At 63.8% G+C, this 56349-nt stretch carries 54 protein-coding genes and 1 other RNA gene (2 of these 55 only partly in view); 35 read left to right on the top strand and 20 right to left on the bottom strand.

What is annotated here, in order from left to right:
• Window positions 1-598 carry the 5' end (the start) of a leucyl aminopeptidase gene (locus VRS74_RS05545; protein WP_354144254.1) on the bottom strand. It extends 869 nt beyond the left edge of the window, so only the first 598 of its 1467 coding nucleotides appear in the window; the start codon lies at window positions 596-598; the stop codon falls past the left edge of the window.
• A gap of 111 nt (window positions 599-709) precedes the next feature.
• On the opposite strand from VRS74_RS05545, the gene VRS74_RS05540 reads away from it, so the two are divergent.
• The 5 genes from VRS74_RS05540 (at window position 710) to VRS74_RS05520 (ending at window position 6884) form a co-directional block, all read left to right on the top strand.
• Entirely contained in the window at window positions 710-2971 is a 2262-nt protein-coding gene (locus VRS74_RS05540; RefSeq protein WP_354144253.1) for an LPS-assembly protein LptD, read from the top strand.
• 197 nt (window positions 2972-3168) lie between these two features.
• Window positions 3169-4497 (top strand): peptidylprolyl isomerase, encoded by a 1329-nt coding sequence (locus tag VRS74_RS05535; RefSeq protein ID WP_354144252.1) that lies wholly within the window; start codon window positions 3169-3171, stop codon window positions 4495-4497.
• Window positions 4494-5522, top strand: a complete 1029-nt coding sequence (gene pdxA / locus VRS74_RS05530; RefSeq protein WP_354144251.1) for a 4-hydroxythreonine-4-phosphate dehydrogenase PdxA — start codon at window positions 4494-4496, stop codon at window positions 5520-5522. Before VRS74_RS05535 ends, pdxA begins: the two co-directional genes overlap by 4 nt.
• Window positions 5515-6333, top strand: coding sequence for a 16S rRNA (adenine(1518)-N(6)/adenine(1519)-N(6))-dimethyltransferase RsmA (gene rsmA / locus VRS74_RS05525; protein WP_354144250.1), 819 nt, complete (start codon window positions 5515-5517; stop codon window positions 6331-6333). Before pdxA ends, rsmA begins: the two co-directional genes overlap by 8 nt.
• Before the next feature lie 158 nt (window positions 6334-6491).
• Window positions 6492-6884, top strand: a complete 393-nt coding sequence (locus VRS74_RS05520) for a PilZ domain-containing protein (RefSeq protein ID WP_354144249.1) — start codon at window positions 6492-6494, stop codon at window positions 6882-6884.
• Here VRS74_RS05520 and VRS74_RS05515 read toward each other — a convergent pair.
• From VRS74_RS05515 to VRS74_RS05505, 3 genes are all read right to left on the bottom strand, one after another.
• Window positions 6881-7306, bottom strand: a complete 426-nt coding sequence (locus tag VRS74_RS05515) for a DUF3703 domain-containing protein (protein WP_354144248.1) — start codon at window positions 7304-7306, stop codon at window positions 6881-6883. The genes VRS74_RS05520 and VRS74_RS05515 overlap by 4 nt on opposite strands.
• A gap of 92 nt (window positions 7307-7398) precedes the next feature.
• Entirely contained in the window at window positions 7399-8067 is a 669-nt protein-coding gene (locus VRS74_RS05510) for an AraC family transcriptional regulator (protein ID WP_354144247.1), read from the bottom strand.
• 7 nt (window positions 8068-8074) lie between these two features.
• Entirely contained in the window at window positions 8075-10171 is a 2097-nt protein-coding gene (locus VRS74_RS05505) for a malate synthase G (RefSeq protein ID WP_354144246.1), read from the bottom strand.
• Between the two features lie 172 nt (window positions 10172-10343).
• Between VRS74_RS05505 and VRS74_RS05500 the strand changes: the two genes are divergently transcribed.
• The 4 genes from VRS74_RS05500 (at window position 10344) to VRS74_RS05485 (ending at window position 14268) form a co-directional block, all read left to right on the top strand.
• Window positions 10344-11555: a hydrolase gene (locus VRS74_RS05500; RefSeq protein WP_354144245.1), complete on the top strand. Its 1212-nt coding sequence runs from the start codon at window positions 10344-10346 to the stop codon at window positions 11553-11555.
• Complete coding sequence (locus tag VRS74_RS05495; RefSeq protein ID WP_354144244.1) at window positions 11552-12568, top strand: arginine N-succinyltransferase; 1017 nt, start codon at window positions 11552-11554, stop codon at window positions 12566-12568. The genes VRS74_RS05500 and VRS74_RS05495 overlap by 4 nt, the downstream gene beginning before the upstream one ends.
• A gap of 116 nt (window positions 12569-12684) precedes the next feature.
• Window positions 12685-13932, top strand: a complete 1248-nt coding sequence (locus tag VRS74_RS05490; protein ID WP_354144243.1) for an N-succinylarginine dihydrolase — start codon at window positions 12685-12687, stop codon at window positions 13930-13932.
• Between the two features lie 87 nt (window positions 13933-14019).
• Window positions 14020-14268 (top strand): hypothetical protein, encoded by a 249-nt coding sequence (locus tag VRS74_RS05485; protein ID WP_354144242.1) that lies wholly within the window; start codon window positions 14020-14022, stop codon window positions 14266-14268.
• Here VRS74_RS05485 and VRS74_RS05480 read toward each other — a convergent pair.
• From VRS74_RS05480 to mscL, 3 genes are all read right to left on the bottom strand, one after another.
• A complete protein-coding gene (locus tag VRS74_RS05480) occupies window positions 14261-14650 on the bottom strand; it encodes a VOC family protein (protein WP_354144241.1) in 390 nt (129 codons plus the stop codon). The two genes, VRS74_RS05485 and VRS74_RS05480, sit on opposite strands and share 8 nt — an antisense overlap.
• A gap of 58 nt (window positions 14651-14708) precedes the next feature.
• Window positions 14709-15054, bottom strand: a transfer-messenger RNA (tmRNA) gene (ssrA, locus tag VRS74_RS05475).
• Between the two features lie 180 nt (window positions 15055-15234).
• Window positions 15235-15660, bottom strand: coding sequence for a large conductance mechanosensitive channel protein MscL (gene mscL / locus VRS74_RS05470; RefSeq protein ID WP_354144240.1), 426 nt, complete (start codon window positions 15658-15660; stop codon window positions 15235-15237).
• A 156-nt stretch (window positions 15661-15816) separates the two neighbouring features.
• Here mscL and VRS74_RS05465 point away from each other — a divergent pair, with 156 nt between their 5' ends.
• Genes VRS74_RS05465 through VRS74_RS05445 form a run of 5 tightly spaced genes read left to right on the top strand, consistent with a single transcriptional unit; the run spans window position 15817 to window position 19295 of the window.
• Window positions 15817-16425 carry a LemA family protein gene (locus tag VRS74_RS05465; protein WP_354144239.1) on the top strand — a complete coding sequence of 203 codons (609 nt, stop codon included), beginning with the start codon at window positions 15817-15819 and terminating at the stop codon, window positions 16423-16425.
• 8 nt (window positions 16426-16433) lie between these two features.
• Complete coding sequence (locus tag VRS74_RS05460; RefSeq protein WP_354144238.1) at window positions 16434-17249, top strand: TPM domain-containing protein; 816 nt, start codon at window positions 16434-16436, stop codon at window positions 17247-17249.
• The gene (locus tag VRS74_RS05455) at window positions 17250-17927 is read left to right on the top strand and encodes a TPM domain-containing protein (RefSeq protein ID WP_354144237.1); all 678 of its coding nucleotides are present in this window, start codon (window positions 17250-17252) and stop codon (window positions 17925-17927) included. It abuts the gene before it with no gap.
• A gap of 10 nt (window positions 17928-17937) precedes the next feature.
• Complete coding sequence (locus VRS74_RS05450) at window positions 17938-18507, top strand: NUDIX hydrolase (RefSeq protein WP_354144236.1); 570 nt, start codon at window positions 17938-17940, stop codon at window positions 18505-18507.
• A gap of 5 nt (window positions 18508-18512) precedes the next feature.
• Window positions 18513-19295, top strand: coding sequence for an SDR family oxidoreductase (locus tag VRS74_RS05445; RefSeq protein ID WP_354144235.1), 783 nt, complete (start codon window positions 18513-18515; stop codon window positions 19293-19295).
• A gap of 119 nt (window positions 19296-19414) precedes the next feature.
• Here VRS74_RS05445 and VRS74_RS05440 read toward each other — a convergent pair whose 3' ends face one another.
• From VRS74_RS05440 to VRS74_RS05430, 3 genes are read right to left on the bottom strand one after another with little or no spacing between them, the layout of a single operon-like run.
• Window positions 19415-19630, bottom strand: a complete 216-nt coding sequence (locus VRS74_RS05440) for a PspC domain-containing protein (protein ID WP_354144234.1) — start codon at window positions 19628-19630, stop codon at window positions 19415-19417.
• The gene (locus tag VRS74_RS05435; RefSeq protein ID WP_354144233.1) at window positions 19627-19752 is read right to left on the bottom strand and encodes a hypothetical protein; all 126 of its coding nucleotides are present in this window, start codon (window positions 19750-19752) and stop codon (window positions 19627-19629) included. Before VRS74_RS05435 ends, VRS74_RS05440 begins: the two co-directional genes overlap by 4 nt.
• Window positions 19753-19787: 35 nt before the next feature.
• Complete coding sequence (locus VRS74_RS05430; RefSeq protein ID WP_354144232.1) at window positions 19788-19904, bottom strand: enoyl-CoA hydratase; 117 nt, start codon at window positions 19902-19904, stop codon at window positions 19788-19790.
• Between the two features lie 239 nt (window positions 19905-20143).
• On the opposite strand from VRS74_RS05430, the gene recF reads away from it, so the two are divergent.
• On the top strand, window positions 20144-21220 hold the full coding sequence (recF, locus tag VRS74_RS05425) for a DNA replication/repair protein RecF (RefSeq protein ID WP_354144231.1): 1077 nt from the start codon (window positions 20144-20146) through the stop codon (window positions 21218-21220).
• Here recF and VRS74_RS05420 read toward each other — a convergent pair.
• Window positions 21217-21927, bottom strand: coding sequence for an arylesterase (locus VRS74_RS05420; protein WP_354144230.1), 711 nt, complete (start codon window positions 21925-21927; stop codon window positions 21217-21219). The genes recF and VRS74_RS05420 overlap by 4 nt on opposite strands.
• A 48-nt stretch (window positions 21928-21975) precedes the next feature.
• Between VRS74_RS05420 and VRS74_RS05415 the strand changes: the two genes are divergently transcribed.
• Together VRS74_RS05415 and VRS74_RS05410 are read left to right on the top strand one after the other, a co-directional pair.
• Window positions 21976-22680, top strand: coding sequence for an ABC transporter ATP-binding protein (locus VRS74_RS05415; protein WP_354144229.1), 705 nt, complete (start codon window positions 21976-21978; stop codon window positions 22678-22680).
• A complete protein-coding gene (locus VRS74_RS05410) occupies window positions 22677-25196 on the top strand; it encodes an ABC transporter permease (RefSeq protein WP_354144228.1) in 2520 nt (839 codons plus the stop codon). Before VRS74_RS05415 ends, VRS74_RS05410 begins: the two co-directional genes overlap by 4 nt.
• Before the next feature lie 36 nt (window positions 25197-25232).
• On the opposite strand, the gene VRS74_RS05405 is transcribed toward VRS74_RS05410, so the two are convergent.
• On the bottom strand, window positions 25233-26066 hold the full coding sequence (locus VRS74_RS05405) for a hypothetical protein (RefSeq protein WP_354144227.1): 834 nt from the start codon (window positions 26064-26066) through the stop codon (window positions 25233-25235).
• Window positions 26067-26184: 118 nt separating this feature from the next.
• Complete coding sequence (locus VRS74_RS05400; protein WP_354144226.1) at window positions 26185-28770, bottom strand: TonB-dependent receptor; 2586 nt, start codon at window positions 28768-28770, stop codon at window positions 26185-26187.
• Between the two features lie 301 nt (window positions 28771-29071).
• On the opposite strand from VRS74_RS05400, the gene typA reads away from it, so the two are divergent.
• From typA to VRS74_RS05375, 5 genes are all read left to right on the top strand, one after another.
• Window positions 29072-30907: a translational GTPase TypA gene (gene typA / locus VRS74_RS05395; protein ID WP_354144225.1), complete on the top strand. Its 1836-nt coding sequence runs from the start codon at window positions 29072-29074 to the stop codon at window positions 30905-30907.
• A 130-nt stretch (window positions 30908-31037) separates the two neighbouring features.
• Entirely contained in the window at window positions 31038-32828 is a 1791-nt protein-coding gene (gene ggt, locus VRS74_RS05390) for a gamma-glutamyltransferase (RefSeq protein ID WP_354144224.1), read from the top strand.
• Between the two features lie 60 nt (window positions 32829-32888).
• Window positions 32889-34349: a sodium/proline symporter PutP gene (gene putP, locus VRS74_RS05385; protein ID WP_354144223.1), complete on the top strand. Its 1461-nt coding sequence runs from the start codon at window positions 32889-32891 to the stop codon at window positions 34347-34349.
• Between the two features lies 1 nt (window position 34350).
• Entirely contained in the window at window positions 34351-34728 is a 378-nt protein-coding gene (locus tag VRS74_RS05380) for a VOC family protein (protein ID WP_354144222.1), read from the top strand.
• Between the two features lie 70 nt (window positions 34729-34798).
• Window positions 34799-35458, top strand: coding sequence for an extensin family protein (locus VRS74_RS05375; RefSeq protein ID WP_354144221.1), 660 nt, complete (start codon window positions 34799-34801; stop codon window positions 35456-35458).
• Window positions 35459-35465: 7 nt separating this feature from the next.
• Here VRS74_RS05375 and VRS74_RS12665 read toward each other — a convergent pair whose 3' ends face one another.
• Window positions 35466-35828, bottom strand: coding sequence for a response regulator transcription factor (locus VRS74_RS12665; RefSeq protein WP_435521375.1), 363 nt, complete (start codon window positions 35826-35828; stop codon window positions 35466-35468).
• Between the two features lie 287 nt (window positions 35829-36115).
• Between VRS74_RS12665 and uvrB the strand changes: the two genes are divergently transcribed.
• Complete coding sequence (gene uvrB / locus VRS74_RS05365) at window positions 36116-38299, top strand: excinuclease ABC subunit UvrB (RefSeq protein WP_354144220.1); 2184 nt, start codon at window positions 36116-36118, stop codon at window positions 38297-38299.
• A 54-nt stretch (window positions 38300-38353) separates the two neighbouring features.
• Window positions 38354-39853, top strand: a complete 1500-nt coding sequence (locus VRS74_RS05360) for a S10 family peptidase (RefSeq protein WP_354144219.1) — start codon at window positions 38354-38356, stop codon at window positions 39851-39853.
• On the opposite strand, the gene VRS74_RS05355 is transcribed toward VRS74_RS05360, so the two are convergent.
• On the bottom strand, window positions 39854-40555 hold the full coding sequence (locus tag VRS74_RS05355; protein WP_354144218.1) for a VOC family protein: 702 nt from the start codon (window positions 40553-40555) through the stop codon (window positions 39854-39856).
• A 53-nt stretch (window positions 40556-40608) separates the two neighbouring features.
• On the opposite strand from VRS74_RS05355, the gene VRS74_RS05350 reads away from it, so the two are divergent.
• The gene (locus VRS74_RS05350) at window positions 40609-41760 is read left to right on the top strand and encodes an alpha/beta hydrolase family protein (RefSeq protein ID WP_354144217.1); all 1152 of its coding nucleotides are present in this window, start codon (window positions 40609-40611) and stop codon (window positions 41758-41760) included.
• A complete protein-coding gene (locus tag VRS74_RS05345; RefSeq protein ID WP_354144216.1) occupies window positions 41736-42320 on the top strand; it encodes a hypothetical protein in 585 nt (194 codons plus the stop codon). Before VRS74_RS05350 ends, VRS74_RS05345 begins: the two co-directional genes overlap by 25 nt.
• On the opposite strand, the gene VRS74_RS05340 is transcribed toward VRS74_RS05345, so the two are convergent.
• Window positions 42292-44331 carry a protein-disulfide reductase DsbD family protein gene (locus VRS74_RS05340; protein WP_354144215.1) on the bottom strand — a complete coding sequence of 680 codons (2040 nt, stop codon included), beginning with the start codon at window positions 44329-44331 and terminating at the stop codon, window positions 42292-42294. The two genes, VRS74_RS05345 and VRS74_RS05340, sit on opposite strands and share 29 nt — an antisense overlap.
• Window positions 44332-44359: 28 nt before the next feature.
• On the opposite strand from VRS74_RS05340, the gene VRS74_RS05335 reads away from it, so the two are divergent.
• Window positions 44360-45574 carry a UbiH/UbiF/VisC/COQ6 family ubiquinone biosynthesis hydroxylase gene (locus VRS74_RS05335; RefSeq protein WP_354144214.1) on the top strand — a complete coding sequence of 405 codons (1215 nt, stop codon included), beginning with the start codon at window positions 44360-44362 and terminating at the stop codon, window positions 45572-45574.
• Between the two features lie 8 nt (window positions 45575-45582).
• Here VRS74_RS05335 and VRS74_RS05330 read toward each other — a convergent pair whose 3' ends face one another.
• The 3 genes from VRS74_RS05330 to hemC all read right to left on the bottom strand — a co-directional run bounded on the left by VRS74_RS05330 (window position 45583) and on the right by hemC (window position 48208).
• Entirely contained in the window at window positions 45583-46467 is an 885-nt protein-coding gene (locus VRS74_RS05330; protein WP_354144213.1) for a hypothetical protein, read from the bottom strand.
• Window positions 46468-46574: 107 nt separating this feature from the next.
• Window positions 46575-47249 carry a uroporphyrinogen-III synthase gene (locus VRS74_RS05325; protein ID WP_354144212.1) on the bottom strand — a complete coding sequence of 225 codons (675 nt, stop codon included), beginning with the start codon at window positions 47247-47249 and terminating at the stop codon, window positions 46575-46577.
• Window positions 47249-48208 (bottom strand): hydroxymethylbilane synthase, encoded by a 960-nt coding sequence (gene hemC / locus VRS74_RS05320; protein ID WP_354144211.1) that lies wholly within the window; start codon window positions 48206-48208, stop codon window positions 47249-47251. The genes VRS74_RS05325 and hemC overlap by 1 nt, the downstream gene beginning before the upstream one ends.
• A gap of 44 nt (window positions 48209-48252) precedes the next feature.
• Between hemC and tsaD the strand changes: the two genes are divergently transcribed.
• The 8 genes from tsaD to VRS74_RS05280 all read left to right on the top strand — a co-directional run bounded on the left by tsaD (window position 48253) and on the right by VRS74_RS05280 (window position 55948).
• Window positions 48253-49299 carry a tRNA (adenosine(37)-N6)-threonylcarbamoyltransferase complex transferase subunit TsaD gene (gene tsaD / locus VRS74_RS05315; RefSeq protein WP_354144210.1) on the top strand — a complete coding sequence of 349 codons (1047 nt, stop codon included), beginning with the start codon at window positions 48253-48255 and terminating at the stop codon, window positions 49297-49299.
• A complete protein-coding gene (locus VRS74_RS05310; RefSeq protein WP_354144209.1) occupies window positions 49296-50297 on the top strand; it encodes an NAD(P)H-dependent glycerol-3-phosphate dehydrogenase in 1002 nt (333 codons plus the stop codon). Before tsaD ends, VRS74_RS05310 begins: the two co-directional genes overlap by 4 nt.
• Entirely contained in the window at window positions 50294-51811 is a 1518-nt protein-coding gene (locus VRS74_RS05305) for a lipopolysaccharide biosynthesis protein (protein WP_354144208.1), read from the top strand. Before VRS74_RS05310 ends, VRS74_RS05305 begins: the two co-directional genes overlap by 4 nt.
• 75 nt (window positions 51812-51886) lie before the next feature.
• Window positions 51887-52363 carry a helix-hairpin-helix domain-containing protein gene (locus VRS74_RS05300; protein WP_354144207.1) on the top strand — a complete coding sequence of 159 codons (477 nt, stop codon included), beginning with the start codon at window positions 51887-51889 and terminating at the stop codon, window positions 52361-52363.
• A 72-nt stretch (window positions 52364-52435) separates the two neighbouring features.
• On the top strand, window positions 52436-52795 hold the full coding sequence (locus VRS74_RS05295) for a response regulator (RefSeq protein WP_354144206.1): 360 nt from the start codon (window positions 52436-52438) through the stop codon (window positions 52793-52795).
• Window positions 52796-52934: 139 nt separating this feature from the next.
• Window positions 52935-54110, top strand: a complete 1176-nt coding sequence (locus tag VRS74_RS05290) for an acyl-CoA dehydrogenase (RefSeq protein WP_354144389.1) — start codon at window positions 52935-52937, stop codon at window positions 54108-54110.
• Between the two features lie 173 nt (window positions 54111-54283).
• Window positions 54284-54916, top strand: coding sequence for a maleylacetoacetate isomerase (gene maiA, locus VRS74_RS05285; RefSeq protein ID WP_354144205.1), 633 nt, complete (start codon window positions 54284-54286; stop codon window positions 54914-54916).
• A gap of 21 nt (window positions 54917-54937) precedes the next feature.
• Window positions 54938-55948: a fumarylacetoacetate hydrolase family protein gene (locus VRS74_RS05280; RefSeq protein WP_354144204.1), complete on the top strand. Its 1011-nt coding sequence runs from the start codon at window positions 54938-54940 to the stop codon at window positions 55946-55948.
• 4 nt (window positions 55949-55952) lie between these two features.
• Here VRS74_RS05280 and VRS74_RS05275 read toward each other — a convergent pair whose 3' ends face one another.
• Window positions 55953-56349, bottom strand: the 3' portion of a protein-coding gene (locus VRS74_RS05275; protein WP_354144203.1) for a prolyl-tRNA synthetase associated domain-containing protein. 107 nt of this gene lie beyond the right edge of the window; only the last 397 of its 504 coding nucleotides appear in the window; the start codon falls outside the window, past its right edge — the gene reads right to left on this strand; it ends in the stop codon at window positions 55953-55955.

Genomic DNA, 56349 nt, shown 5'->3' with positions numbered 1-56349 from the left:
TTCCGGCGAAGCGCTTCTCGCAGCGTTCGACAAAGCTGATCGGGTAGATCTTGTTGGCGGGTTCAGCGACCAGTTCGCGGGTGAATTCGACGCCCTCTGCCACTGCGGCTGCATCCGTCCATGCAGCTTCGGTTCCGTCGGGCGCACCGATAACGGTAACGGCGGCGAGCGTCTTCTTCTGCTCGTCCTTCAACCGGGTCCGATAGGCGTCGTGCCGCCAGCTGCGCAGGCGCAGGCCCAGCAGCACAGCCGCAGCAGCATCGGCGTCGAGGCCGCTACCGCCGAAATCGACAACCAACGCGGTTTCGCCCGAGGTAAGATATTTGGCTGCCAGCGCCGCACCGGCCTTTTCCAGGCCCTCTGCACGAACGTCGCTCTTCGCATCTGCATCGCCTGCACCTGCCAGCGCGACCCGCACCAGCTTGCCGCCCCGTTCGACAAAGCCTTCGAAGAATTGACCGGCCCGGCCCTTGAAACGAGCAGCCGCTGCCCCGTCGACGATCGCGCGTTCGAGGCGCGCGGGCATGCTGTCCTGGTTCACGACATGCGCCATCAAGCTAGCATCGGCGGGCGCGGTTTCGCTGAAATTGATCTGCATTGTTACTCCGAACGGGAAGGGCCTGCACAGGCAAGTCGAGTAATGCGCCGGGTTCCGACGCGTCAGTGAATGGCGATTGCGATTAGGCGCGAGCGGTGCGATAGGCAAGCCATGTCCCCGCCGCAGCAGCAATGCCTGCAAGCTTCCTCTATTCGCTTGCCGTTACAGGGCGCCTTGTGCGCATCGCTGGCCTGTGCGTTGGCGTGGAGCGCGCCGCTTGCCGCGCAGGATCTGGTCGAGCCGGTTGCTACCGAAGAGGCCGTGCAGCCGGGGCGGATCATCGCCTTCAGGGCCGACAATCTCGACTATGACGATGAAGGCGATGTCGTAACCGCAAGCGGCAATGTGCTCATGTCGAGCGAGGACCAGTCGGTTCGGGCCGACGAAGTGCGGTGGGACCGGCGTAGCGGCACCATCTATGCCAATGGCAACGTTCGCCTCGTCGATAATGGCGGGAACCAGCTCTACACCGAATCGGCCGAATTGACCGAGCGCTTCGAAGCCGGTGCCATCGCCGAAGTGCTGGTGGCCCTAAGCGCTGGCGGGCGGCTGGCAGCGCGGGGCGGCGAGCGCAGCGAAGGTGGCGACGTGGTTCTTCGCGATGCGGCATACACCGCCTGCCCGGTGACCGACCCGGAAGGATGCAACAAGACGCCGAGCTGGCGGATTACGGCCAGCAAGGTCATTTTCGACCCCGAGACCAACCGGATCAGCTTCAACGGGGCCATGCTCGAGCTGTTCGGTGCGCGCATCCTGCCCATGCCCGGGCTCGCTTTCCGCACCGATGGCCGCGCGATTTCGGGCTTCCTGGTCCCGGACCTGCGGGTCTCGGAATCGAACGGCGTCGAAGTCAGCGGCAGCTATCATTGGCGGATCGCCGACAACAAGGACCTCACGGTCGGCACGCATCTCTACACCAAGGCGACGCCGATGGTGTCGGGCGAATGGCGGCACCTGACCGACCGTGGAGCCTACCAGATTACCGGCTATGCCACGCACAGCCGGCGCATCACCGACTTTACCGGTGAGCCTACCTCCGAACGCGATCTGCGCGGTTATCTCGCGGCCAACGGCCGATTCCAGTTCACCCCGGAATGGAGCCTGACCAGTTCCATTCGCGTGGCCAGTGACCGGACATTCCTGCGCCGCTATGACATCAGCCGCGACGACCGGCTGCGCTCGACCATCAACCTCGAACGGATCGACCAGAACTCCTATTTCTCACTTGCAGGCTGGGCGACGCAAACGCTGCGGCTTGGGCAGCCGCAGGGTCAGGTCCCAATTGCCTTGCCCGTACTCGACTATCGCTACCGCGTGACCGACCCTGTTGCGGGTGGAACGGTAGAACTGCAAGCCAACAGCCTCAGCCTGGTTCGCAAGGATGGGCAGGACACGCAACGCGCCTTTGCTTCGGCGCGGTGGGACCTGCGCCGCTTGACCGGGCTGGGCCAGGTGGTGACGCTGACCGCTCTGGGCCGGGGCGACATCTACCACAGCGATGAGAACGGCCAGACCGTGACCGAGAGCTATCGCGGCGAAGCAGGCTGGCAGGGCCGCGGCATCGCCGTGGGCGCCATCGACGTCGAATGGCCGTTTGTGGGCGAGGCGTTCGGCGGCACGCAGGTGCTCAAGCCGCGCCTCCAGCTGGTCGCAAGCCCGTCGATCCGGAACCTTGAAATCCCCAATGAGGACGCGCGCGCGATCGATCTTGAGGATTCGAACCTCTTCTCGCTCAATCGCTTCCCGGGGTATGACCGGGTCGAAGACGGGGTGCGGCTGACCTACGGCTTCGATTGGGAAGTGCAGCGGCCCGGATGGCGTGTCAAAACTACCATAGGCCAGTCCTATCGCTTCGACACACAGCGCCAGATCCTGCCCGACGGCACCGGCCTGTCCGAACGCGTATCGGACTTCGTGGGGCGGACTGAAGTGCGCTATCGCGACCGCGTAAAGCTGACGCACCGGTTCCGGGTCGACAAGGACAGCCTCGCGGTGCGTCGCAACGAGTTCGACGCCACTATTGGCAGCGAACGCACCTATGTCGAAGTGGGTTATTTGCGGCTCAACCGCGACATCGCCGGTATCGAGGATCTGCAGGACCGCGAGGAGCTGCGCGCAGCCGCGCGGATCGCCTTTGCGCGATATTGGTCGGTGTTCGGCGCAGGCGTCTTCAACCTAACAGACAAGCAGGAAGACCCCACTTTCACATCCGACGGTTTCCAGCCGATCCGAACCCGATTGGGCATCGCCTATCGCGACGAATGCCTCGAATTCGGGCTCACCTGGCGGCGCGACTATGTCAACGCAGGCGACGCGGCGCGTGGCGACACCTTCCAGCTGACCTTTGCACTCAGGAATCTTGGCCTGCGCTGACAATTGGCCGCTTCGCCCGGTGTGGGGGATTGCCGCGCAATCGGGCGTTGGCAGGCAAGCACGAAACCGTTATCTGGGCGGCGGCTAACCGCCATGGGAGCAAATCAGCTGGCGTTAAGACGGCAACTGCCAATGGCGGAAATGAAACTGGCGCGGACATGCGTCGCAATTGGAATTAACGCGTGACTCGCAACAGCTTGACCAAAGGCATTCTTTCGCTCGCTGCCCTCGGGCTTGCCGCAGTACCGGCCAGCCTTACGGCGCAAGCCGGGCCGACGGCGGACGATCCGCTGGGCATCCCCGCCAATATCTCGCTGATGCGTGAAGCCAATCCCAACGTCCGCACTGCCACAGCGATCGTCAACGGCCAGGTCATAACGGGCACTGATGTAGACCAGCGACTGGCACTGGTGGTTTCCGCTTCGCGCAACCAGCTGAGCGAGGAAGAGCTCCAGCGGCTGCGGATGCAGGTGCTGCGCAATCTGATCGACGAGACGCTCCAGATCCAGGCGGCTACGGCCCAGGAGATCACCGTGACGCGGGCCGAAGTGGACCAGCGCTACAACTCGCTCGCCGCCCAGAATTTCGGGCAAGACCCGGCCGCAATGGATGCCTACCTGCTTTCGGTCGGCTCCTCACCTGCATCGCTCAAACGCCAGATCGAAGGCGAGCTGGCGTGGCAGAACCTGCTCCAGCGCAATATCTCGCCTTTCGTGCGTGTGTCGCAGGAAGAGGTCAATGAACTGCTCAAGCGCCTCGAATCGTCGCGCGGAACCGACGAATACCGGCTCGGCGAGATTTTCCTTTCGGCGACGCCTGAAAACCGCAACTCGGTGATCCAGGGCGCGCAGCAGATTGTCGAGCAATTGCGCCAGGGCGCCAGCTTTGTCGCCTATGCCCGCCAGTTCTCCGAAGCTTCGACTGCAGCGGTTGGCGGCGATCTCGGCTTCGTGCGCCTCGCACAGCTTCCTGCCGAGCTGGCTACCGTTGCAGCCGAAATGCAGCCCGGCCAATTGGTCGGGCCGATCGAAATTCCGGGTGGCTTTTCGATCCTGTACCTGATCGACAAGCGCCAGGTGTTGATGGCCGATCCGCGCGATGCGGTGCTGAGCCTGAAGCAGATTTCGATCAGCTTCGAGCCAGGCGTGTCTCAGGAAATCGCAGAAGCGCAGGTCGAACGTTTCGCCAACGGCGTGGAAGCCATGCGCGGGTGCGGCGATGCCGATGCAGCTGCGGCAGCGCTGGGCGCCATCGTGGTCAGCAATGACCAGATCCGAGCCCGCTCGCTGCCCGAGCAGTTGCAGAACATCGTGCTCAACCTCCAGATCGGCCAGACCACCCCGCCCTTCGGTTCGATCGAAGAAGGTGTGCGCGTGCTGATGCTGTGCGGTCGCGACGACGCCGAGGTGGCCGGCGGCCCGAGCTTCGACCAGCTGATGGACCAGCTGGAAGAGGAGCGGATCAACAAGCGCGCCCAGCGCTACCTGCGCGACCTGCGTAACGACGCCTATATCGAGTACAATTGAGCGCGCAGCAGCCACTTCCGATTGCCATTTCGCTGGGCGATCCGGCAGGTATCGGGCCGGAACTGATCGCAGAGGCGTGGGTGCGGCGCAGCGAGGCTGGGCTGGCTCCATTCTTCGTGCTCGGCGGCGCGAAGGTGCTGGCGGCTGCCAGCGCCCTTCGCGGGCTCGATTGTCCGGTCATCGCCATCTCGCATCCGGCTGAAACGCATGACGCCTTCGCGCGTGGGGTGCCGGTATTGGGCGCAGCCGACGCTGGCTACACTCCGGGACAGCCCGATGATGCCGGCGCACGACTGGCGCTCGCTTCGCTCACCGAGGCCACGCAGCTTGTGCGCGACGGAGAAGCCGCTGCGCTGGTCACCGCTCCGATCGCCAAGGCCGAGTTGGCAAAGGTGGGGTTCGATTTCCCCGGGCAAACCGAATTCCTCGCCAACGCCTGCGGCGCATCTACCGAAGATGCCGTGATGATGCTCGCGGGGCCGAGCCTGCGCACGGTGCCGCTGACGGTGCATTGCGCGCTGGCGGAGGTGCCCGGCCAGTTGAGCCAGGAACTTATCTGCAACAAGGCCCGCATCGTCGCCGCTGCCCTTACGCGCGATTTCGGCATAGACCGCCCTCGCCTCGCCCTCACCGGGCTCAATCCCCATGCAGGCGAAGGCGGCAAGTTCGGCGACGAGGAAGCACGCATCATCGCGCCCGCAGTCGCAGCGCTGCGCAAGGAGGGGATCGACGCCAGCGGGCCGCATTCCGCCGATGCACTGTTCACGCCGCGCAGCCGCGCAACTTTCGACGCAGCGCTGTGCATGTATCACGATCAGGCGCTGATCCCGATCAAGGCGCTCGACTTCGATGAAGGGGTGAACGTCACGCTTGGCCTGCCGATCATCCGCACTTCGCCCGATCATGGCACGGCATTCGAAATCGCAGGCAAGGGTATTGCCGATCCCGGTGCGATGATCGCTGCGATCCGCATGGCGAGCGCAACGGCGGCACGGCGCGCCCAAAATCACGTAGCGCATGGCTGACCTGCCACCATTGCGCGAAGTGATCGCGAAGCATGGCCTCAGCGCATCGAAGGCGCTGGGCCAGAACTTCCTGTTCGACGCGCAATTGCTTGACCGCATTGCGGCGATCCCAGGCGACTTGCAGGACAAGGCTGTGCTTGAAGTCGGGCCCGGACCGGGCGGCCTGACACGGGCGCTGCTCAAGGCCGGAGCGCGCGTTACCGCGATCGAAATGGACAAGCGCTGCCTGCCCGCGCTCGCCGAATTGGGCGAAGCCTATCCGGGGAACTTGCGCGTGATCGAAGGCGACGCGCTCAAGCTGGATCATAACGATCTGATGGGCGAGCCTTATGCTGTGGTCGCCAACCTTCCTTATAACGTCGGCACCGCACTCTTTACGCGTTGGCTTTCGGGCGAAAGCTGGCCGCCGCAATGGACCTCGCTCACGCTGATGTTCCAGCTCGAAGTGGCGCATAGGATCGTCGCCGAAGCAGGTAGCGGCACCTACGGACGCCTCGCCGTTCTGGCCCAGTGGCGTAGCACCGCAAAGCTGGCGATGAAGGTCCACCGCAGCGCCTTTACCCCGCCGCCCAAGGTGATGAGCGCAATCGTCTATGTCGAACCAGGCGAAATGCCCGGTGGCGTGTCCGCACGCATGCTTGAAAGAGTTACCGAGGCTGCCTTCGGTCAGCGCCGCAAGATGCTGCGCCAGAGCCTCAAGGGCGTGCCGGGCGCGCTCGAAGTGCTGGCGTCGCTTGGTATCGACTCGCAGCGCCGGGCGGAGACCCTGTCAGTCGACGAATTCGTCGCGATAGCCCGCGCCCTCAGCTAAGCGCCCGGTTGCGGGCCCGATCTCAATTCCGCGCAGAACCCATTCCGCAGCAAACGGGCGGGCATAGATGGTAAATTTCGATTAAACATGAATGCCAACCGTTCGGCATCGCTTGGCTGCCATAGCACAGGTTCAATCGGAACCGGGGGCAGCAGGGAATGAGCCTGTACGACGCACGCAAGAGAGCCGCACAATTGGAGCGCCGCCGCAGCGCGCGCTTCACGGTGGATCTCGAAGCGTTGTTCCGTTCGATCGCCCACGAGCGCATGGGTCGGCTGGCCAATATCTCCGAACAGGGCGCCAAATTGATGATGGACCCGCCGCCGCGCGAAGGCATCTCCGGCTGGCTCGCTTTCGCCGGACAGGAAGTCTTCTGTCGCGTGATCTGGGCCAGCAATGATTCTTGCGGGATCGAATTCGATCGCCCGCTGGCCCAGCCCGTGCTTGTCGCCATCGCAGGCGAACAAGTGAACCAGGCCGGCCCGGTCGCCAATGCCGGCAATATCCAGATGGGTCGCAAGCGGGGTACGCTCGTTGCCAGCGGCGGCTAGGGGCTCAGCCTACCAGCCGCGGCGAACACGATTCCGACCAGCACCACCCCACGCAGGGCCACGTCCCGCCATACGCGATAGCCTGAAAACTCCGCTGCAAGCTCGGGCGGATAGGGCATGGGCTTGAGCGGATTGACATTGGCGCCTCCGGTATTTCCCTTCGGCACCCAACCCGTAAGCCAGCCGAGCGGCACCGCCGCCAGCCGGGTGATCTGGCCCCGCACCTCTTTGCTCTCGCGCTTCGCCTTGGCAACGCGCAGCATCGCCCAATGCGAACGCCAATGCCGCGTCAGCCAACGCTGCCCCAATATATGCGCCCGCTCGAGGTGCCTGAAGGCCAGCTCCAGTTCGCCGCGCCGCTCATCTTCCAGCGCGAGCTGCATTTCGGCTTCGAATTTCTGCTTCAACCGCTTGCGGTCCATGGCTCGGATCTCCGCTCTGTATGGATCAATGCGGCGATGGCTAGAGCGTTGCGCGGGCGCCGGATTGAATGGATCGCTCGAAATGCATAGATTCAACCGCTTGCCAGCACCTTGCGACTGGAACCGGGGGTGATTCCCAGCATCGCACGCATCGTCCGCGAATAATGCGCTTGGTCGGAGAACCCGGCGGCAATTGCCGCCTCGGCGAGCGAAGTTCCTTGCGCCACAGCCAGACCGGCGCGGCGCAGGGCCGACCACAACCGCCACCGGCTGAGTGGCATTCCGAGCTGATGGGCGGCGAGCGCGCGCAACCGTTGCTGCGAAATTCCTACCCGCCGCGCGACGTCATCCAACGAGAGGTCGAACGCCCCGGGTTGCTCGAGCAATGCCATCGCGCGCTCGAGCCGGCGGTCGGTGACTTCGCCGACGATGGTCGAGGCAGCCTGCTCTACGGAATCGTCGTTCCCGGCGAACCGTCCCGCCGGTTCGCTACTGCATAGACCAAGCAAATGTGCGCCCAGCCGCGAGCTCGGTTCGACCAGGTAGATCCTGCCGCTGCCTAGCGGCGCCAGTCGATGGCGGATATGCGGGCGAATGTAGAGCAGCGACCCTTGGATCGCGGTGCCATCCTCCAGCTCTAACCGGGCCGTTTCCCCGAATACAATCTGCAACGCAATGTGGCTGTGGCACGAATTGTCGCCGCTCGATCCATTGAAAACAATGTATCGGTCGGCAAATCGGGTTCGTCCCGCCCAGTCCACTTCGGCTTCAGCTCGCCTTCTTCACGAGGCGCCAACTGTGCAGCAAAGGCTCGGTATAGCCTGACGGCTGCTCGACGCCCTTGAACACAAGGTCGCAGGCGGCGCGGAAGGCCGGGCCATCCTCATTGCCGATAAGCGGAGTGTAGAGCGGATCGCCAGCGTTCTGTGCATCGACCTTGGCCGCCATCCGGCGCAGGCTGTCCATCACCTGATCCTTGGTCACCACGCCGTGCAGCAGCCAGTTGGCCATATGCTGGCTGGAAATGCGCAGCGTCGCGCGGTCTTCCATCAGGCCGACGTCATTGATGTCCGGGACCTTGGAGCAGCCCACGCCCTGATCGATCCAGCGCACGACATAGCCGAGCAGGCCCTGCGCATTGTTGTCGAGCTCTTCGTGCAGCTCGTCCTCCGACCAGTTCACGCCTTCAGCCAGCGGAATGCTCAGCAGGTCGTCAAGTGGCGGAATCTCGCCCAGCCCCTTCTGCACCTCGAACACGTCGCACTGGTGGTAATGCAGCGCGTGAAGCGTCGCGGCGGTGGGTGAAGGCACCCAAGCGGTGTTCGCCCCGGCCTTGAGGTGGCCGATCTTCTCGACCATCATTTGCTTCATCAGGTCGGGCGCGGCCCACATCCCCTTGCCGATCTGCGCGCGGCCCGACAGGCCGTGCTTCAGCCCGATGGCGACATTGCGCTTCTCATAGGCGGTGAGCCATTTGCTGGTCTTCATCGCGCCCTTGCGGATCATCGGCCCGGCTTGCATCGAAGTGTGGATTTCGTCGCCCGTGCGGTCGAGGAAGCCGGTGTTGATGAATACGACGCGGTCCTTCACTGCCTGGATACAGGCGGCAAGGTTCGCGCTGGTGCGGCGTTCCTCATCCATCACGCCAACCTTGATCGTGTGGCGAGGAAGGCCAAGCAGGTCTTCCACCGCATCGAACAGATCGTTGGTGAAACCGCATTCTTCCGGCCCGTGCATCTTGGGCTTTACGATATAGATGCTGCCGCAGCGGCTGTTGCCGTATTTCGCGTGGCCTTCGACATCGAGCGCGCCGATCGTGCTGGTGAACACAGCATCCATGATCCCTTCGGGCACTTCGCCGCCATCGGCCAACCGGATCGCCGGGTTGGTCATCAAATGCCCGACATTGCGCACGAACAGCAGGCTGCGGCCCGGCAGGCTATGCTCGCTCCCATCGGGCGCGGTGAAGAGCTTGTCGCCCGCCAGCGCGCGGGTGAGCGTCTTGCCGCCCTTCTCGAAGCTTTCCTGCAAATCGCCGCGGATCACGCCCAGCCAGTTGGTGTAGGCGAACAGCTTGTCTTCCGCATCGACCGCGGCGACCGAATCCTCGCAATCGCAAATGGTGGTCAGCGCGGCCTCGCAGAGGATGTCAGCGATGCCGGCCTTGTCGGTCTTGCCCACGGGATGCTCGCGATCGAAAACCACTTCGATGTGGAGGCCATTATTCTTGAACAACAGGCCCTTCTCGGTCTTGCCGACATACTGGCTCTCGTCCTGCAGCTTGCCATCATGCTCGTCGGCGAGGTTGGCCCAGCTCTGGCCCACCAGCGGCAGCGCCTGGTCGAGGAATTCACGACCACGCGCGATTACCGCCGCTCCGCGATCCTCATCATAGCCGCCCGGCCGTGCCAGAGGCGCATCGAGCGCGTCGGTGCCGTAGAACGCATCGTACAGGCTGCCCCAGCGCGCGTTGGCCGCATTGAGGAGGAAGCGTGCGTTGAGCACGGGCACCACCAGCTGCGGACCGGCCATGGTCGCAATCTCGGGGTCGACATTCTGCGTGCCGATGGTGAACTCGCCCGGCTCGGGCACGAGATAGCCAATCTCGCGCAGGAAGGCCTGGTATTCGCCCTGATCGAGCGGCTTGCCGCGCCGCGCCACATGCCAGGCATCGATCTTCGCCTGCAGCTCGTCCCGCTTGGCCAGCAAGGCGCGATTGCGCGGCGCAAACTCTGCCAGCAAATCCGAGAAACCCTGCCAGAAGGCATCCACATCGCGGCCGAGCGGGGCCAGAACCTCCGCTTCCAGGAAGTTCGCCAGTGCAGGATCGATTCCGATCCCGGCGCGGGTGACATATTCGCTCACACATTCCTCGCACAGTTGGGCCGGCCGGCTTACGGCAGGCGGATTATCGGACTGTATCCCGGGGAGGAATGGCGCGGGCTATGGCCAATGCATAGGCCAATTGCAACCGGGCAATGGATGAGTTCATCGCACGGCTTGGCCTGACGTTACGGCACGGCTAGAGCGGTTACACATGCAACAAACGCCTGCCTCGCACACCGCCCTTCTCGAACGGATCGATGCGCCCGCCATGCTAGAACAGGTGCAGGCGTGGAGCGCAATCAATACCGGCACCGCGAATCTGGACGGGCTGGCGAAACAGGCGGCTGCATTGGTCGAGGCTTTCTCTGCGCTGCCCGGCGAGATCGAACTGGTCGAGCCCGCCCCGGTTACCGCGATCGACGCGAACGGACATGAATTCGCCAAGCCGCATGGCAGGCACATGGTCCTGCGTGTTCGCCCGCAAGCGAATCGCCGCATCCTGCTAACCGGCCACATGGACACGGTGTTCCCGGCCGATCACGCCTTCCAGGGCCAGAAATGGCTCGACGGCGAGACCCTCAACGGCCCGGGCGTGGCCGACATGAAGGGCGGAATCGCAGTTATGCTGCAGGCGCTGAAGGTAGCCGAGGCCGCCGGGACGATCGGCGCGCTTGGTTATGACGTGATGATCAATTCGGACGAGGAGACCGGCTCGCTCGCTTCGGCCGGGCTCATCGCCGAACTTGCGCAGGGCAAGCTCGCGGCGCTTACCTATGAACCCGCCGCCCTGCCCGACGGCACGCTGGCGCATGAGCGCGGCGGCACAGGAAACTATTCGATCACCTTCACCGGCAAGAGCGCACATGCCGGGCGCAATCCGCATGAAGGCCGCAACGCCGTGGTCGCCGCAGCGGATCTGATCCTGCGCCTCAAAGGGATGGAGCGTGACGACCTTACCATCAATCCCGCCAAGCTCGAAGGCGGCGCGGCAAACAATGTCGTGCCTGACCATGCCGTGCTGCGTTTCAATATCCGGCCCAAATCGACCGAAGCGATGGAGGGCTTCGAACGCGATCTCGCGCAAGTCCTCGCCGCAGTCGAACGCGAACACGAAGTCGGGATTCATCGCCACGGCGGAGTCACTCGCCCGCCCAAGCCGGTCGATGAGCGGGCGCAGCGCCTGTTCGACCTCGTCAAGGCCTGCGGTGCCGAACTGGGCCAGGCAATCCGCTGGCAAAGCTCTGGCGGGGTGTGCGACGGAAACAATATCGCCGCCTGCGGCGTACCTGTGGTCGACACCATGGGCGTGCGCGGCGGAGCAATCCATTCGCCCGACGAATTCCTGATCGTGCCCAGCCTGGCCGAACGTGCTGCGCTGTCCGCACTCGTCATCACCCGCATTGCCAACGGAGAACTCCATTGACCTTCCGCCTGCGCGCCGCCCGCGCCGACGACCTCGAACCGCTTTACGAGATGGCCAAGCTTACCGGCGGCGGCTTCACCAATCTGCCGCCTGACCGCAATGCGCTCGGCGCCAAGCTCGAACGCGCCGGAACCGCCTTTGCCAATGAAGCCGATGAGCTGGCCGACGAGCAATTCGTGCTGGTGCTGGAGAATTCCGAAACGGGCGCGATCCGCGGCACTTGCCAATTGATGACCCAGGTGGGGCAGCGTTGGCCGTTCTATTCCTATCGGCTCAACACGCTGACCCAGTATTCGCAGGAGCTCGACCGCACTGTGCGCGCCGAACTGCTGAGCCTCGTCACCGACCTCGAAGGTTCGAGCGAGGTCGGCGGGCTGTTCCTCCACCCCAATGAGCGCGCAGGCGGGCTGGGCCTGTTGCTGGCGCGCAGCCGCTATCTCTTCATCAAGATGCATCGCGCGCGCTTTGCCGACCGTGTGCTGGCGGAACTGCGCGGGATCATCGACGAGCGTGGCGGCTCGCCCTTCTGGGACGGGGTCGCAGGCCGGTTTTTCGGGATGAACTTCCAGGAGGCCGATTATTTCAACGCGATCAACGGCAACCAGTTTATCGCCGATTTGATGCCCAAGCACCCGGTCTATGTCGCGATGCTGGATGACGAGGCGCGCAGCGTGATCGGGGTGCCCCACCCCACCGGTCGCGCAGCGATGCGCATGCTCGAAAATGAAGGCTTCCGCTTCGAAGGCTATGTCGACATTTTCGACGGTGGGCCGACCATGACCGCGCGCACCGACGAAGTGAAAAGCGTGGCTGAGGCTGAAGCGCGCACGGTCGCTTCGCTCGATTGCGACAAGGGCGAACGCGCGATCATAGCGACCGGGAATCTGGCCACATTCCGTGCCTGTTTCGGCGCGCGCGCGCTTGGCGAGGACGGGTCGATCGCAATCGATTCGGTGACAGCGGACGTGCTTGGCGTTGGAGTGGGCGACAAGGTGTGGAGCGTTACGAGATAGGACAACGCCCCTGACCCGTTCGGGCTGAGCTTGTCGAAGCCCTGTCCTTCATCTGGACCGGCGGGCAATAGGAAGTACGACCCTTCGACAGGCTCAGGGCGAACGGAGATTTGGGTTTGCTGCAAGAAATCAATTTCGACGGAATTGTCGGCCCCAGCCATAATTACGCGGGCTTGAGCCTGGGGAACATCGCCAGCGCAAAGCATCAGGGCAATGTCTCCTACCCGCGCGCGGCTGCGTTGCAGGGCGTGGCGAAGATGCGCGGAAACCTTGCCCGGCTGGGCGTGCAGGGCTTCCTCCTGCCTTTGCCCCGGCCCAATGACGGCTTGCTGCGCGCGCTGGCAGTCGACGAGACTGCCGAGAGGGGCTTGCTCGCCGCAGCATGGTCGGCCAGCAGCATGTGGACCGCCAACGCCGCCACAGTCAGCCCCGCGCCCGACACGGCAGACGGCAAATGTCACCTGACCCCCGCCAACCTCGTCACCATGATCCATCGCGCGCAGGAATGGCCCGACACTAAGCGCCAGCTCGAAATCGCCTTCGGCAATCGCGAGCATTTCACCTTGCACGATGCGGTGCCGCCGAGCTTCGGCGACGAAGGCGCGGCCAACCACATACGGCTATGCGCCAGCCATGGCGAGCCGGGCGTGGAAGTGTTCGTCTATGGGAAACCCGGTGGCAAATTTCCCGCACGCCAGCATGTCGAGGCCTGCCGAGCGGTGGCCCGCCTGCATGGCCTTGTTCCCGAACGCGCAGTCTTCGTCGAACAGAACCCCGCCGCGATCGAAGCCGGCGCCTTTCACAATGATGTGGTGGCAGTCGCCAATGAAGGCGTGATCTTCGCGCATGAGCTTGCCTTTGCCGACCGGCAGGCCGCTTACGACGCAATGCGCAAGGCTTTCCCAGCGCTGCAGGTGGTCGAAGTACCGGACAGTGCGGTTAGCCTCGCCGAAGCGATCAAGACCTACCTCTTCAACGCTCAGCTTGTGACTCTTCCCGAAGGCGGAATGGTGCTGATCGTGCCCGAAGAATGCCGCGAATCGCCAAGCGTCTGGCGCTGGTGCGAGCAGATGATCGCTTCGAACGGCCCGATCCGCCAGGTGATCCCGGTGGACGTGCGCCAGTCGATGGCAAATGGCGGCGGCCCTGCCTGCTTGCGCCTGCGTGTGGTGGCGGACCCGGAGACTGTCGATCCGCGCTTCCTTCTGAGTGAAGCGAAGGCGGAACTGCTCGAGTCGGTCATTGCGGCGAACTGGCCCGAGCAGATCGATCCCGCCGACCTGGGTAGCGAAGCTCTCAAAAACAGTGTCACATCGGCACGTTATGCCCTGCTGGAAGCGCTGGACCTCACCGAACTAGGTTAACGCGCTGGACACCAAGCGCGCCATCAATAGGATAACCTCCTGTTAACCACCCGCGCCTTGTCGCGGCGGATTCGAAAGAGGCTCCTGATGCTGCGCAAGATCGGTCGGCTGTTCGTGATCAAGACGCGCTGGGAAGCGTATCTTATCATCTACGCGCTGGCCCTGGGGGCGATGACCCGCGGCGCACATTACACGCTCCAATATCCCGGCTTCGGTGGCTATTTGCTCTGGGCTGCGACCGCTGGCGCAGTGTTCCTTGGCGGCGCGAAGATTCTCGACGCGATCCGTTATGAGCAGGAAAAGCGCGAACGCGAAGAATCGAACGAAGCTAGCTAGCTTCGGGCCGCGGCCCGATCAGGCAAAAACCATGTCCGAAGGGATCGCTGCAAAAGGCGACGTCGGGCAAGGCCCCTCCCCCCGCCTTCTGTTCCGCACGCCCACCCGCGCGAACAATTGCAGCGAGCGTCTCTTCAAACTCCTCGACATGGAAATCGGCATGAACCGGCGTCCAGTGCCGTCCATAGTCGCGGATATCGTCTGAGCCGGGGGCTGGCCTCGTCCCGGCATCTTTCTGCATCAACCCGATCCGCGCCTTGCCATTCGTCATGATGACGAAGTTCGGCAGCGGCCGCACCCGCTCCTCGAAACCGAGCGCATCGCGATAGAACGCGATCCCCTGATCGAGATCGGGAACATCGATCGTGACGACAATGTGCATGGAAGGCTTCTCCGATTGAGAAGGTGGGGGATTCTGTTGCTAGGCTCCCCCGGGCCCCCGGTATCCGTTCTGTTGCCCGGTCGGTCCAACCGCGCTTTAGCTTTGTAAATTCAGGCCGTTAGGCCGTCACATTACGCAGCAATAGCGAGTGCTTCGTTATCGTTGGCACTTGTGTGTTTTGAACAGTTTTACGGGGTACTCAGCCCGGGTGAAAACAACGTTTTTCAACACACGTCGATCCTGGTTCGGCCCCGTCATAACCCCCGGATTTTGCCGGGTTTTGTGGTGGAGCCGCCGGGTACTGCCCCCGGGTCCGTTGTGCCTATTGCACGCCGCAGTTTATCACCATAGCCGGCCGAAACCGGCAGGCCCTATATAGGCATTGCAGCATTAATGGGAAGTGGATGGGAATCTAGGCGAGGATTGGCGCGTATCGGCGGCAAAGCCGCCGCAAGGGCGACCGCCCGCCCGCAGCGACGCGATCTTTGATCGTGTGAGCGAGGAAATCGCAGGCCCGGAGGGGCCTGCGGAAAAAAGAAGACCTGAATTCTCGCTTTCACGGGAATGAAGAAGGATCGACGCCCCTACTTCTTCAGCGCGTCGCGGATTTCGGTCAGCAATTCGATCTCGGTCGGGCCGGAGGGTGCAGGCGGCGCCTCTTCCTGCTTCTTCATCAGCTTGTTGGCCTGCCGCACCAGCAGGAAGATGACGAAGGCGAGGATCAGGAAATTGATCAGCGCAGTAAGGAAGGCGCCGTATCCGATCATCGCTGCCCCCGCTTCCTTGAGCGCAGCATAATCGGTCATCGAACCTTCGTATCCCGCAGGCGCGCTGAGCAGGATGAACTTGCTGGTGAAATCGACGCCGCCAAAGATGGCGCCGACGAAAGGCATGATGATGTCGCCAGTCAGCGAAGTGACGATCGTGCCGAATGCACCGCCGATAATCACGGCAACCGCCAGGTCGAGCACATTGCCCTTGGCGATGAAGGCCTTGAATTCCGAAAGCATGCTATCCTCCTCATTTAGCCGGGGAAGGCGCGCAGTCTTGCACTGCCCCCCGCGCTTGCCAAGCCTCGGATCTGCTTGAATATCCACAGGGGTGTCCTATAATCCCAACACAGATGCCCGCCCCCCTTTGCCGGGCCATGTCCGAAAGGAATTCCGATGAATTTCGCCGTTGCACTCCGCCGTTTCGCGCTTGCCGCCGGCCTTGCGCTCAGCCTGTCCGCCTGCGGGATCAACTCGGTCCCCACCGCTGAAGAAAACGCCAAGGCCAAGTGGGCCGATGTCGAGGCGCAATTCCAGCGCCGGGCCAACCTCATCCCCAATCTCGCGGAAGTGGTGCGCGGCGCCGGTGAAAACGAACGCTCGATCCTGACCGAAGTGACCGAGGCGCGCGCCCGCGCCACCAGCGTCAACATCGATGCGAACGATCTGGGCGATGCCGAAAAGATGGCCGAGTTCCAGGCCGCACAGGCGCAGCTGGGCGCAGGGATCGGCCGCCTGCTGGCGAGCTTCGAGGCCTATCCGCAGATCCAGTCGAACCAGAACTATCTGGCGCTGCAGAGCCAGCTCGAAGGGACGGAAAACCGCATCGCCGTGTCCATCCGCGACTATAACGAAGCGGTTCGCCAGTATAACACCACCATCCGCACCTTCCCCGACATCATCGGCGCGAAGGTGATCCATGGCGCCGAGCCGATGGTGCCTTATGAAGCCGTCACCGAAGGCGCCGAAGTCGCTCCCGAACTCGACATGACATCGGGCAACTGAGCCAGCCGGTGCGCGCGCTTGCGCTGATCCTGGCTGCGTTCGCGGCGCTGATTTCCGCACCCGTTGCGGCGCAGGAATTCCCTGCGCTGACCGGGCGCGTGGTCGATGCCGCAAACATCATTCCCGATGCGACCGAGGCCGAACTCAACCGGAAGCTCGAAGAACTCGAAGCGCAAACGCAGCGGCAATTGGTCATCGCGACAATTCCCGACCTGCAGGGCTATGATATCGCCGATTACGGCTACCAGCTTGGCCGGGCCTGGGGCATCGGCGATGCGGAGCGCAATGACGGGGCGCTGCTGATCGTCGCGCCCAGTGAGCGCAAGGTGCGGATCGAGGTCGGCTACGGGCTTGAGGGCTATCTCACCGATGCGCTCTCATCGCTCATCATCAACAACGCCATCCTGCCGCGCGCACGCGAGGGCGACCTGGCGGGCGGGATCGTGGCGGGCACCGATGCGATTATCCAGCAATTGCAATTGCCCGAGGAAGAGGCGCGCGCCATTGCCGCCGACGCCGGGAAAAAGCGCGAAAGCGACAGCGGATTTCCCGTTGGCGCGATCTTCTGGATCGCATTCATCCTGTTCTTCTTCGTGCTGCCGATGCTGCGCGGGCGCCGCCGGCGCAGGCGCTATCGCGGCAAAGGCCGCGACTTCGGCGACACCGTGGGCGACATCATCCTGTGGGAGGTCGGCTCTGCCATCCTGCGCGGTGCGCTCTCTGGCGGGGACGATTGGGGTGGCGGAGGCGGCGGCTTCGGCGGCGGCGGCTTTTCGGGCGGCGGCGGCAGTTTCGGGGGCGGCGGCGCCTCCGGGGGGTGGTAAATGGGGCGCTATCTGACAAGCGAACAGCACCGGATCGTTTCCGATGCCGTTGCACAAGCCGAACTGCACACCAGCGGCGAGATCGTGACCGTGCTTGCCGATCGCAGCGACGGTTACTCCGATGTCGCGCTGTGGTGGTCGATCGCTGCGGCTTTCACCGCGATGACGGCCATCGCATTGTTCCCGCAATTCTACATGTCGAAACTGGAACTGCTTGGCGGCGGTTGGAACCACCAATGGACCACCGGCGAGCTCTTCGGCCTGCTCACCGCAGTTGGCCTGCTCAAATTCTTCGCCGTGCTGCTGGTCCAGCAATGGCAATGGCTCAAGTTCGCGCTGATTCCTGCGCCGGTTAAACATGCACGCGTGCACGATGCGGCGATCAAGCACTTCAAGGTGGGGGCCGAGCGGCGCACCCATGGCCGCACCGGTGTGCTGATCTACCTTTCGATGCGGGAGCACCGCGCCGAGATCGTTGCAGACGAAGCGATTGCGGGGCAAGTCCAGCCCGAGGTCTGGGGCCAGGCCATGGCCGACATGCTCGAGCAGATTCGCCGCGGGTGCATGGCTGAAGGGCTGGCGGCCGGGGTGCGCGATGTTGGCGAAGTGCTCAGCCAGCACTTCCCGCGCGACGAGCATGACGAGAACGAGTTGCCCGACCGGCTGATCGAAGTCTAACGCTCATCGGATGAGTGATCCCGATTCCGCTCCTCCGAGCGACCCCGATGCCGCAAAGCCCGAAACCATCGAGTGGCAGGGCAAGTTCGTCACCGCCAAGACGCGCGGCCGGTGGGAATATGTCGCGCGATCGCGCGGGATTCGCGCCGCCGCGATCATCGCAATCGACGACGAGGGCCATGTCATCCTGGTCGAGCAATATCGCGTGCCGCTGGGGCGCATCTGCCTCGAGATTCCCGCCGGGCTGATCGGCGATGACGAGAGCAAGGCCGGCGAAGCCGACGAAGAGGCCGCGCTACGCGAGTTGGAGGAAGAAACCGGCTATCGCGCGGCGCGGATCGAAAACCTTGGCGAATTCTATTCCAGCCCCGGCATGGTCTCCGAAAGCTTTACCCTGCTGCGCGCGCATGGCCTTACCAAGGTTGGCGAAGGCGGCGGAACCGCCAGCGAGGATATCAGGGTTCACCGCGTTCGCTTGCGCGACTTGCCGCAATTCGTTGCGGAACGGCGCGCGAAGGGGCACGGTGTCGACGTGCGTGTCGCCATGCTGATGGCGGCTGGATTTATCGGAGAGGATTGAAGGCTATGGCAGGACGGTGTGCGGGCAAGCTTGCGCTGGTAACGGGTGCGGCACAGGGACTGGGCGCTGCCCATTCGCGACGGCTGGCGGAAGAAGGCGCGCGGGTGCTGTGCACCGACATCAATGGCGCGGGCGCCGAAGCGGTTGCCGCGGCGATCAATGCCGACCTTGGCGCAGGCACAGCCTATGCCGTGCAGCACGACGTCACCGATCCCGTGGCGTGGGAGGCCGCAGTCGACGCGGCGCGCGACAACCTTGGCGGGCTCAACGTGCTGGTTAATAACGCCGGGATCGGCGTGGGAGGCAATATCGAGACCTGCAAGTTCGAAGACTGGAAGCGCTGCTTTTCCGTGAATGTCGATTCAATCTTTCACGGCTGCCAGAAGGCGCTGCCGCTGATGCGCGAGCATGCGCCGGGATCGATCGTCAATATCTCGAGCATCGCGGGCCTGATCGCGAGCGACACCATGCCTGCCTACAATTCGTCAAAGGCGGCGGTGTGGATGCTGACCAAGTCGATCGCACTCCATTGCGCGAAAAAGAACATGCAGATCCGGTGCAATTCGGTGCACCCCACCTTTGTCGACACGCCGATCCTCGACGGGACCGCGCGGAACCATAATCTCGACAAGGATGTGCTGATGGAAAAGCTGGCCCGGCAGATTCCGCTGAAATTCGTGGGCGAACCCAACGATATCGCCAATGCGGTGGTCTATCTGGCGAGCGATGAAAGCCGTTTCATGACCGGAGCGGAGCTGAAGCTCGACGGCGGCATTTCGGCGATGTGATGTGAAGCGCGCATTCGGATAGCGGATACAAAAGAGGGGCCAAGCTGGCCCCTCCCGGTTTGTTCAAGATCGTTGCGCAGCGGTCCGAAAAACCGGGGACCGCTTTTTCTTCGCTGCGCTCAATCCGCGATCAGCGCGATCGCGAGATAGACCAGGATCAGCGATCCGAAGCCAATCACAGTGCCGGCAACGAAGCCAAGGCGCACGACCAGCGGATCGATCCCGAAGTAATCGGCGATGCCGGCGCATACGCCGAAGATCTTGCCGTCCTGCTTGTCGAGGTGGAAACCGCGGCTGGGCGCGCCACCGACGGGGTTGGGATCGAGCTGGTTCATGCGACAACTCCCGAAAGCGGGGTGGCATAATCGATAACCGTCGCCATCATGACGGCGGACATCGCAAGCGAAGCGACAGCAGCGAACATGCGGTTGCCGATATCGAAACGGGAAAACATCATCTAACTCCTTTTCTGAACCTTGTGAGCCTGTTCAATCAGGCGAACATGAGGGGGCTGCCGGGAACGATCGTTGCGGCCATCACGGCAGCGGAAAGAACGAGCGAGGTAATCGCGGCAAAAAGCTTGTTGGTGGTGTCTGCATTGAAAAACATTGTCTCTAACTCCTGTTTGTAACTCTCCGGCGAAGTATTTCGCGGGACACCCAACTGTCTGCAGGAGGTGTGCCAATTTCGAAAAATGGCGGAATTCTGCGGTTTTTTGATTTTCCACCTCACAACACGCCATTCACTGATCCGAAAGGTTAGTGTTTTTCACCATATTTCAGGATCGTTGATTTCACGTCAGTCGAAAGTGGCCAATTCCGCCCGGGATGCTAAGCGCTGGGGCAGCCATGGCGCTCGATCGCATCGCCCTTTCGCACTTCCGCAACCACCGCCAGACCGAACTGGGCGGAACGGCGCAGCTCAACCTGCTGGTGGGCGAGAACGGTGCAGGCAAGACCAACATCCTTGAGGCGCTTTCGCTGCTCGCACCGGGGCGCGGGTTGCGACGCGCTGCGCTTTCGGAGCTCGCAGGCCCCGATGGCGGCGGTGGTTTCCAGATCGGGGCAAGCCTGAACGAGCAAGGACATGAGAGTGCGCGGATCGGCACTTTCGTCGAGCCGGAGCGGCCAGGGCGGCGACTGGTGCGGATCAACGGGGCGGAGGCCAGCGCGCAAAGCCTGGGCGAATGGCTCGCAATCGGATGGCTGACCCCGGCAATGGACGGGCTGTTTATGGACAGCGCGGGTGCGCGGCGACGCTATATGGACCGGCTGGCACTGGCGATCGACCCGACCCATGCGCGCGCCGTGTCGCGCTTCGAGACCGCGCTGCGCGAACGCAACAAGCTGCTCGAAGACAGCCGCGACGCCACCTGGCTCGAAGCAATCGAAGCGCAGTTGGCCGAACACGGCGCGCAAGTGACCGCCGGGCGCGCAGCATTGGTTGCGACACTGGCGGACGAGCTGACTGCCCTGCCCGACCAGCCATTCGCCCGCCCGATCCTCACCTACCGCCCCGGTGGCCCCGCCACGCGCGAGGAACTGCGTGCGGAACTCGCGCGCCACCGCAATCGCGACCGGGCTGCCGGACGGACGCTTACCGGGCCGCATCGCGACGAGCTGGAGGTCGTGATGTCAGGCAGCGGCCAGCCGGCCAGCTCCTGCTCGACCGGCGAGCAAAAGGCGATGCTGATTGCGATCACTCTCGCGCATGCCGCGCTTGCGGCGGAGGGCCGCCCGGGCGTCCTGCTGCTCGACGAGGTCGCCGCGCATCTCGACCCGGTGCGGCGCGCCGCATTGTTCGAGCGGTTGCGGATCGGCCGCGCACAGGTGTGGCTGACCGGGACCGAACCCGCTCCGTTCGAGGATATATTGGGCGAAGCCGCCGTCTGGCGGATCAGCCGCGGGACCGCAGAACGGCTTTAGCCGCTTTCCTCACTCGGGGGCAAAGCCTCCGAAACCTGGCCGATAGTCGCTGCCACCAGTTCTTCGATGCCATCCTCGGTCGGATGGATCCGGTCAGACTGGAACAGCGACGGGTCCTGGTAAATCGCCTCGAGCCAGAACGGCACCAGTGCCGCGCCATACTCGCGCGCCAGATCCGCATAGAGCGCATCGAATTGCGCCTGGTATTCGGGGCCGTAGTTCGGCGGCGCGCGCATTCCCATGATCAGAGCCGGGATGCCGCGCGCCTTGAGCTCCGTAAGAATTGCAGCGAGGTTCGCGCGCGTTTGTTCGGGCGAGAGGCCGCGCAGCAAATCATTGCCGCCCAGCTCAAGGATAAAAAGATCGGGCTTTTCCGCCTGTGCATCGAGCGTGAATGTCAGCCGCTGCAGCCCCGCGGCACTGGTGTCGCCCGAAATGCCCGCATTGGCGACCTGCGCATTGATCCCGCGCGCGCGCAGCGCAGCCTCCAGCCGCGCCGGATAGCTCGCCTCCTTCGCGACATTATAGCCCGCGAACAGGCTGTCCCCGAAGGCGAGGATATTGCGCTCCGGCCCCATTATGGGAACCGTCGCCACTTCTGCTGCATTGGTATCGGAACCCGCGCCTGCCGGATCGTCGGCGGGCACATCCGCCCCACAGGCTGCGAGGAACAGCGCGAGCATGATCGACCAAACGCCTTTTGCCATCTGCGAGTCTCCTTGTGCGGCCCCCTCCCCTATGCGAATGCGTAACCCGTGACAAAGCCCCCTCTCGCAATATCCGCCCGAAATCTCACACTCACGCTCGGCATCGCTGCCGCGCCGGTCGAAATCCTGCGCGGGCTCGACCTCGACATCGCTTCGGGCGAAGTCGTGGCGCTGCTCGGCGCTTCCGGTTCGGGCAAGAGCTCACTGATGGCGGTGATGTCCGGCCTGGAACGCGCGACGAGCGGCGCCTTGATGGTCGCCGGAGCCGATTTCACGTCGATGGACGAGGATGCACTGGCACAGGCGCGCCGCGGCCGCATCGGCATCGTCCTGCAGGCCTTCCACCTCTTGCCGACCATGACCGCAGCCGAGAATGTCGCCACGCCGATGGAACTGCATGGGGTCGCCGATGCGCGCGAACGCGCAGTGGACGAGCTGAAGGCAGTCGGCCTGGGCCACCGGCTCGACCATTATCCCACCCAGCTGTCGGGCGGTGAGCAGCAACGCGTGGCGATTGCCCGCGCAATCGCGCCGCGCCCGGAACTGATCTTCGCCGACGAACCCACCGGCAATCTAGACGCTGCCACCGGCAAGGACATCATCGAGCTGTTGTTCGCACGCCGTGCGGAAACCGGCGCGACGCTGCTGATGATCACGCATGACCGCGCGCTTGCCGAACGGTGCGAGCGGGTTGTCACCATGGCCGACGGCGTGATCGTTTCCGACACCGCGTCGGCCAGCGCCGCAGCATGAACCAGCACCTGACCTGGGGAGCGGCCTGGCGCATCGCCCGGCGCGACCTGAATGCCCGCTTCAGGGGCCTCAGGCTGCTGCTCGTGTGCATCTTTCTTGGCACTGCCGCGCTCGCCGCGATCGGCACGCTGACTGCCGCGATCGAACGCGAATTGGCAAATCGCGGGCAGGAACTGCTCGGCGGCGATCTCGAAGTCGAAGTGTGGCAGCGCGACCTTTCCGATGAGGAAAAGGCGGCGCTGAGCGAATATGGCGAAATCTCGGGCGGCACTCGGATGCAGGCGATGGCGAGCACGCCCGATGCCGCCGCGCCAATCGAACTTAAAGCGGTCGACGCCAAATGGCCGCTCTACGGCACGCTTACGCTCAAGGACGGGCGAAGCGTGGGCACCCCGACAGCAGGCGAAGCATGGCTAGGCCAGGGGGCGCTCGACAGGCTGGACATCGCAGTGGGCGACCGCTTCCGTGTCGGTACGGCAGAACTTGTCGCCGCCGGGGTGATCGACAACGAGCCCGATCGCCTGTCCGAAGGGTTCCAACTCGGCCCCACGGTGATCGTGGCAGAGGAATATCCGCTGCGCGCCGGGCTGATTGCGCCGGGCACGCTTTATGAGAGCAAATACCGCGTCGCCTTCAGCGGCACTGACGATCCGGCGGATGTTGCCGAAGCGCTCGAAGCGCGCCTTCCCAATGCCGGGTTCGATTTCCGCACCCGCGACCGCGCATCGCCCGGGGCCGACCGCTTCGTGCGCAACATGAGCGACTTCCTCACCCTTGTCGGGCTTGCCGCGCTGGTGATTGCAGGGATCGGGATTGGTGGCGGGGTAGCTTCCTATCTCGACGCGCGGCGCAATTCGATCGCCACGCTCAAGGTACTCGGCGCATCGAGCAGAGACATTGTGCGCATCTATGGGCTTCAGGTCGGCGCTGCCGCATTGGTCGGCAGCATCGCGGGGATCGCCACCGGTGTGCTGGTGACCCCGCTGCTGGGCGCCGCCTTGCAAGGCCTGCTGCCGGTCGAAACCGGCTTCGTGATCGAACCTGCGCCATTGGCGCTGGCCGCGGCCTATGGCCTGCTGGTTGCCTTCGCTTTCGCTGCGACCCCGCTGCTGCGCGCCCGAGCCTTCCCTGCGATGGCGCTGATGCGGGCTCGCGTTACGCCGCTGGCGCGCGACTGGCGCGCCCTGGCCTGGACGGGCGCAGGGATTGCCGCGATCTGCGCCCTCGCCCTGCTTACAACGTCGCAGCCTATGCTATCGGGCGGGTTCCTTATCGGCGCGGGCGGCGCTCTGATTGCGCTGGCGCTGATCGGACTTGCGATCCGCATCGCCGCAAAGCGCGCGCCGCGCACCACCAATCCGCTGCTACGCGCAGCAGTGGCCAATCTTCACCGCCCCGGCGCACCCACAGGGGCGCTGGTGACCGCACTCGGCTTCGGCCTCGCCGCTTTCGTACTGCTCGCCGCGATCCAGAGCGCGATCGACGGCAATATCCAGCAACGCGTGCCGCGCGAAGCGCCCGACTATTTCGTGCTCGACATTCCGCGCGACGGCGAAAGCGATTTCCGCGCGCTGGTGACCGGCCTCGATCCCAATGCTTCGATCCGCACCGTTCCAGCACTGCGCGGTTCGGTGCTCGCCTATGGCAGCAAGGGCAAAATGACCCGCGTCGCCGACCTCAAGGAAATTCCCGAAGGCGCATGGGTGCTGCGCGGCGAACGCGGGCTGACCTATTCGGACACGCTGCCTCCGGGCAATTCGCTGGTCGAAGGCGAATGGTGGAACGAAGGCTATGACGGTGAGCCGCTGGTTTCGGTCGAAGCCGATTTCGCGCGCGCGATCGACCTCAAGCCCGGCGATTACCTCACCATCGGCGTGCTCGGGATCGAACGCGACGTGCGCGTGGCGAATTTGCGCGTGATCGACTGGGAAAGCATGGGCTTCAACTATGCCCTCGTCTTCTCAAGCAATGCGATCTCCGATGCGCCGCACAACCTCGCTGCGACGATCGAACTGTCGGACAAGAGCGTTTCGGGCGAATTGCTGCGGCAGATGGTGGCACGCTTCCCGTCGAGCTCGATGATTGAGATCGGCCAGGTGCTGGTCGAAGCACGCACTATCCTTGAGCAGGTCGGCGCGGCGACGCTGGCCGCCGCCTCGGTCGCGGTCCTGGCCGGGCTCGCGGTGCTGATGGGCGCGATCGCCGCGGCCCGCGCATCGCGCACCTATGACACGGTGGTCCTGCGCGTGCTCGGCGCAAGCCGCCGACAGGTACTGGGCATGCAACTCGCCGAATACGGCCTGCTGGCACTCTTGCTGGCTGTCGTAGCGCTGGCGCTTGGTTCCACCCTCGCCTGGTTCGTGATTATCGAGCTGTTCGAATTCGACTGGCTGCCGAACTGGCGTCAGGTGCTGGGCGTGCTCGGCATCGGGCTGGTGCTGGTGCTCGGTTTCGCGCTGGGCGGTTCGCTGCCGCTTCTCAAGGCCAAGCCCGCGCAGGCGCTGCGCGAGCTCTAGCCCTGAAAAGGCAGCTGCCGGCTTGGTAGCCCGGCCCTATTCCGCTGTTTCGCTGCCGACGAGCTCGCTGTGCACCACCGCACCAAACGTTGACCCGAGCACAGCCAGCAGCACCGCCAGGACCGCGAAGATAACCACCATGCCGAAAATCGCGCCGATGGCGGGGCCGACATCGCCCTGTGACAAGCCGATGATCGTCCCGAAGAACATGGCGAACGGCACGCCGACTGCCACAATCGCAATGGCGATGTACACCAGCAGCGAGAGGAAAATGCCCAGCACCTTCCCCTTGGTGAGCTGCCAGCTGCGGACAATTGCGGTGATTGGATTGCGAACACCCTCGACTGCCACCACAGGCGGAAGGATGATCAGGCGACAGGCCAGGTAGATCAAGAGCGCGGCCAAGGCGATGCTCCAGACTCCCTGCGCAATCACTCCAGCCATCGCCACTCCTTCGCCCACCATGCCAAGCACCAGCAAGCCGACGAGATAGCCCAGCAACAGCAGGACGGTCGTACCCAGCAGCGTAAGGCCATTGGCGAAGCCGGAACTGAAGGCATCCCCAAAGCTCGTTTGCACCAGCGGCGATGCCATGCGGCTCATCGCGGCACTCTGCGCCGACGCTATGTACACATAGCCGAGGTAGATGATCGCCATGAACAGCAGCATGCCCAGGCCCATCGCGCCAAGGGCATTGGGGTCGCCTTCAAGCGCGGCGACAGACACCGATGCCCCTATAAACATGAATGCGACCGCGGAAACGAACATCTGGATCGCGAAATAAACGAGCCACAATCCAACCAGGCTGCCCAGCCGCGCCTTTACTATTTCAAGTACGGTGCCCCAGACCTTCGATACGCTGACTTGCATGTGATCCCCCTCACAAAGACAAACTGCAAGTCAATGCAACACAATCGCGTCGATTGCGCAATGAAGAAGGGGCCGGCTTTCACCGACCCCTCCAGTATTTGCTTCAGGACGCTAACCGTCAGAACTTGTAGCGAACCACACCGCCATAAGTGCGCGGTGCGCTGGGATAACCCGAAACCGTGCCGGCCTGCGCGACGCCGTCGAACACCGTGAGGATGTACTTGTCGTCAAGCAGGTTGCGTGCCCATGCACCGATCTCGAAACCGTTCTCGAGCGCCAGCGTGATCGACGCATTGACCAGGTTCACTTCGCGCATGAAGTTGTTCGGGCCATAGGTCGGCAAGCCGTTGTTGATGCGGGTGTTGCTCTCATGCGCATAGTCGAGGCGGCTGATCAGGCGATGGCCCGCGTCGAATTCATGCGTGTAGGTTGCCGAGGTGGCGAGGTTCCATGACGGAATGCCACCCGGGCGCTCGCCCGAAAGATCGCCCACCGGGCTTTCGGTGAAGCTGTCGTACAGCGGATCGAGATAGGTCGCCGCAAAGGTGAAGACGAGCCCGTCAGCCGGATTGATCCGCGTGTCGAGTTCGAAGCCCTTCACCGACTGTTCGCCCGCATTGTTGAGCTGGAAGCCCGTGCCGGTGAACAGGAAGCTCTGGAAGCCCTTCAGCGTCTGGTCGAACAGCGCCAGATTGATGTTCACGCCCGGGAGCGAAGCCTTCAGGCCAACTTCCCAGACCTTCGCTTCTTCCGGACCGGCAAAGCGCGAACCGGTGGTCAGGTTCGGAACGCCCAGCCCGCCGTCGCGGATCGGCGACGAAGGTGCGAGGATCGACGAGCGATACGGGCCGGGGATATAGTCCCCAAACAGCGGGCGCGAATCGCGCGACAGATTGACCGAGCTCGCCTTGAAGCCGGTCGCGTAGCTGAAATAGACATTCACGCGATCCGAAACGTCATAGGCGGCGCGCAGCGTGTAGCTGAAGTCGTCGTCGCGGGTCTTCCCGTCCTCAACCGCATTGGGAATGTTGAGGAACGGCGGCTGGAACTGGAACGGTGCCAGCGCCAGCAGCTGGTTGGTGGCGGGATTGATGGCCTGGCTCGCGATGAACTGGAACACCGGCGCAGTCGCCTGGCCCGTCGCAAAGCTCTGGATCACCGCCGGGGTGACCTGGCTGGTCGGGATGGACAGCGCCTGCGCGATACCGCCGACGATATAGGCATCGACGAGGTTGATGTTTGCGAGTTCGTCGTAGGAAGTCTGGCTAAGCGCGAAATCCTTCTTGTCCTTGGTGTAGTTGAACCCGCCAGTCAGGACGAGGCCGTCGAACACTTCGAAATCCACCGTGCCGAAGATCGACCACGAGGTGTTGTCCATCGAATAGCTCTCGGCGGTGAGCGCACCGGGCGAGAAGATGCTGTTCTGCGGAAGGCCAAGCCCGGCTTCGACACCGTTGAACACCAGCGGGTTGCCGGCCAACAGCGAGAAGAACGGCCGGGCAGCTGCCCCGGTGATCAGGTCGCTTTCCTGATTGATCTTCTCGTCGAAGTAGAAGCCGCCCAGCAGGAAGTTGATCGGGCCGTCGAAATCGGAGGCGATCCGCAATTCCTGAGTGAAGGTATCGACCTTCTGGTCGCGGATTTCATTGACGATGTCGGCGCTGGTGAAGTCGACGTCCTGGTCGACGAAGTTCTTCAGTTCGCGATACGCGGTGATCGAGGTCACCGAGATCGGGCCGGTTTCCCAATCCATCTGGACCGAGCCGCCGTAATTGTCGACCTGGTTGACCGGAACGCGATTGAGATAGGCGTCATAGCTGAAGAAATCGGTGCTCAGCGCGCCGCCAACGCCGACGACTGCCGCAGCCGTGGGGCCGGCCACCAGCGTGCTGACGGTGCAGCAGGATTCATCGATGCTGGAATAATCGGCGATCGCGCGGATGCGCAGGTCGGCGGTCGGTTCGATCAGCAGCTGGCCGCGAGCGGTCCAGCGATTGCGGTCCGACAGGTCCTTGTCGAGATTGACGATGCGGGCATAGCCGTCGCGCTTGTTGTAGCTGCCGTCGAGCGAGAAGGCGATATTCTCGCTGATGGGTCCGGTAACGTCGCCCTTGATCTGGATGTTGTTGAAATTGCCGTAGCTGGCTTCGACGCCGCCACCGAATTTGAACTGCGGTTCGCGGGTGATGACCGAGATCACACCGGCAGAGGCGTTCTTGCCGAACAGGGTCGACTGCGGGCCGTTGAGCACTTCGATGCGCTGGACGTTGGCAAGGTCGTTGAGCGACGAGGCCGAGCGCGAACGGAACACGCCGTCGATGAAGACGCCGACCGAAGGCTCGATGCCGAAGTTGTTGTCGCCATTGCCGAAGCCGCGGATGATGAAGGTCGAGGACGACGAGTTCTGCAGCTGGCTGACACGCAGCGAAGGCGCCACGGTCTGCAGGTCGAGTACGTCGCGGATCTGCGCCTGTTCAAGCGTTTCGCCCGAAGTCACTGAAACCGAAATCGGCGTTTGCTGCAGCGTCTGTTCGCGCTTGGTCGCGGTCACGACGATCACATTGCTGGCGAATTCCTCACCTTCGTCGGACGCAGCGTCCTGCGCCTGCGCTGCAGCAGGCATGGCAAGGGCAATGGCCGCCGCGCCGGTGAAAAGCGCAACGCGGGGCGAGCCGGCAAAATTGCCGGACAGAATAGAACGCATGATATCTCCTCTCTTGAACGACCGGGGATGGAGATGCTGCCTGGAGAGAAACATCGACCCTGATCCTTGCCGCCCCTAGTAGGAGAGCGTTGGAATCATAACAAGATTCATCGGTGTAGCGCGACATCGTCGCCGCTCCGTGTTGCTGCAGCGACACACCTTACGTTACGTCCACTGTACCTTATCGCATGTCCGGCGCTTGTGATGTGCCGGCGCATCGGCTAGGGGCGCGCAGCTTTGTGCGGCGCAACATGCCGCCAATCCCTATTTCTGCCCGCCAGACCCCATTCGAAAGACCATCATGTCCCGCTCGCTGCGCAATATCGCGATCATCGCCCACGTCGACCACGGCAAGACCACTCTGGTCGACCAGCTGTTCCGCCAGTCGGGCACTTTCCGCGAGAACCAGCGGATCGAGGAGCGCGCGATGGATTCGGGCGATCTCGAAAAGGAACGCGGGATCACCATCCTTGCCAAGTGCACTTCGGTCGAATGGGAACAGGGCGGTGACACCACCCGCATCAACATTGTCGACACGCCCGGGCACGCCGATTTCGGCGCCGAGGTGGAACGCATCCTGAGCATGGTCGACGGCGTGATCCTGCTGGTCGACGCCGCCGAAGGCGCAATGCCGCAGACCAAGTTCGTCACCGGCAAGGCGCTGGCGCTGGGCCTGCGCCCGATCGTGGTGGTCAACAAGATCGACCGCCCCGATGGCCGCCCGCAGGAAGTGCTCGACGAAGTGTTCGACCTCTTCGTCAGCCTCGACGCCCATGACGAGCAGCTCGACTTCCCGGTGCTCTATGCCTCGGGCCGCGATGGCTACGCCAGCGACGACCAGGAAGCGCGCAGCGGTTCGCTCGCACCCCTGTTCGACCTGATCGTGAGCCATGTGCCTGCACCGGGCCTCGACGAGAATGGCCCGTTCAGCTTCCTCGCCACGCTGCTCGACCGCGACAATTTCATGGGCCGCGTGCTCACCGGGCGCGTCCAGTCGGGCAGGCTCAAGGTCAACGACCCGATCCATGCCCTCGACATGGACGGCAATATTGTCGAGACCGGCCGCGCCACCAAGCTGCTCAGCTTCCGCGGCCTCGAGCGCGTACCGGTCGACGAAGCGCAGGCGGGCGACATCATCGCGCTCGCTGGCCTCGAAAAGGCCACCGTCGCGAACACGATCGCCAATCCCGCGGTCAAGGAGCCGATTGCCGCTCAGCCGATCGACCCGCCGACGCTGGCGATGCGCTTTGCCGTCAACGACAGCCCGCTCGCCGGGCGCGAAGGCGACAAGGTGACCAGCCGCATGATCCGCGACCGCCTGCTGCGCGAAGCGGAAACCAATGTCGCCATTCGCGTCACCGAAAGTGCCGACAAGGACAGCTTCGAAGTGGCCGGGCGCGGCGAACTCCAGCTGGGCGTGCTGATCGAGACCATGCGCCGCGAAGGCTTCGAACTCGGCATCAGCCGCCCGAAGGTGCTGTTCCGCGAAGAGAATGGCCAGCGGACCGAACCCTATGAAACTGTCGTGATCGACGTCGATGACGAACACTCGGGCACGGTCGTCGAGAAAATGCAGCGCCGCAAGGCCGAACTGGTCGAAATGCGCCCCTCGGGCGTGGGCAAGACCCGCATCACATTCTCCGCCCCGTCGCGCGGCCTCATCGGCTATCACGGCGAATTCCTGTCCGACACGCGCGGCACCGGCATCATGAACCGGCTGTTCGAAAAATATGGCCCCTACAAGGGCCCGATCGAAGGCCGCATCAACGGCGTGCTGATCTCGAATTCGGATGGCGACGCGGTGGCCTATGCGCTCAACGCGCTGGAAGAGCGCGGCGAGCTGTTCATCAGCCCGCAGGCGCGCGTCTATGAAGGCATGATCATCGGCGAGAATGCCAAGCCGGACGATCTCGAAGTCAATCCATTGAAGTCGAAGCAGCTCACCAACATCCGCTCTTCGGGCAAGGATGACGCGATCCGCCTCACTCCGCCGCGCCGGATGAGCCTGGAACAGGCGATCGCCTATATCGACGATGACGAGATGGTCGAAGTGACGCCCAAGTCGATCCGGCTGCGCAAGGCGATCCTGTGCCCGCACGAGCGCAAGAAAGCGAGCCGCAAGAAGGACGCGGCCTGATTTCCTGCGGTGTGCCCTGCGGGGCACGCCTTCCCCGACACGCGATGAACCTGCCCCGCTAAGCGAAAGGCTTGCGGGCTCGGTTGCTGCGCCCTAGTCCTCCGGCCCGAACAGGTTCCCGGAGTCTTCCATGAAGCGCACTATCGCCGCACTCACCGCAACCATCGCCAGCCTTGCCCTCGCCACGCCCCTCGCAGCGGACGATCATGCCTCCGCCCGGCCTGTCGCCGAACAGATCGGTGCCGGCGGCCGCCCCATCGGTGCCGACTGGTCGCGCAGCCCGGTCATCGCGCAACACGGCATGGCAGCGACGGCGCATCCGCTGGCAACGCAAATCGCGCTCGATATCCTCAAGGCGGGCGGCAATGCGGTCGATGCAGCGATCGCCGCCAATGCCGCGCTGGGCCTTATGGAGCCGACCGGCAACGGGATCGGCGGCGACATCTTCGTGATCATCTACGATCCCAAGACCGACAAGCTCTATGGCCTCAACGGTTCGGGCCGTTCGCCGAAGAACCAGACGCTCGAGCAGCTGAAGGAAAAGCTCGGCGGAGCAGACAGCCTGCCGGCTTTCGGCCCGCTGCCGATCACTATCCCCGGCACGGTCGATGGCTGGTTCGAAATGCACAACCGCTTCGGCCAATTGCCGATGGCCGACGTGCTGGCGCCGACCATCAAATACGCGCGCGAGGGGCATCCCGTCGCGCCGGTGATCGGAATGTATCTGGCTCGCGCACTGGCCGGTTTCGAACGCAACTCGGACAAATTCGATTTCAGCAATGCCCGCGCCACCTGGTTCGCCAATGGTGCGCCCAAGGCCGGCGAGATTTTCAGGAACCCCGATCTTGCCAATACGCTCGAACGGATCGCGCAGAACGGCCGCGACGAATTCTATCGCGGCGAAAGCGCGAAGATCATGGTCGACTACCTGCAGCGCCAGGGCTCGGCCTTCACGCTGGAGGATTTCGCCGAGCATCGGAGCGAATGGGTCGAGCCCGCCTGCGTGCATTATCGCAAGGGCTATGAGCTGTGCGAACTGCCACCCAACACGCAGGGTTTTGCCGCGCTGCAGATGGTCAACATCCTCAAGAATGTCGACCTTGCCCAATGGGAACGCGGCAGCCCCGAAGTGATCCACTACATCACCGAAGCCAAGCGGATCGCCTATGCCGATGTGGCGAAATTCTACGCCGATCCGGATTATGCGCCCTTCCCGATGGAATTGCTGAGCGACGAATATGGCAAGGCACGCTTCGAGCTGATCGATCCGGACAAGGCCACTCCCGAGTTCGGGCCGGGCGAACCCAAGCTGGAGGGGCCGGGCGACACGACCTACATGACCGTGGTCGATGGCGACGGGCTGATGGTCAGCCTGATCCAGTCGAACTATCGCGGCATGGGCGGCGGGCTCACGCCTGACGGAATGGGCTTCATGTTCCAGGATCGCGGCGAACTTTACAGCCTCGATCCGGCGCATGCCAACGCCTATGCGCCGGGCAAGCGCCCGTTCCACACCATCATCCCGGCCTTCGTGAAGAAGGACGGCAAGCCCTATATGACGTTGGGGCTGATGGGCGGCGGGATGCAGCCGCAGGGCCATGTGCAGGTGCTGATCAACATCGTCGATTACGGCATGAATTTGCAGGAAGCGGGCGACGCCGCGCGGCTCAACCACGATGGCGGCCGCCAGCCGACCGAAGCCGCAAGCGGGCCCTCGGCCGATCCGCTCGGCACTTTGTTCGTCGAACCGGGCATCCCGGCGGCGACTGTCGAAGCGCTGAAGCGCATGGGCCACAAGGTCGAAGTCATCGACAATGGCATCATGTTCGGCGGGTATCAGGCGATCGCGCGCGACCCTGAAACCGGCGTGCTGACCGGCGCGACCGAGATGCGCAAGGACGGGCAGGCACAGGGATATTGAGGCGGTAGCCCCCCGCTATCGCAGTAGCCAGCGTGGCTGCGGCCTGATAATTCCCCACCGATGCAGACCGGAACCCTGATCGCGCTCGCGCTCTACTTCGCCCTCATGCTCGCGATCGGCCTCTATGCCTGGCGCCGCTCGACCGCCGATAGCGAGGGGTATTTGCTCGCCGGGCGCAACCTGCCCCCTGCGGTTGCCGCGCTCAGCGCAGGCGCTTCGGACATGTCTGGCTGGTTGCTGCTGGGGCTGCCGGGCGCGCTCTATGCCGCAGGGCTGGTCGAAGCCTGGATCGGGATCGGCCTGTTCGTAGGCGCGCTGGTCAACTGGATCGTGGTGGCCCCGCGCCTGCGCGAACAGACCGAAACGCTCGGCAACGCGCTCACCATCCCCGAATTCCTCGCCAACCGCTTCCCTGACAAGGCGATCGCACTGCGGCTCGTGTCGGCGGTGGTGATCGTCGTGTTCTTCGCGGTCTATACCTCGGCAGGGCTTGTCGGCGGCGGCAAGCTGTTCGCGACGACCTTCGCCGGCCTGTTCGGCGATATCGGCATGAGCGACTACATGCTGGGCATCTGGATCACAGCGGGCGTGGTGCTGGCCTATACGATGGTGGGCGGCTTCCTGGCGGTGAGCCTGACCGATTTCGTGCAGGGCCTGATCATGGTGACCGCGCTGGTGGTCATGCCGCTGGTCGTCATGTTCGGACCCGGCGGAACTGCGGGCGGCTCGCTTGCCCTGGTGCCGCAGGAAGGCTTCCTCAGCCTTACGCACGGGCTGACTTTCATCGGGTTTCTTTCGGCTGTGACATGGGGCCTCGGCTACTTCGGCCAGCCGCACATTATCGTGCGCTTCATGGCTGTTCGAAGCGTGGCTGACGTCCCCACTGCACGGAATATAGGCATGAGCTGGATGGCGGTGTGCCTTATCGGCGCAATCGGGATCGGGCTGGCAGGCCGGGCCTATGTCGAGCGCAACGGGATGGTGCTCGAAGACCCTGAAACGATCTTCATCGTCCTTGCCAATCTGCTCTTCACCCCCTTCGTGACCGGCTTCCTGCTTGCCGCCCTGCTCGCAGCGATCATGAGCACGATCAGCTCACAGCTGCTGGTCGCCTCATCCTCGCTGACCGAGGATTTCTACCGCCTGTTCCTGCGCAAGAATTGCAGCGAGCGCGAAGCGGTGAACGTGGGCCGCATTTGCGTGGCGCTGGTCGCGCTCGCCGCCATCGCAATCGCTAGCGACCCTGACAGCCAGGTGCTGGGGCTCGTGTCGAACGCATGGGCCGGGTTTGGCGCCGCCTTCGGCCCGCTGATCGTGCTGGCGCTGACATGGGGCCGGATGACCGGCGCCGGTGCGGTGGCCGGACTGGTTACGGGCGCGAGCGTCGTGATCGGCTGGATTGCGCTGGGCTGGAACGCCGCCTTCATGGGCGGCCCCGGGGTTTACGAGATCATTCCGGGTTTCATCGCGGCATGGATCGCCATTGTCGCGGTGAGCCGAATGACATCGAAGGAGAGCTGAAATGGCGCGTGTGACCGGCTTGGGCGGCGTGTTCTATGTCGTGAAGGACCCGGAAGCGACGCGCGCCTGGTATCGCGAGAAGCTGGGGATCGACGGCCCCTATGGCCCGCAGCTCGCCTGGGCCGATGAACCCAAGGCCAATCCCTATTCGCTGATCAGCCAGTTCGCCGACGACACCTATGTGAAGCCCGGCAAGGGCGGCTTCATGATCAACCTGCGGGTCGACGATCTCGACGGCTTCGTGAAAGTCCTGAAGAAGCGCGGGGTGAAGATCCTCGACAGCATCGACGAGGGCTATGGCAAATTCGCCTGGCTGCTCGACCCAGACGGGGTGAAGATCGAGCTGTGGGAACAGGTGGCAGACGAACTGCCCGAATAATGCGCCGGGCCCGAGCGTTACGGGCAGCGTCTTTACTTTTTGTTAACCATGATTCCGCACACTCCGCGGCATGTTTCGACGCGCGATCTTCCTTGCTCTGGCAACCGCCACGCTGGCAGCTTGCGGCGCAGTGCCCAGCGGGCCCACGCGCAGCCCGCAATCTGCGCCCCGCCCCGTCGCGATCAGCCCTGACGCGCAGATGTGCCTTGCGGGCCTGAGCGACGCGGGTTCGCGCTTTTCGCCCTTGCCTGACCGCTTTGACGGGCCGGGATGCGCGGTGACCGGCGCAGTGCAGCTTTCCGCCGTGCGCGGCGACCGAACCCAGCTGGGCATCAGCAATATCGGCCCGGTCGAATGCGCTACAGCTCAGGCCTTTGCCGCATGGGCCCGCTTCGGCGTCGACCGTGCCGCAAGGCAAATCCTCGGCAGCCCGATCGAGCGGATCGAAACCATGGGCAGCTATGTCTGCCGCAATGTCGCCGGCACAGAGCGCCGCTCGGCGCATGCCCGCGCCGAAGCGATCGATATCGCCGCTTTCATCCTGGCCGACGGGCGCCGCATCAGCGTGCTGGGCGACTGGACAGGCGGCAGCCGCGAGGAACGCGAATTCCTGCGCGTAGTGCATGAAAGCGCGTGCAAGCGTTTCGGCACGGTGCTGGGGCCGGATTACAACGCCGCTCATCGCGATCACCTGCATCTCGAAATCGGCGGGGGCAGCTTCTGCCGCTAAAGCTGGCCTAGAGCCGCGCTTCGATCTTCAGTCGCACCGCGTCTGCCGGGTGTGTTGCGCCCAGTTTCGTCATCATGTTGGCGCGGTGGATTTCGACCGTGCGCGGGCTGATTTCGAGTTCGCGCGCAATCGTCTTGTTGCTGCTGCCTTGCGCCAGCCAGTCCAGAACTTCGCGCTCCCGATTGGAGAGGTTGGCGATGCGGCTGCGCGCTTCGATCATGCGCCTGCGCGCTTCACAATAGGCTTCGATTTCATCGGAGACGCGCGCCAGGCACTCTTCTAGAGCCGAGGGATCGAAAGCCAGACGCGCGAATTCCGCGCGAGAGCGGCTCGAAGGATCGATATAGTGGAGTGCTGGCTTCGTTGACATGCGTCGATTTTGCACATGAAATGAAACTCAATCACGTTGGATCAACTCCGAATTGGTACTAGTGTCCGTGTAATCTCGATATTAAGTATAATTTCACTCATAAATATTCATCCATTTTCGATCAGAAATAGGTGATTGCGCTATCTGTATTTACACAGACCTCTGAAAAAACGGGATGGCGGTTAACCCGAAAGGCGCGAGCAGGCCGCCAGATCGCATATTCAAGTGCGCTGATATCTGCCAACCTGCCGTTGCGATCACGGCATTTGTGCCCCATATGTTCGCACATGGCGGAATTGGTGATCAGGCGCGGGCTGGATGAGCCCGACACCAGCGGCGAGTTTGTCCCGCACAAGCCCGCTCGTCCGGAGAAGGCCGATGGCGGAAGGCCGTTCAAGCTGGTTTCGGACTATGAGCCAAGCGGCGACCAGCCGACTGCGATTGCCGAACTGGTCGGTGCGGCAAGGGATGGCGAACAGACGCAAGTGCTGCTGGGGGTAACCGGCAGCGGCAAGACCTTCACCATGGCCAAGGTAATCGAGCAGATGCAGCGGCCCGCGCTGGTGCTGGCGCCGAACAAGATCCTCGCCGCGCAGCTCTATGGCGAATTCAAGAGCTTCTTCCCGGAGAATGCGGTCGAGTATTTCGTATCCTATTACGACTACTACCAGCCCGAAGCCTATGTGCCGCGGTCCGACACATACATCGAGAAAGAAAGCTCGGTGAACGAAGCGATCGACCGGATGCGCCACTCGGCCACGCGCGCGCTGCTTGAGCGCGATGACGTGATCATCGTCGCATCGGTGAGTTGCCTCTACGGGATCGGCTCGGTCGAGACCTATTCGGCGATGGTGTTCGACATCAAGGCGGGCAGCACGGTCGACCAGCGCGAACTGATCCGCAAGCTCGTTGCCCTGCAATACAAGCGCAACGACACCGCTTTCGCGCGCGGCAGCTTCCGCGTGCGCGGAGACAACCTCGAGCTGTTCCCCAGCCACTACGAAGACATGGCCTGGCGCATCAGCTTCTTCGGCGACGAGATCGAAGAGATTGCCGAGTTCGATCCATTGACCGGCAAGAAGGGCGCGACTTTGGAAAAGGTGCGCGTCTATGCGAACTCGCACTATGTCACCCCCGGTCCGACGATGAAGCAGGCCACCGAGGCAATCAAATTCGAATTGCAGGAACGGCTCAAGGAACTGCACGAAGAAGGCCGCCTGCTCGAGGCGCAGCGGCTGGAGCAGCGCACCAATTTCGATCTCGAGATGATTGCGGCGACAGGCAGCTGCGCGGGGATCGAGAACTACTCGCGCTTCCTCACCGGGCGCCTGCCGGGCGAGCCGCCGCCGACCCTGTTCGAATACCTGCCTGAAAATGCGCTGCTGTTCGTCGACGAAAGCCACCAGACGGTGCCGCAGATCGGCGCGATGGCGCGCGGAGACCATCGCCGCAAGCTGACGCTAGCCGAATATGGCTTCCGCCTGCCGAGCTGCATCGACAACCGCCCGCTGCGCTTCAACGAATGGGATGCGATGCGCCCGCAGACCATCGCCGTTTCAGCGACGCCCGGCGGCTGGGAAATGGAGCAGACCGGCGGCGTCTTCGCCGAGCAAGTTATCCGCCCCACCGGCTTGATCGATCCGCCGGTTGAAATCCGCCCGGTCGAGGACCAGGTGCAGGACTGCATCGAGGAGTGCAAGAAAACCGCCAAGCTCGGCTACCGCACTCTAGTGACCACGCTCACCAAGCGCATGGCGGAGGATTTGACCGAGTTCATGCACGAAGCGGGCGTGAAGGTCCGCTACATGCACTCGGACGTCGAAACGCTCGAACGCATCGAGCTGATCCGCGACCTGCGCCTTGGCGTTTATGATGTGCTGGTGGGGATCAACCTGCTGCGCGAAGGGCTCGACATTCCCGAGTGCGGTCTCGTGTGCATCCTCGACGCCGACAAGGAAGGTTTCCTGCGCTCCGAAACTTCGCTCATCCAGACGATCGGCCGCGCCGCGCGCAATGTCGACGGGCGCGTGATCCTCTATGCCGATCGCGTCACCGGCAGCATGGAGCGCGCCATGGCGGAGACCGAGCGCCGCCGCGAAAAGCAGCGCGAATATAACGAAGCACACGGCATCACGCCACAGACGATCAAGCGCGCGATCGCCGATATTGTCGCACACACCGCGTCGCAGTATGGCGTGATCGTCGATACCGGCGATGATGAGCGCAACAACCTCGTCGGGCACAATTTGCGCTCCTACATCGAGGATCTCGAAAAGCGGATGCGCGCCGCCGCCGCCGATCTCGAATTCGAGGAAGCCGGGCGATTGCGCGACGAGATTCGCAGGCTCGAAAACGAAGAGCTGGGGCTGTCGGACAGCGAGAAATTCGCGCCGATCAAAGGCAAGTCGACCGAAGGCAGGCCGGGGACTCGCAAGATGCGCTATGGCAAGACGCAGCGGAAGATGCGGTAGAAGCGACAGGCGGATTATTGCGCTGGGGGATAAGCATTGGCATAGCCTTCGCTCATGAAACATCTTCTTTGCGCTGCCGCGCTCATCGCTCTGCCCTTCGCCGCTCCAGTCCTGGCCGATGCGCCAAAGGAGAAAGCCGCAACCCCCGCCGCGACAATAGAGCCGCAGGTCAAGACCCGTGACCTCAGCGGGACATTCGGGGGGCAGCGAGTAAACTACCGTGCCACCATAGGCGAAACGATCCTGACTGGTGAGGGCGGCAAGCAGGAAGCGGTGATCGTTACCACCAGCTATGTAAAGCAGCCCCGCGACCCCTCGCGCCCGGTGTTCTTCATGTATAATGGCGGTCCCGGCTCAGGCTCAGTGTGGTTGCAGATGGGCGCGTTCGGGCCGAAGCGGGTGGCGATACCGTCCGATGCGCGCGACGATGGCGCGCCGCCCTATCCGATCCTCGACAACCCCGACAGCCTGCTGGACGTGGCCGACCTGGTGTTCATCGATCCGCCGGGCACCGGCTTCAGCTATTTGACCGAGGGCACCGATCCCAAGAAATATTACGGGCTGGAGGAAGACGCGAAAGCCGTGGCGCAGGTGATCCGCCGCTGGATCAATGACAACGGCCGCTGGAACAGCCCGAAGTATCTCGGCGGGGAAAGCTACGGCACCACCCGCACCGCCATGGTGGCGCGCGAACTGGAAGGGCGAACCTTCAACGATGTCGGGTTGAACGGGCTGATCCTGATTTCGACCATACTCGATTTCGCAATGCGCGAGCCCACCCCGGGCAATGAACTGGCCTATGTCGTGACACTGCCCAACATGGCAGCGGCGGCCTTTTACCATGGCAAGGTTCAAGCACCTTCTGTCGAAGCCATCGCGGAAGAAGCGCGACAATTCGCGATTGGCCCCTTTGCCAGCGCGCTGCTGAAGGGTCAGGCGTTACCAGCCGCCGAGCGCGCCGCGGTGCGCGCCGAACTGTCGCGCCTCACCGGCCTTTCCGAGGAATATCTGGAGCAGGCCAATCTCCGTGTTACCGACCAGCGCTTCTACAAGGAGTTGCTGCGCGATCGGGGCCTTACCATTGGCCGTCTCGATGCGCGCTACACCGGCAAGGATTATGACAATGCTGGCGAAACGCCCGACAATGATCCCAGCTTCTATGGAATCGATGCGGGCTACACTGCCGCCATCAACAGCTGGGCGCGCGAGAGCCTGGGCTTTGAAACCAATCGCGAATACCAGTCGATCGGTGGCATTGGCGGGCAATGGAACTGGTCGCTCGGCAGCGGATGGGGCCGCAATGCCTATCTCAATGTGGCGCCCTTCATTGGCCAGGCGATGCGCCAGAACTCGCAGTTGCGCGTGTTCAACGCGCAGGGCTGGTACGACTTCGCAACGCCGTTCTTCGGGGCGGAGTATTCACTCAATCGCATGGGTATTCCGCAGGACCGCGTCAAGTTCACTTACTATGACGCAGGCCACATGATGTATGTGCGCGACGAAGACCGGCAGAAGCTGTCGGCCGACGTCCGCGAGTTCATCCAGTCGCGCTGATTATTCGGCGGCTTCCTTGACCGGAGGCTCGGGATAGCTGGCCATCTGCCAGAGCACTTCGTCCGGCAGGGCCAGCACCTGCTTGTAACGGTCGAGGTCCATCGCCTGGTGGGGCTTCGCGGGGTCATAGGGCGGCTGCGGCACCGCCCCACTCTCGCCCGCATAGGCCTTGGGCGCGGCGTAATTGGCCATGTCATCTGCTCCGATCCCGACCTTGGCGGCGGCACTGGCATCGAGCCAGCGCGCAGGCTCGATCGCACTGTCCGACCATGCCACTTCGAGCGTGAGATTTTCCGGCCCGGCGAAATAGATCGACTGGCACATGCCGTGGTCGATCGGGCCATAGACGTTCACTCCGCGGCTGCGGATGCGGTCGCGCAGCGCGATCAGGTCTTCGCGGCTGTCGGCCTTGAACGCCAGATGCTGCATCGTGCCCGGCGCGGCATTGCCCCCGCCCCAACCCGCATGGGTCTGGCCGATCACCGTTTCCACGCCCGCGGTTTCGGGCAGCTGGACCAGGCTGAACTGGCAGTCCTCGGACAATTCGAGAAAGGCATGGATGCCGCCCGGCACGCCATGCATGTCGAATATCGCGACCAGCCTGCACCCCAGCACATCGCTGAAAAATTCGATCTGGCCCTTCATGTCCCCGGTCATCACCGCCAGATGGTGGATACCGGTGGGATGCACATTTGCGCTCATTGCGCTTCTCCTCGCCCTCGGTCTAACCCCGTGTCAACGGGAGGATGCCTGACATGATGCCAATTCGCCAGCCTTATGGTGTGGTCTACAAGGAAGAAAGCGGCTTCAAGGACGTCTATGGCGGCACTTCCGGCATGGTTTTCGTCGAATGCATGCGGATTGCCGCAAGCGAAGAGCCCGCCAAAAGAGCCATCGTGTTCAGCCATCCGATCGGCGGCGGATCCTTCCTGCCGCTGGTGAGTGCGCTGGCCCGCGCCGGTCAGGACGTGATCTATGTGAACACGCGCTATCGGGGGAACGACAGCGCGCTGATCATGGAGAAATGCATTTCCGACCTCGGGGCGGCGATCAGGAATGCCAAGGCGCGCTTCGGCTATGAGAAGATCGTGCTGGGCGGCTGGTCGGGCGGCGGGTCGCTCTCGCTATTCTACCAGGACCAGGCAGAGAACCCCACGATCACCCACACACCGGCGGGCGATCCCTATGACATTGCCGCGCTCAAACTGCCGCCGGTCGACGGCATCATGCTGCTCGCGGCGCATATCAGCCGCGCGATCACGCTCACCGAATGGATCGACCCGTCGATCGCCGATGAAGCGCGCCCGTTCGAGCGCGACCCCGAACTCAATATCTACGATCCCGCCAATCCGAACCGGCCGCCCTATAGGGAGGAATTCGTCGCCCGGTTCCGCGCGGCGCAGGTGGCACGCAACCGCCGCATCACCGACTGGGTGAAGGGACAGCTTGAGGAGCTGAAGGCGTCGGACCAGCCCAATGCCGAACGCGGCTTCGTGGTCCACGGAACCATGGCCGATGTGCGCTGGACCGACCCCACGCAGGACGCCTCCGACCGGCGCCCGCATGAATGCTATCTCGGCGATCCCAAGGTCGCGAATGACGGGCCGGTCGCGCTGGCGCGTTTCTGCACGCTCAGGAGCTGGCTCTCGCAATGGGGACATGACACGACCAATGCCGACGGGCTTGGCAATGCATCACGGATTTCCTGCCCGGTGCTGGTGATCAACAACACCGCCGATCTTGCCTGCACGCCCAGCCATGCGCAGCGCCTGTTCGATGCGGTCGGGCACGCAGACAAGGAATATCACGATATCGTGGGTGCGGATCACTATTACATCGAACGGCCCGACCTCTTGCCGCAAGCGGTCGAAATCTGTTCCGAATGGCTTTCGCGAAAGTTCGATTGATGCGCCAGTTCCTGATGCTCTTGCCTGTGCTGGCGCTCGCCGGATGCAAGCCGCCGCCGACCGATGCGGATATCGCCGCGAGCGAAGCCGCTGCACCTGTGAGCCCGTCCGAACCGATCGATTCGCCCGATACCGAGGGCGCGATCTGGGCAGACAGCCAGGAAGCAGGCCGTATCCTCTATGGCATCCCCGGCGAGCCGCCGCTGATGGCGCTGGCATGCGGTGAAGCCAACGGGCAGCCGAGCATTCGGCTGACCCGCTACGCGCTCGCCGACAGGGGCGCGCAAGCCTTCGCCGCGCTGATCGGCAACGGCCATATCTCGCGGATACCGGTCGATGCCACCGAAGTTGAAGGTGCCTCGATCTGGCAAGGTGACATCCCCGCCTCCGACCCGAAGCTCGAAGTGCTTACCGGGTCGCGCGAAGTGGGGGTGACGATCCCGGGCGCAGGCAGGCTGGTGCTCAACCGCAGTTCACGTCCGGGCGAGTTGATCGAGGCTTGCCGCGCTGCAGCCGAACCCGACGCTGAAGCTAGCGAGGACGCTGCGCCCGCTCAATGAGCATGTCCGCAGTGAGCACCTGCGGCAGCTGCTCGGCCTCGGCGCCGGGCTCGTACCACAGATAAAGCGGCACACCGGCGGCGCCTTGCTCGGTCAGGAAAGCGCTGATTTCGGCATCCCTGCGGGTCCAGTCGCCCACCATCGGGATCACGCCCGCCTTCTCGAATGCGGCTTTGGTGGCTTCGCGCTCGATCGCAACGCCTTCATTGACCTTGCAGGTCACGCACCAGTCGGCCGTGAACCACACGAACACCGGCTTGCCGCTGGCGCGCGCTTCGGCGAGAGCAGCGGTGCTGAACTCGCGCGGGGCAAGGATCGATTGCGCGGTGCCCGATTGCTGTTCTGCATAGCTTGACGGCAGAGCAAACGCGCCGAAGATCAGGAAGGGCGCAGCGATCAGCCCGAAGGCGGGCCAGGCCATCTTGCCGCGCTTCTGCAGCCGCCCCGTCACCATCAGCGCCATGATTACGCCGGCGGTCATCACCAGCGCGAACATGGCAAAGCCTTGCCCGCCGAGACGCGCGGTGAGCCATACCAGCGCCAGCGCGGTAAGCCCCATCGGGAACGCCATCGCCTTGCGGAAGCGGTCCATCCATGGGCCGGGCCGTGGCAGCATGCCCCGCAGCGCGGGCACGAAGCCGATCAGGAGGAAGGGCAGCGCCAGCCCCAGCCCCAGCGCGGCGAACAGCAGCAGCGCTTGCACGGGCGGCAGCAGCAGCGCCGCCCCCAGCGCCACAGCCATGAACGGGCCCGTGCAAGGCGTGGCGACGAAAGCCGCAAGCAGGCCGGTGGCAAAGGCGCTGGCAGGTTCCCCGCTGCGGGTGAACGAGAGCGAAGGCAGTTCGAAAAGCCCCGCGAAATTGGCAGTGATTGCAGCAGCCAGCACCAGCAGGAACACCACGACCCCCGGCTCCTGCAGCTGGAAGGCCCAGCCGACTTGTGCGCCCGCAGCGCGCAACGCCAGCATGGTCGCGCCCAGGGCCACGCAGGCGAGCACGACACCGCAGGTATAGGCAATGCCCTCGCTCCGGGCCTGCGCCTGGCTTTCGCCCGCGCGCGCAAGGCTGAGCGCCTTGATGCTGAGGATTGGGAAAACGCATGGCATCACGTTGAGCAGCAACCCGCCCAGCAACGCGCCGATCAGCAGCACCCACACTGGCGGTGTGGCGTCGTCCGGCCCTGCTACCAGCGCGCCGCCGCTGGGCACTTCGCCCAGCACCGCCTCGAAACGAATGCCATTGCCACCGCCGAGCGCAAGGATGCCCTCGATCGATTCAGGCTGTGCCCCGCCCTTGAGCGGGATTTCAGCCACCAGAATGTCGCCATTGCGGCGGAACACCTGTGCGGCGGCATAATCGACCAGCCGCTCGGTGCGCATGAAAACATGCGGCGCATCAAGCTTCATCGCTGCGGGAATGGGAATGGCCAGCCGCAGCAAATTTCCTGCGATTTCGAACTGGCCCTTGCGATCAAGCGGCGGAGCAATCGCCGCGCGCCAGAGCGGAAAGCGCCCGTCCGCAATAAAGGCCTTGGGATCGGACTGCACAAGCGCGGTCATCCGCGCCTGTTCGGGAACGCAGATCGCATCGGTGCAGGCGAGCCATTGTCCCTCGACCGCGATCGGAACGGGGCCTGACGCAACGAAGCCTTCGGGCACCGACAAAGGCACAAGGACCGAATATGCGCCCTTGTAGACATGGTTCATCAGCCCACTGATGCGCAGAGTCTGCGGCACGGGATAAAGCGGCTCTCCAGCCTGCCAGCCTTCGGGCAATTCCCAACTGAGCTGCATGCCCAGCCCCGCATCGCCCGGATTGGACCAATAGCCGTGCCATTCGTCCGACACCGGCTCGAAATGGATCGCGAGCGTCAAAGTTTCGCCCGCTCGCTCGGGTTCTTCGGCATGCAGGCTGGCGACCAGATTGTTGTCCTGCGCACGCAGCGGCATCGCTAGCGCGACGATCAGCAGCAGGATGAAAGCCTTGAATATGCGTAACGTGCTTGCGCGCATGGTGGCGCTCGCTCTAGGGCTCTTCTCCATGAGCGACAAGCGTGACCTTTTGATCATCGGCGGCGGGCTGGTCGGCATGACGCTGGCCCTGGCCGCCGCGCGCCGTGGATTCTCGAGCCATGTGGTCGACAGCGCCGACCCTGCGGAACTCACCGCCCAGGGGTTCGACGGGCGCGCCTCGGCCATCTCCACCGCCAGCTGGAACCTGTTCACCAATATCGGCATCGCCGATGCGCTGGAGCCCTATGGCTGCCCGATCGATTCGATCGCGGTAAGCGACCAGCTCAAGCCCGGCCGGATCGACTTCACGCCCGCACCGCATGACGGGACGCTGGGGCGGATGTTCGCCAACCGCCAGCTGCGGCTCGCTTTGTTCGAAGCCGCCGCCGACGAGCCGCTGATCGGCTGGCATGCGCCCGCCAATGTCGTGTCGCGCGAACGCGGCGAATTCGGCGTTTCCGCCACGCTGGCCGACGGCACAGTGCTCGAAGCCGCCTTGATGGTGGGTGCCGAGGGTCGCCGCTCGCCCACGCGCGAGGAAGAAGGGCTCAAGATGGCAAAGTGGGACTATCACCACCGCGCTATCATCGTCGGGCTCACGCACTGCAAGCCGCATGACAATGTGGCGTGGGAAATCTTCTATCCCGACGGTCCGTTTGCGCTGCTGCCGATGCTCGACGATCCCGACGGAACTCACCGCAGCGCGTTGGTTTGGACCGTATCCGAGAAGGATGCCGCCGGCGTGCTCAAGCTGTCGGACCGGGCATTCCTCGCCGAAGTGATCAAGCGCATGGGCGACCTGCTGGGTGATTTGACGCTGAGCAGCCCGCGCTCATCCTATCCGCTGAGCCTGCAGCACACCGTCCGGATCACCGGCGAGCGGCTGGTGCTGGTGGGCGATTCCGCGCACGGCATGCACCCGATTGCGGGCCAGGGGCTCAACCTCGGGCTGCGCGATGTCGGCGCGTTGGTCGAAGTGATGGAGGAAGCGCGCCGCCTGGGCCTCGATATCGGCGATGCGCAGGCGCTTAAGCGCTACGAAAACTGGCGCGCGCTCGATTCGCTGATGGTGATGAGCGCAACCGACGGGCTCACGCGGCTGTTCGGGCTGAAAGGCAAGGCGGCATCGGCCGTGCGCCGCCTCGGCATGGCCGGGGTCCAGCGCATGCCCGTGCTGAAGCAGTGGTTCATGGACGAGGCGCGCGGCGTATCGGGCGACGCGCCGCAATTGCTGCGCGCCTGAGCCAAGCGTCAGTTGCCCGGCGAATCGACCGGGCTGCGCTGTTCCACCGGATTGCCTGCACCGTCGCGCAAGCGGCCCGGATCGAGCACTGCGGCGGTTTCGATCGTCTCGAGCGCATCCATCGCTGCGGAATAGCGCTGCGCATCGGCGATCCAGGCCTCCGCCTTGTCAGCCCCCGGCAGGTTCTGCACTTCGGCGATCGCGGCATCGACCCGCCCGCTTTCGAGGAACTGGCGCGCGCGCTCAAGCCGCCGTTCGGGCTGCGGCGAAGGCGTACTCTCGCGCCGAACGATGAAGAGCTGGCCCAGTTCGCGGCGCAAATCGCTCCATGAATGGATGCCTGCATTCTCGCGCAGTTTGGGCGCCAAGCCATCAAGCCGGGCAAGCAGCACATCGAGCGTGATCGGATCGCGCGAGAAAGTGATGATGGTCCGAACAGCGTTGGGCCAGCTGTCGCCGAAGCGCAGCCGCAACTGATCAGCGAGATAGCCCAGCTCCGCTCCGCGTTCGACCGCGCGGCGGGTGGCAAAGGCAATCAGCAGCCCTTCGGCGCGCGCGGCATTGCCCGCAGCGGCCTGGGCCTGGAGGTCGAGCCGAGCCAGCCGCTGTTCTGCGGCGGCCAGCCGCTGGTCGAGCCCGCCTTGCTGCTCCGCCACGCGTTCCACCGCTTGCGCAGCACCAGCGGCTGCGACGCTGGCGGCAGCGGCTTCGCTGGCGATGGCGGTGGGGGTCGGTTCGGGCACGCCGGAACCGGTATCGCTCGCGGGAAGGTCAGCATCGGCACCGGTTTCCGGCGCAGCCAGTTCGGTTGGCGTTTGCTCTTTGCCGTCAGGCCAGAAGTAATAGGCGACCAGCGCCGCGCCGAGCAGGAACGATGCCACGGCTGCAAACATTATGGGCCGCATCGAGGGCCCTTTGCGGCGACTGCCAAACCTTGATTCCATACCCGTCCGTTCCGCGACCTAGTGGCGGCACCCCACCCTTTATGTTTTGTTCCGCCTCATTGGCACATGTCCTGCGCCAAGGCCAGTAACTCGGCATCGGATGGGTTCGCAGCCGCGCGAACGTCGCGCCAGCCGCTTCCCACCATGCCCAGCACTCGCGGACCGATCGCCGCCAGCGCAATCCTCTCACGTTCCAAACCCAGCCTGTCGCATTCGGAAGCGAAATGAGCAGCCGCCCCCGCCGAATGCAACAAGACGACCGCGCCATTGACCAGCCTCGAAGCAAATTCTTCTGTAATATAGCTATCTTGTACCCGATATACGACACGGGTTATCAAATTCACATCATCAGGCAATTCGATTGGCACATGATCTTCGCCAGCCAGGCGCAGCAAGTTTCGATAGGTCGCCGCAAGCGAGTCAATGAGCGACTGCAGCCCGCCTGTACCGGTCTTGGCAACCGAGAATCCCGCATCTTTGGCGGCATTGGCGGTGGCCTCGCCCACGGCCAGCACTGGCAGGTGCAGCAGCGATTCCAGCTTTTCGCCGCCGAAGCGTATGGCATTCGCGCTTCCGACCAGCAGGGCATCGACCGATTTGAGATCAGGCAAGGTCCAGCCCGACGGCCCAACCGCTGAGAGGGGATATCCGGCAATCGGAAGGCCGCGCGCGGCGCCAGCGGCGATGGTCGAGGAAAGCCCCGGCTCGGGCCGGATGGCAAACACCTGCATCAAGTGCCGTGATGCCCGAAATGCGGTGCCATATTCGAGCTCAGGCGCGCCAGGAGGCCTGCGCCCATCGCGGCTACCCAGTCCCATTCGCCCGCTGGACCACTCGCACTTTCCTCGATTCGTTCCGCACCATCGGGACTGAACAGCGCGCAGCGCAACGTCAGCTGTGCGCCGTCTGTGCCCGACAACATGGCGATTGGGCTATGGCAATTGCCGCCCAAGGCCTTGAGCAGGGCGCGCTCGGCCATCACCGCTTGGCGGCTGGGCGCGTGATCGATCGCGGCGAGGAACGCGCGTGCGGCGCTGTCGTCCGCGCGGCACTCGATCCCGATTGCGCCCTGCGCCGGGGCCGGAAGCCATTGCTCAGGATCGAGCCGCGCACCTACGCCATCTTCCCCCAGCCGATCCAGCCCGGCGGAAGCCAGTAAGGTGCAATCGGCCTCGCCATCTGAGAGCTTGCCAAGCCGGGTCGCGACATTGCCGCGAAAGGTCACGACCTTGCAGTCCGGCCGCGCATGGAGCAACTGCGCGGCGCGGCGCGGCGCGCTGGTCCCTACCGTCGCCCCGTGCGGGATTTCTTCGATGCTCGCTGCCCCGACCAGCCGGTCCGCCGTGTCAGCGCGCGGCAATACCGCTGCAATCGCAAGCATGGGTGGGCGCAGCGTCTCGACATCCTTCATCGAATGGACAGCCGCATCGATCCGGCCTTCATCCAGCCATTGGTCGAGTTCCTTGGTCCACAGCGCCTTTCCGCCGATTTCGGCGAGCGGCCTGTCGAGCACCTTGTCGCCGCTGGCGACCACCGGGACCAGTTCGACCGCCGCCTCATTCCATCCATGCGCCGCGCACAGTCGAACGCGGGTCTCGTAGGCCTGCGCCATCGCCAATGGGGAATTGCGTGTACCGAGCCGCAGAATCGGCACGCCGGGCGAATGGGTTGCATGCAAAGTGTCAGTCATGGCGGTGCTTGCTCTAACCCCGCAAACCTCTAAGGGAAAGCGGCATGAGCACAAAGCCCCGTATCGTCTTGGGCATAGAATCCAGCTGCGATGAAACCGCCGTGGCATTGGTCGCGAGCGACCGAACGATCCGTGCGCAACGGATCGCATCGCAGCATGCCGAACACGCGCCCTATGGCGGCGTAGTGCCGGAAATCGCTGCGCGTGCGCATGCCGAGCGGCTGGCCCCGATGCTCGAAGCGGTGATGGATGAAGCGGGCGTCTCTTTGGCCGATTGCGACGTGATTGCCGCCACTGCCGGCCCCGGCCTGATCGGCGGGGTAATGGTGGGCCTGGTTACCGCCAAAGCGCTGGCGATGGCATCCGACACGCCGCTCATGGCGATCAACCATCTGGAAGGACACGCGCTGAGCCCGCGCCTCGCCGATCCTGAACTCGAATTCCCCTATTTGCTCCTGCTGGTGTCGGGCGGGCATTGCCAGATCCTGCTGGTAGAAGGCGTGGGGCGCTATCGCCGCCTTGCCACGACGATCGACGATGCCCTGGGCGAAGCCTTCGACAAGACCGCGAAAATACTGGGGCTCGGCTATCCCGGCGGCCCCGCGGTCGAGAAGCTGGCGCAATCGGGCGATCCGCGCGCGGTGCCGCTGCCGCGCCCGCTGGCCGGATCGAGCGAACCGCATTTCTCCTTCGCGGGCCTGAAGAGCGCGGTGCTGCGCGCCAAGGAAAGCGGGGCGCATGGCGATGCCGATATCGCCGCGAGTTTCCAGCAAGCGGCAGTGGATTGCCTCACAGATCGCCTGTCCCATGCGCTCAAACGGATCGGGTCGGTCCCGAATTTGGTGGTGGCAGGCGGCGTCGCGGCCAACCGCACGATCCGCACCGCGCTGGAACGGCTTGCGTCGGACCACGCGATGGGCTTCACCGCTCCGCCAATGGCACTGTGTACCGATAATGCCGCGATGATCGCCTGGGCAGGCTGCGAACGCCTGCGACTGGGCCAATTCGACCCGCTCGACGTGTCTGCGCGCCCGCGCTGGCCGCTCGATCCGGATGCTGCACCGGTGCGCGGCGCAGGGGTGAAGGCATGAGCGCGCATCGCCCGGTCGGCGTGCTGGGTGCAGGTGCCTGGGGCACTGCGCTGGCGCAGATGCTCAGCAGCGACGGGCGCGATGTGCTCCTGTGGGCGCTCGAGCCCGAGGTTGCGGACGAGATCAACTTCAGCCATCGCAATACGCCTTATTTGCCTTCGGCGCGCCTCAACCCGACGATCCGCGCGACCGGCGATCTTGCCGAATTCGCCGATATGGAGATCGTCCTCGCCGTCACGCCCGCGCAGCACCTCGACGGCGTGCTGGCGAAGATGGGCGGCGCCCCGCGCGACCTCGTCCTGTGCAGCAAGGGGATCGAGGCAGGCACCGGTCGCTTGATGAACGATGTGGCAAAGGAAGCCCTGCCCGATAGCGAGGTTGCCGTTCTTTCCGGCCCGACATTCGCGCATGAAGTCGCCGCCGGCCTGCCCACTGCCGTGACGCTCGCATGCAGCGGCGGACGCGCGCAATGGGACAGGCTGGCTCCCGCAATCGCCCGGCCCGCCTTCCGCCCCTATTTCTCCGAAGACGTGACCGGGGCCGAGATCGGCGGATCGATCAAGAATGTGCTCGCGATCGCTTGCGGCGTGGTGGAAGGGCTCAGGCTCGGCCAGAACGCGCGCGCCGCGCTGATCGCGCGCGGCTATGCCGAAATGCTGCGCTTTGGCGAAGCCATGGGGGCAGAGCCCGAGACGCTCGCCGGTCTGTGCGGGTTGGGCGACCTCGTTTTGACTTGCAGCTCGACTTCGAGCCGTAACTTCTCGCTCGGCAAGGCGCTGGGTGAAGGCGGCGACGCTGCGGCCTTGATGGCCGACCGGCGCACAGTGGCGGAAGGGGCGCATACCGCGCCGGTGCTGCACGAGCTCGCCGAAAAGCGCGGCATCGCCATGCCGATAGTCAGTGCGGTCAACATGCTGCTGGGCGGTGCTGCCCCCGCGCAAGTGGTCGAAAAGCTGCTCGCCCGCCCGCTGACCGCCGAGCGGGACGAATCTGCGTGAGCGCTCCCGCAACTCCCGAAAAGCCGGCGCAAGGCGACCAGGGCGATATCGCTGCCCTCGCCAAGGGCGGCCGCACCAATTTCTTCGGCTTCCTGCTGCGGCTTGCCGCGCGCCTGCCGTTCCTGTTCATCGCCGGGCGGCTGTACGGCGCCGACGCGCTCGGCCGCTTTGCCAGCGCGCTGGTGGTGATAGAACTGATCGCGCTGATCTGCTCGATGGGCGAGAAGCGCGGGCTGGCGCAGCGGCTCACCGACGGGGAAGACGAGCCGGTCAACCTGGTGCTCGACGGGATGCTGCTGGCGCTGATGCTGTCGACCGTGGCGGCGGTTGTGCTGTGGTTCTTCCCGGCACCGATGTTCCCTTCGGGCAATTACACCGAACTCGACAAGCTGCTGGTGATCGCCATCCCAGCCTATGCGTTGACCGAGATCCTGCTGGCGGCGCAAGCCTATCGCTTCGATATCGCCACCACTGTGCGCGCCCGCGCGGTGATCGAGCCGTGGACAATCTCGATCATGGCCGGGGTGTTCTTCTACACCGCCTGGTCCGACAGCGGGCTGGCGCTGGCCTATATCGCCTCGATCTTCGCCGGGCTTGTGGCTGCGGCATGGCCCTTCTTCCGAACTTACGGACTGCCCAAGGGCTGGCGGCCGAACCCGGCCAAAATGGCACGGCTTAGCGCGCGCGCTTTCCCGCTGGCGGTGGCCGATGCGGTCGAATGGGGCACGCGGCGGCTCGACATCTTCATCCTCGGCTTCTTCGCCGCGCCGGTCGCCGTGGGCATCTATTACGTCGCGCAGCAGGTCGCGAGCCTGCCGCAGAAGCTCAAGACCAGCTTCGAGCCGATCCTGGGCCCAGTGATCACGCGCAACCTCAAAGAAAAGAACTACAGCGCGATCGCCGCGCAGGTGCGACAGGTCGGCTTCTGGATCATCGCCGCGCAGGCCGGGATCGCGCTGGCGCTGGGCATCCCTGGCGAAGCGGTGATGGGCCTCGTCGGCCCCAATTTCGTCGGCGGCACCGGCGCGCTTGCCTTCCTGCTGCTGGCCGAAGTGGTCGCCGCGACCGCAGTCGTGTCCGAAGCCGCACTGGTTTACGTCGCGCGCAAGCGCAACCTCGCGATCTCGCTCGGCACGATCGCCCTGCAAGCCACGCTGACGGTGGGCGCCATGCTGCTGGTCGAACGGCTGGGTTATGGCGAGCCGTTCAAGGCGGCAGGCGCGGCGATCGCACTGATGCTCGCGCTCGGCAGCGCCAGCCTCATCAAGGCATGGCTGCTCGCACGCATCCTGGGCTATCCCGTGGGCAATTGGCGCTGGCCGCTGGTATGGGCGGTCGCGCCGGCAGTGCTGGTCGGCTACCTCGCCACGCTCATGCCCGAATGGGCCGAACTGATCTTCGGCATTCCGCTGATCCTGTGCACCTATGGCTGGGTGATCTGGCGCCGCGGCTTCGGCCCAGAGGACCGTGTGCTGTTCCGCCACAATATCGGCGGCGACAAGCCGGAGAGTTGACCCGGTTGCAGCTTGGCTTCCCTGCGAGCTGGCTGCTATGGGCCGCTCGCCTCAATTCGAACGAGTGGAACGCGCATGGCTGAAACGATCCAAACCTATTGGCCCTATTTGCTTGCCGGCTTTTTCGTCGTGCTGGCGGTGGGCTGGTTCCTGTTTGTTGCGAACCGCAAGACTTCGGTCATCACCGACCGGCGCGACGTGCTCGACGAAGGCGCCGCTCCGGCGCAGCGCAACCAGGCCTTGATCGACGCGCCCCGCAGCGCAGCCGGTCCGGCGACCGCCGAACTGCTGAAATCGCAGCCAGTGGCAGCGGGCGACGACCTCACAAAGATCAAGGGACTCGGGCCGAAAATCGCGACCATGCTGAACGAAATGGGCGTGACCCGATTCGCCGATATTGCCCGCTGGGACGATGCGGAGATCGACAAAATCGATGCGCAAATGGGCAAATTCCAGGGCCGCATCCGCCGTGACGCCTGGGTCGAGCAAGCCAAGTTGCTGAGTCAAGGCGACGAATCCGGCTTCGTTGCAAAGTTCGGCCAGAACGGCTGATTGTCTGCCGGATTTCGCCGATTCATGTGTTAAGCTCCTTGGCTTGGGAAGGGTCGGGGAAAGGAGCTGCGCATGTCACAGCCGTGCGTCCTTGTGGCTGAAGACGAATGGATCATCGCCGCTGACCTGTGCGAGACCGTCGAAGAGGCCGGCTTTCATGTCGAGGGCCCGCATTGCGATGTTTCCTCGGCCATGCGGGCATTCCAGAAACACAAACCCGATGTTGCCATCCTCGACGTACAGCTGGGCGACAGCACAGTCTATGCGCTGGCGCGGAAACTCGCCGACGAACAGGTGCCGATCATCTTCCATTCGGGCCGCTACACTCGCGACGAAGTGCTAGACAAATTTCCCGGAGCGACCACGCTGGCCAAGCCCTGCCCGCCAGCCCAGATCATCGCTGCGGTGAACCAGGTGCTGCACATCTCCTGACGAATCCCGCCGGGATCTCCGCTGCACGCGCCAATCCCCTTTCGGACTTGGCTCGCCCCCGCTACTGAGCCCTTGCCGCTTTGCCTCAACCCTGCAAAGTGGGACAGCAGACTAGTTACAGGAGATACTTGTGGCGGGCATGGTTCCCTTCAATTGGGAAGATCCTTTCGACCTCGAAAGCCAGTTGACCGAAGACGAACGGATGATCCGCGATGCAGCGCATGGCTTCGCGCAGAGCGAACTCCAGCCGCGCGTGATCAAGGCATTCGCTGAAGAGATCGACGCACCCGAGCTGTTCCCGCTGTTCGGCCAGGCCGGCCTGCTGGGCGCAACCATCCCTGAGGAATATGGCGGCGCTGGCGCCTCTTACGTCGCCTATGGCCTGATCGCGCGCGAGATCGAGCGGGTCGACTCGGGCTATCGCTCGATGGCGTCGGTCCAGTCGAGCCTCGTGATGTTCCCCATCTATGCCTATGGCTCGGAGGAACAGCGCCGCAAATATCTGCCCGGCCTCGCTTCGGGCCAGCTGATCGGCTGTTTCGGCCTGACCGAACCCGATGCAGGTTCGGACCCTGCAGGCATGAAGACCGTGGCCCGCAAGGACGGCGATGGCTACGAGATCAATGGATCAAAGACCTGGATTTCCAACGCCCCCTTCGCCGATGTCTTCGTGGTTTGGGCCAAGAGCGAGGAGCACGGCGGCGGCATTCGCGGCTTCGTGCTCGAAAAGGGCATGAAGGGGCTTTCCGCACCCAAGATCGAAGGCAAGATATCGCTGCGCGCCAGCACCACCGGCATGATCATGATGGACAATGTGAAGGTTGGCGCCGATGCGCTGTTGCCCAATGTCCAGGGGCTGAAAGGGCCGTTCGGTTGCCTCAACCGTGCGCGCTACGGTATCAGCTGGGGCGCGATGGGCGCCGCCGAATTCTGCATGCATGCCGCGCGGCAATACGGCCTCGACCGCAAGCAGTTCGGCCGCCCGCTGGCGGCGACCCAGCTGTTCCAGAAGAAGCTCGCCGACATGCTCACCGACATTGCGCTGGGCTTGCAGGGTTCGCTGCGCGTCGGCAGGCTGATGGACGAAGGCCGCTTTGCGCCCGACATGATCAGCGTGGTCAAGCGCAACAATGTCGGCAAGGCGCTCGAGATCGCCCGCCAGGCGCGCGACATGCATGGCGGCAACGGGATCAGCGAGGAATACCAGGTGATCCGCCACATGGTGAACCTCGAAACGGTCAATACTTACGAGGGCACGCATGACGTCCATGCGCTGATCCTGGGCCGCGGGATAACGGGGATCGCGGCGTTCTGAACTGTGGCACTGGGCAGCAAACCAGCGCTTTCCTACCGGCGGTTTCGCTGGCATGGTTCGGCAGTGCAGGAACAACTCGCGCCCGCTTCAAGATCGCTTCCGATGGCAAGCTTTAAAGAGGCAGGTTTTTTGCTTTTAGACAGTTTCGCATGGCCGCAGCGGAGGGCACGCGCATGAAACTCTACGGATATTACCGCAGCTCGACCAGCTATCGCCTGCGCATCGCGCTTGAGCTGAAAGGCATCGCCTACGAATATATCCCGGTGAACCTGCTCACCTCCGAGCAGAAGGGCGAGGCCTTTACCAGCCGCAACCCTTTCGGAAGCGTGCCGATGCTCGAGGCGGACGGGCGCGACCGGGCGCAATCGATGGCGCAGCTCGAATGGCTCGACGAGGCCCATCCGCATCGCCCCTTGCTGCCTGCGGATATCGAAGACCGCTACACCGCGCGCGAACTCGCCTATGCCATCGCCACGGAAACGCATGCGGTGAACAATCTGCCGGTGCTCAAATATCTGAAGGACCCACTGGGACACTCTCAGGAAGAGATCGACATTTGGTATCGCCACTGGCTGGCGCGCACCTTCGTGCCGCTCGAAGGTCGGCTGGCACAGCTGGGCACCGGCGATTTCCTGTTCGAGCGCCCCGGTTTCTTCGAAGTCGTACTGCTGCCGCAGGTCTATAACGCGCGGCGCTTCGACTTCGATTTCAGCGACAAGCCGCATATCGAGCGCATCGAGCGGGCATGCCTTGCCTTGCCCGAATTCCAGCGCGCGTACCCCGATAACCAGATCGACGCCCCATAATTTTTGGCCCGAGAGGACTTCATGAAACTAGCCACTCTGAATGACGGAACACGTGACGGAAAGCTGGTCGTCGTTTCGAAGGACCTGACGCGCTATTGCGCCGCCGACAATATCGCGCCCACGCTTCAGGCGGCGCTCGACAATTGGGACCGGGTCGCGCCCGAACTCGAAGTGCTGGCCCGCGATGTCGAGCATGAGGTGGTTCCCTGCGAGCGCTTCCACGAGCGCGAAGCGATGTCGCCGCTCCCCCGCGCCTACCAATGGGCCGATGGCAGCGCCTATATCAACCACGTCGAGCTGGTGCGCAAAGCGCGCGATTCCGAAGTGCCCGAAAGCTTCTATCACGATCCGCTGATGTACCAGGGCGGCAGCGACAGCTTCCTCGCCCCGCGCGAGGATATCCCGCTGGGCGATATTGCCTGGGGCTGCGACATGGAGGGCGAAGTCGCCTGCATCACCGATGACGTGCCGATGGGCGTGTCGGCTGAAGAAGCCGCCGGGCACATCAAGCTGTTGATGCTGGTCAACGACGTCTCGCTGCGCGGCCTGATCCCGGGCGAGCTGGCCAAGGGGTTCGGCTTCTTCCAGTCGAAGCCCGCCAGCGCCTTCTCGCCAGTGGCGATCACACCTGACGAGCTGGGCGAGGCATGGGCCGATTGCCTGATCCACTTGCCCCTGATGGTCGATTACAACGGCCAGCCCTTCGGCCGCGCCAATGCCGGGGTCGATGCCACCTTCAACCTTGCGCAGCTGGTCGCGCATGCCGCCAAGACGCGCAATCTCTGCGCAGGCACGATCATCGGCACCGGCACGATCAGCAACAAGCGTGCCGATGGCGGACCGGGCAAGCCGGTGAGCGAAGGCGGGCTGGGCTATAGCTGTATCGCCGAAATCCGCATGATCGAGACGATCTATGACGGTGCGCCCAAGACGCGCTTCATGCATCCAGGCGATACTGTGCGGATCGAGATGCGCGACGACCACAACCATTCGATCTTCGGCGCGATCGAACAGAAGGTGGTGCAGGCCTAGAGCGTTATTCGGGCGGTTTGGTCGGGATCGGCGGCGTCATCGGGCGGTGCCCCCAGAATTCCAGCGCCCGCAGTATATCGCCGCCGCGCAGTCCGATCGTGCCCGTGTTGCGCAGCGGATGGACGTTGACCCGTTCCGCCGCCGCCAACCCCGCGTCGATCACCACGGTCACGCTGCCCGGCGCGGCATTGATCATGGCGAGCGGTGTGACCGAGCCGGGAGCAATGCCGATCAGCCGCTCCATATCCTCGGCCTTGCCGAAACTCACCCGCTTGCAGCCGATCGCTTGCGGCAGGGCCTTCAGGTCCACCCGCGCTTCGGCAGGCACCGTCACCAGCCAGAAGTCGCCACCGACATCCTTCAGGAACAGGTTCTTGGTATGCGCACCCGGAATATCGGCA

The sequence above is a fragment of the Altererythrobacter litoralis genome (genome assembly GCF_036324225.1).
Lineage (GTDB): Bacteria > Pseudomonadota > Alphaproteobacteria > Sphingomonadales > Sphingomonadaceae > Erythrobacter > Erythrobacter litoralis_A.
This window is presented reverse-complemented; position numbering and strand designations above follow the sequence as displayed.

Excerpts from the sequence above, each read along its gene's own strand:
- VRS74_RS05540 (WP_354144253.1), top strand. The coding sequence starts at position 710 with ATGTCCCCGCCGCAGCAGCAATGCCTGCAAGCTTCCTCTATTCGCTTG.
- rsmA (WP_354144250.1), top strand. The coding sequence starts at position 5,515 with ATGGCTGACCTGCCACCATTGCGCGAAGTGATCGCGAAGCATGGCCTC.
- VRS74_RS05520 (WP_354144249.1), top strand. The coding sequence starts at position 6,492 with ATGAGCCTGTACGACGCACGCAAGAGAGCCGCACAATTGGAGCGCCGC.
- VRS74_RS05515 (WP_354144248.1), bottom strand. The coding sequence starts at position 7,306 with ATGGACCGCAAGCGGTTGAAGCAGAAATTCGAAGCCGAAATGCAGCTC.
- VRS74_RS05500 (WP_354144245.1), top strand. The coding sequence starts at position 10,344 with ATGCAACAAACGCCTGCCTCGCACACCGCCCTTCTCGAACGGATCGAT.
- VRS74_RS05485 (WP_354144242.1), top strand. The coding sequence starts at position 14,020 with ATGCTGCGCAAGATCGGTCGGCTGTTCGTGATCAAGACGCGCTGGGAA.
- VRS74_RS05480 (WP_354144241.1), bottom strand. The coding sequence starts at position 14,650 with ATGCACATTGTCGTCACGATCGATGTTCCCGATCTCGATCAGGGGATC.
- mscL (WP_354144240.1), bottom strand. The coding sequence starts at position 15,660 with ATGCTTTCGGAATTCAAGGCCTTCATCGCCAAGGGCAATGTGCTCGAC.
- VRS74_RS05465 (WP_354144239.1), top strand. The coding sequence starts at position 15,817 with ATGAATTTCGCCGTTGCACTCCGCCGTTTCGCGCTTGCCGCCGGCCTT.
- VRS74_RS05455 (WP_354144237.1), top strand. The coding sequence starts at position 17,250 with ATGGGGCGCTATCTGACAAGCGAACAGCACCGGATCGTTTCCGATGCC.
- VRS74_RS05450 (WP_354144236.1), top strand. The coding sequence starts at position 17,938 with ATGAGTGATCCCGATTCCGCTCCTCCGAGCGACCCCGATGCCGCAAAG.
- VRS74_RS05445 (WP_354144235.1), top strand. The coding sequence starts at position 18,513 with ATGGCAGGACGGTGTGCGGGCAAGCTTGCGCTGGTAACGGGTGCGGCA.
- VRS74_RS05440 (WP_354144234.1), bottom strand. The coding sequence starts at position 19,630 with ATGAACCAGCTCGATCCCAACCCCGTCGGTGGCGCGCCCAGCCGCGGT.
- VRS74_RS05435 (WP_354144233.1), bottom strand. The coding sequence starts at position 19,752 with ATGATGTTTTCCCGTTTCGATATCGGCAACCGCATGTTCGCTGCTGTC.
- VRS74_RS05430 (WP_354144232.1), bottom strand. The coding sequence starts at position 19,904 with ATGTTTTTCAATGCAGACACCACCAACAAGCTTTTTGCCGCGATTACC.
- recF (WP_354144231.1), top strand. The coding sequence starts at position 20,144 with ATGGCGCTCGATCGCATCGCCCTTTCGCACTTCCGCAACCACCGCCAG.
- VRS74_RS05420 (WP_354144230.1), bottom strand. The coding sequence starts at position 21,927 with ATGGCAAAAGGCGTTTGGTCGATCATGCTCGCGCTGTTCCTCGCAGCC.
- VRS74_RS05410 (WP_354144228.1), top strand. The coding sequence starts at position 22,677 with ATGAACCAGCACCTGACCTGGGGAGCGGCCTGGCGCATCGCCCGGCGC.
- VRS74_RS05405 (WP_354144227.1), bottom strand. The coding sequence starts at position 26,066 with ATGCAAGTCAGCGTATCGAAGGTCTGGGGCACCGTACTTGAAATAGTA.
- VRS74_RS05400 (WP_354144226.1), bottom strand. The coding sequence starts at position 28,770 with ATGCGTTCTATTCTGTCCGGCAATTTTGCCGGCTCGCCCCGCGTTGCG.
- typA (WP_354144225.1), top strand. The coding sequence starts at position 29,072 with ATGTCCCGCTCGCTGCGCAATATCGCGATCATCGCCCACGTCGACCAC.
- ggt (WP_354144224.1), top strand. The coding sequence starts at position 31,038 with ATGAAGCGCACTATCGCCGCACTCACCGCAACCATCGCCAGCCTTGCC.
- putP (WP_354144223.1), top strand. The coding sequence starts at position 32,889 with ATGCAGACCGGAACCCTGATCGCGCTCGCGCTCTACTTCGCCCTCATG.
- VRS74_RS05380 (WP_354144222.1), top strand. The coding sequence starts at position 34,351 with ATGGCGCGTGTGACCGGCTTGGGCGGCGTGTTCTATGTCGTGAAGGAC.
- VRS74_RS05375 (WP_354144221.1), top strand. The coding sequence starts at position 34,799 with ATGTTTCGACGCGCGATCTTCCTTGCTCTGGCAACCGCCACGCTGGCA.
- VRS74_RS12665 (WP_435521375.1), bottom strand. The coding sequence starts at position 35,828 with ATGTCAACGAAGCCAGCACTCCACTATATCGATCCTTCGAGCCGCTCT.
- uvrB (WP_354144220.1), top strand. The coding sequence starts at position 36,116 with ATGGCGGAATTGGTGATCAGGCGCGGGCTGGATGAGCCCGACACCAGC.
- VRS74_RS05360 (WP_354144219.1), top strand. The coding sequence starts at position 38,354 with ATGAAACATCTTCTTTGCGCTGCCGCGCTCATCGCTCTGCCCTTCGCC.
- VRS74_RS05355 (WP_354144218.1), bottom strand. The coding sequence starts at position 40,555 with ATGAGCGCAAATGTGCATCCCACCGGTATCCACCATCTGGCGGTGATG.
- VRS74_RS05350 (WP_354144217.1), top strand. The coding sequence starts at position 40,609 with ATGATGCCAATTCGCCAGCCTTATGGTGTGGTCTACAAGGAAGAAAGC.
- VRS74_RS05345 (WP_354144216.1), top strand. The coding sequence starts at position 41,736 with ATGGCTTTCGCGAAAGTTCGATTGATGCGCCAGTTCCTGATGCTCTTG.
- VRS74_RS05340 (WP_354144215.1), bottom strand. The coding sequence starts at position 44,331 with ATGCGCGCAAGCACGTTACGCATATTCAAGGCTTTCATCCTGCTGCTG.
- VRS74_RS05335 (WP_354144214.1), top strand. The coding sequence starts at position 44,360 with ATGAGCGACAAGCGTGACCTTTTGATCATCGGCGGCGGGCTGGTCGGC.
- VRS74_RS05330 (WP_354144213.1), bottom strand. The coding sequence starts at position 46,467 with ATGTTTGCAGCCGTGGCATCGTTCCTGCTCGGCGCGGCGCTGGTCGCC.
- VRS74_RS05325 (WP_354144212.1), bottom strand. The coding sequence starts at position 47,249 with ATGCAGGTGTTTGCCATCCGGCCCGAGCCGGGGCTTTCCTCGACCATC.
- hemC (WP_354144211.1), bottom strand. The coding sequence starts at position 48,208 with ATGACTGACACTTTGCATGCAACCCATTCGCCCGGCGTGCCGATTCTG.
- tsaD (WP_354144210.1), top strand. The coding sequence starts at position 48,253 with ATGAGCACAAAGCCCCGTATCGTCTTGGGCATAGAATCCAGCTGCGAT.
- VRS74_RS05310 (WP_354144209.1), top strand. The coding sequence starts at position 49,296 with ATGAGCGCGCATCGCCCGGTCGGCGTGCTGGGTGCAGGTGCCTGGGGC.
- VRS74_RS05300 (WP_354144207.1), top strand. The coding sequence starts at position 51,887 with ATGGCTGAAACGATCCAAACCTATTGGCCCTATTTGCTTGCCGGCTTT.
- VRS74_RS05295 (WP_354144206.1), top strand. The coding sequence starts at position 52,436 with ATGTCACAGCCGTGCGTCCTTGTGGCTGAAGACGAATGGATCATCGCC.
- VRS74_RS05290 (WP_354144389.1), top strand. The coding sequence starts at position 52,935 with ATGGTTCCCTTCAATTGGGAAGATCCTTTCGACCTCGAAAGCCAGTTG.
- maiA (WP_354144205.1), top strand. The coding sequence starts at position 54,284 with ATGAAACTCTACGGATATTACCGCAGCTCGACCAGCTATCGCCTGCGC.
- VRS74_RS05280 (WP_354144204.1), top strand. The coding sequence starts at position 54,938 with ATGAAACTAGCCACTCTGAATGACGGAACACGTGACGGAAAGCTGGTC.